A 57,671-nucleotide genomic window follows, 5' to 3' on the forward strand; every position below is an offset into this window, starting at 1 on the left:
CGACCACCGAGATCTACACGTAAGGAGTCGTCGGCAGCGTCAGATGTGTATAAGAGACAGCCGCCACACCCCCCCGTCCCCCGCCCTACCGCGCCCCCGCCCGCGCCGGCCAAGGCCCCGCCGGCCTCCGCCCTGGAGCGCTGGCTGCGGACACCGCGGGTCTCCGACGCGCCCGGGGTGTACGCGTTCGGGCACGTCCCGAGGAAGCCCGACGACCCCGACCGGATCCCTGACCGACGGCTGCTCGGCGGTGCCGTCCTCGCCCTGCTCATGGGCATCGGGCTGTGGTCGCTGCTCAACAACGGCCTGATCCCCTTCTGGCGGCGCCCGCTGACCCTCTTCACCCCGCACGATTGGTGGGGCGACGGCCCGCCGACGCGCCCGGGAACCGTCGCGGACAACTTCTACGACATGCTGTGGATGGGCGGTATCGCTTACTACTTCGGCAAGCTCGGCAACTGGCCCGAGGTCGTGCGGCGCTACCTGACCACCCCGGGACAGCGGGCGCTGGCTTCACTCGCGGCCGGATTCGTGGTGTGGCTGCTCAACTGGACGAAATATGTGCCCATCCAGGACACGCTGCTTCTTTTTCTGCCGCCGTCCTGGGTCGGGTTCGGCGGAGCAGGCACCGCGGAGTCGGCGGCCGCAGTCGTCTACACCCTCGACGCCCTGGTCGCGCTCCTGATTGCCTGGCCGTTCGCCAAGTACGGACGCTGGACGGACTTCCTCCTGGGCCGGTCACGGCCCGGAGTCCGCGTGCCCGGTCCGCAGCAGTCCCACTCCGGTTACGGCGTGGGGGCTCCGCAGGCCCTCGCCACGCCCGCCGACTGGCCCGAACTGCGCGACGCCGGCCGTCACGCGGTGGCCGACCGGTTGGCTCGCGAGGTCGCGGCCGGGAGCATGAACGACGTCGACTGCGTACGGATCAGGCACGCCTGGCAGGTCGTCGGCGGACAGCGCAACGCCGCCGACGAGTTCGCCGACACAGTCCTGCGGGAGGGCGGCGCCGCATGCGTGCATCCGTCGGGTGAACGTGACGTGCCGCAGCGCGTGGCCGCGCACGATCTGCTGGCGCGCCAGGTCAGGATCGGCCGCGGCGTGGATGACCGCCGCAACCCGTATCAGCACCGGGGCTCAGGCATCGCGCTGGAGCCCCCGCTGCTCGCCACCGGTCTGCTGGTCGTCGGCCCGGCCGGGGTGGGGAAGACCCGCAGGGTCATCCGGCCGGTCGCGGAGTCCCTGTGCCTCCAGGCGCTCACGGGACAGTCGGCGGTGGTGGCCGTCTGTGCGGCGGGGACGGATCTGGGGCCGGCGGAGGCCTATGACGTGGTGATCGCGCCCGGAGACCCGACCTCGCGCTACGATCTGGACATCTACGGGGGCACCACCGACCCCGACACCGCTGCCTGGGTACTGGCCGAAGCACTCACCGAGGGATCGGAGACCGAGCAGCGCCGAGCCGTCACCGCGCTGAGTCAGATCCTTGCTCCCTTCGCGGCGGCGTACGGCCGTTTCCCCTCGGTGCCCGAACTGCGTGAGTTGCTGGACGGCGTGGACCACGCCTTCGGCGCGCTGCGCGCCGCGGTCGACGCCGTGGGCGCTCCCGGACTGGTCCGTGAACTCGCAGCGCGCGAGCGCCAGGCGGCCCGGCCCGGCGACATCGGCGGACTGCTCGCCGAGCGGATCGCCGTACTCGACCGGCCTGCCTTCGCCGGCTTCTTCGATGTGACGGGCAGGAACAGGCCCTTCTCCATGGAGGCACTCGCACACCCTCTTCGGGTGCGTATCGACCTGCCGCAGCGCGCCCACGCGGAGGCCTCACGGATACTGACGCGGTTGATCCTCGCGCAGTACATGAACACCGTCACCGGCCACCGGGAGCGCCCGCACTTCGTCTGCCTGATCCTGGACGACGCCGGCCACGCAGTCACCACCAGCGCCGTCCGGGCCCTGCCGCAGCTGAGGTCCGCGAACGCCGGGGTGGTGTTCGGACTGCGCAGCCTGGAGGCGCTGCCCGAGGAGGTGCGCGGGCCTCTGGTCGGCACGAGCGGTTGTCGGATGGTGTTGGGCGGTGTCACCTCGTGGGACGGCCGGTACTTCGCGGAGGCATGGGGCACCGTGCGCACCGAGACACGCGACATCACCCGTACGCCCGACCAGTCCGGCGGCAACCTGCGGCGCCTGAGCCGCGGTGTCCGCAAGGTCTTCACCGGGGAAGCGGTCACGACCGAGTCGGTGACCGTCCGGGAGGTGGAGCGGGAGCGGTGGTCGGCGTCGGATCTGGCGAACAGCGTGCCCGCCGGGCATGCCGTGGTGTCGTTCACCACGACGGCGGGGGAGAGCGCGCCGCCGGTGCTGGTGGATCTTCGGGGGTGACGGGGCGGGGGGCCAGGGCGCTGCCGTGCGGCACAATTGAGGGGGGCGGCCATTCCCGGTCGGCCGAACGTCCAGCGATTGCCGGTATCTGGTCCGTATGCCCCTCACCCTCGCGTCCCTTGCGCAGCACTCGGCGCTGAAACTCACCGTTCTCGCCGGCAGGGACCGGCTCGATTCCGAGGTGCGCTGGGTGCACACCAGCGAGCTGGACGACCCGGGCCCGTATCTGGAGGGCGGCGAGCTGCTGCTCACGACGGGACTCGCGCTCGACATCGGCGATCCGGAGTCGCTGCGCGGCTACGTGCGGCGGCTCACGGGCGCCCGCGTGGTGGGGCTCGGCTTCGGGGTCGGGGTCGGCCACGACGACGTGCCGTCCGCGCTGGTGGAGGCGGCGGAGCAGGTGGGGCTGCCGCTCCTGGAGGTGCCGCGCAGGACGCCCTTCATCGCGATCAGCAAGACCGTCTCGGCCGCCCTGGCCGCCGACCGCTACAAGGCGGTGACCGCCGGCTTCGAGGCCCAGCGGGACCTGACCCGCGCCGCCCTCGCCCCGGACGGCCCCGCCGCGCTGCTCGCCCGGCTCGCCGGCCACCTCGACGGCTGGGCCGCGCTCTACGACGCGCAGGGCGCGGTAATGGCCGCGGCCCCGGAGTGGGCGGGGAAGCGGGCCGCCCGGCTGGGCGCCGAGGTGGAGCGGATGCGGGAGATCCAGGGACCGGCGGGCGCCGCGGTGGCGGGGCCCACGGGGTGCGAGGACCGGGTGGAGATCCAGTCGCTGGGCACCGCGCGCCGCCCGCGCGGCTATCTCGCCGTCGGGACCGAGAGCCGCCTGGACACCTCCGCGCGCTACGTGGTCAACGCCGCTGTCGCGCTGCTGACGCTGTCCCTGGAGCAGTCCCGCACCCTCCAGGAGGCGCACGCCCGGCTGGCGGCGGCGGTGCTGCGGATGCTGGTCGCGGGCGAGGCCGGGCACGCCCGGAGCACCGCGGGCGACCTCTACGGCGCCCTGCTCGACCACCCGGTGCGGGTGCTCGTCGCCGAGTCCGCCGACGACCGGCTCGGGGCCGAGGCGCTGGCCCGGCTCGCCGAGCAGGTCGACGCGGCCGCGGCCCGCTCGGGCGAGCCGCTGCTGACGGTCCACGAGGGCGCCCGGTTGCTGCTGCTCGCCGCCGAGGACGCCACCGTGCTGGCCGCGGCGGCGGACCTCGCGGAGGCGGAGGACGCGCTGTCGGCGGGGCTTTCGGCGGCGGTGCCGCCGGAGGAGGTCCCGGAGGCGCACCGGCAGGCGGAGCGGGCGCTGGCCGTCGCGGTGCGCCGCGGGCGCAACCTGGTCGAGCACGGTGAGGTCGGGGCGGGCTCGGTGGTGCCGCTGCTCGCGGCCGACGCCGTGCGCGCCTTCGCCGAAGGGCTGCTGCGGCCGCTGCGGGAGCACGACGCGACGTCGCGGGGCGACCTGGTGGCCTCGCTGCGCGCGTGGCTGTCGCACCACGGGCAGTGGGACGCGGCGGCGGCCGACCTGGGCGTCCACCGGCACACACTGCGCTACCGGATGCGGCGGGTGGAGGAGATTCTGGGCTGCTCGCTCGACGACCCGGACGTGCGGATGGAGCTGTGGCTCGCCCTCAAGACCGAGGCCGAGGCGGACGGCTGAGGCGGACGGCTGAGGCGGACGGCTGATGTGGACAGCTGATGCGGACGGCTGAGCTGCACAGCCGAGAGGCCGCGGGGTGCCGGGGCGGGGGCTTCCCCCGCCGTTCGACCCCGCGCGGTGCTACGGCGCGGGCGTCGCGCCGGCGGGGCCCGCGCCCGAGGGACCCGTCCCGGTGGAGCCCGCGGCGCCTCCCCCCGCGGAACCGGCCCCGGCCGCCCGCCGCGCCGCCAGGTCCCACGACAGCTTCACCGTCAGCCCCGCCTCCGCGCCGGCCTCCGCGATGACGCCCAGCAGCTGGCCCGACTTCACCGCGAGCTTGAGGCCGAACTCGACCTCGAATGAGTCCGGGGCGCCTGCCGCGCCACCCTCGGTGACGGTCTCCGCGGCCCACCGGCCCACCGCGCGGACGGTGTCGCGCACGCCGTCGAGGGTGAGTGCGACGGCGGAGCCCGCGGCCGCGGCGCGCGACCGGATGCCGACGTCGCCGAAGGCACCGGATTCGTCGGCGTTCTGGAAGGGCACCTCTCCGACGACCTCGGCCCGCACCTCCGTGCCGTCGCCCAGCGCGATCGTGACCGTCTCCGCCATGCACGTGCCCCCTCCGCAGGTCCGGGCGGCCAGGATAGGCGCGGCGGCAGGGCCGCGAGGGCCGCTTCCGCGGGTTCGCAGCCGCATGAGGCCGGCCCGGTCCCCTACCGGGCGCGGAGGCGCTGGCCAGAGCGTCACGTGGCGGCGCGCCGGTACTCCGCCGTGGACAACATGCGCGGCCTGCCGCGGTGTCTACGGTGGGGCCCGGCGAGCGACACCCCCGACAGGAAGGCGGAACCCACCGTGACGAGCGTGGCGACGGCGGAACCGTACGCGTTCTGGCTGGCCGGCACCCGGGCCACCGGCCGGGACGCCTTCGACGTGACGAGCCCGTGGGACGGCTCGGCCGTCGGCCGGGTGGGCGTGCCGGACGAGGCGCAGGTGGAGGAGGCTGTCGCGGCGGCGGCAGCGGCCCACCGCGCATTCGAGGCGACGCCCGCGCATGTGCGGGCCGCGGCGCTGGACCACGTCTCGCGGCGGCTGGCCGAGCGCGCCGAGGAGGCCGCCCGGCTGATCACCGCGGAGAACGGCAAGCCGCTGAAGTGGGCCCGAGGCGAGGTCGGCCGCGCGGTGTCGGTCTTCCGCTGGGCGGCCGAGGAGGCCCGCCGCTTCAACGCGGGCGAGGCGCAGCGGCTGGACACCGACCCGGGCGGCGTGGGGCGGCTCGCGCTGACCCGGCGCTTCGGGCACGGGCCGGTGCTCGGCATCGCGCCGTTCAACTTCCCGCTGAACCTGGTGGCGCACAAGGTCGCCCCGGCCCTCGCGGTGGGCGTTCCGATCATCGTCAAGCCGGCGCCGGCGACTCCGCTGTCGGCGTTGCTGCTCGGCGAGATCCTGGCGGAGACCGAGGGGCTGCCGGCGGGCGCGTGGAGCGTGCTGCCGGTGCCCAACGACCGGATGCCCGCGCTCGTGCAGGACCCGCGGCTGCCGGTGATCTCCTTCACCGGCTCCGACACGGTGGGCCACGCCATCGCCGACTCGGTGCCGCGCAAGCACGTCACGCTGGAGCTGGGCGGCAACGCGGCGGCCGTGGTGCTGGCCGACTGGTCCTCGGACGCCGACCTCGACCTGGCGGCGGCCCGTATCGCGACCTTCGCCAACTACCAGGGCGGGCAGTCCTGCATCTCGGTGCAGCGGGTCATCGCCGACGCGGCCGTCTACGACGCCCTGGCCGAGCGCGTCGTGGCGCAGGTGCGCGCCCAGGCGACCGGCGACCCGTCCGACGCCGCGACCGACGTCGGCCCGCTGGTCAGCGAGGCGGCGGCGGTACGGGTGGCGCAGTGGGTGGACGACGCCGTGGCCAAGGGCGCGACGCTGCTGGCCGGCGGCACCCGGGAGGGCGCGAGCTACGCCCCCACCGTGCTGGCCGACCTGCCGCAGGACGCGGTGCTGGCCACCGAGGAGGTCTTCGGGCCGGTGCTGTCACTGCACCGGGTGAACGGCGCCGACGAGGCCTTCGCGGCGGTCAACGACTCCCGTTTCGGCCTCCAGGCCGGGGTCTTCACGCACGACCTGCGGCTGGCCTTCCGCGCCCACCGCGAGCTGGAGGTCGGCGGCGTGGTGATCGGCGACGCGCCCTCCTACCGCGCCGACCAGATGCCGTACGGCGGGGTGAAGGACTCCGGCAGCGGCCGCGAGGGCGTGCGGTTCGCGATGGAGGACTACACCTACGAGCGGGTCCTGGTGCTCACCGGCCTGGACCTGTGACACGGCCGCGCCCAGGGACCGGGGCGGGGCGGACCGGGCCGCGGCGGACGGGGGCGCTGACGGCTCGTCTGGTGAGGTCGCCGGAATTCGGGTAGTACGGACAAGTAGCACCGGTTGGTAACCGGCTACCCGGAGGTGACGCACCCGTGTCCGCACCCGCCACAGCACCCAAGGTCACCGAGCGCGAGGCCCGCCAGGTCGCGGAGGCCGCACGCGAGCAGGACTGGCACAGGCCCAGCTTCGCCAAGGAGCTCTTCCTCGGCCGCTTCCGTCTCGACCTGATCCACCCGTATCCGCAGCCCGCGCCCGAAGCCGCGGCCAGGGGCGAGGAGTTCCTGGCCCGGCTGCGGGAGTTCTGCGAGACCTCGATCGACGGGGCCCTGATCGACCGCGAGGCGCGCATCCCGGACGACACGATCCGCGGCCTGAAGGAGCTGGGCGCCCTCGGGATGAAGATCGACCCCGCGTACGGCGGCCTCGGTCTCACCCAGGTGTACTACAACAAGGCGCTGGCCCTGGTGGGCTCGGCGAGCCCCGCGGTCGGCGCGCTGCTGTCGGCCCACCAGTCGATCGGCGTACCGCAGCCGGTGAAGATGTTCGGCACCGACGAGCAGAAGCAGGCCTTCCTGCCGCGCTGCGCCCGCAGCGACATCAGCGCCTTCCTGCTCACCGAGCCCGACGTCGGCTCCGACCCGGCGAGGCTCGCCACCGCCGCGGTGCCCGACGGGGACGACTACGTGCTGGACGGCGTGAAGCTGTGGACGACCAACGGCGTCGTCGCCGACCTGCTGGTCGTCATGGCCCGGGTCCCGGCGTCCGAGGGGCACAAGGGCGGTATCTCGGCCTTCGTCGTCGAGGCGGACTCGCCGGGCGTCACCGTCGAGAACCGCAACGCCTTCATGGGGCTGCGCGGTATCGAGAACGGCGTCACGCGCTTCCACCAGGTGCGGGTGCCCGCCGCGAACCGCATCGGGCCCGAGGGCGCCGGGCTGAAGATCGCCCTGACCACCCTCAACACCGGCCGGCTGTCGCTGCCCGCGGGCTGCGTGGGGGCGGCGAAGTGGTGCCTGAAGATCGCCCGGGAGTGGTCCGGCGCCCGCGAGCAGTGGGGGAGGCCGATCGGGCGGCACGAGGCGGTCGGCTCCAAGATCGCGTACATCGCGGCGACCACCTTCGCGCTGGAGGCGGTGCTCGACCTGTCCTCGCAGATGGCCGACGAGGACCGCAACGACATCCGGATCGAGGCCGCCCTCGCCAAGCTCTACGGCTCGGAGGCCGCCTGCCGGATCGCCGACGAGCTGGTGCAGATCCGCGGCGGGCGCGGCTTCGAGACCGCCGATTCGCTCGCGGCGCGCGGCGAGCGCGCGGTGCCCGCCGAGCAGCTGCTGCGCGACCTGCGGATCAACCGGATCTTCGAGGGCTCCACCGAGATCATGCACCTGCTGATCGCCCGGGAGGCCGTCGACGCCCACCTGTCGGTGGCAGGCGACCTCATCGACCCGGACACCTCGCTGGGCGACAAGGCGCGGGCCGGTGCCAAGGCCGGCGGCTTCTACGCGAAGTGGCTGCCCAAGCTCGTGGCCGGGCCCGGGCAGCTGCCGAACTCGTACGCCGAGTTCGACGGCCTGGCCACGCATCTGCGGTACGCCGAGCGCGGCTGCCGCAAGCTGGCCCGCTGCACCTTCTACGCCATGTCGCGATGGCAGGGCCGGATGGAGACCAAGCAGAACTTCCTGGCCCGGATCGTCGACATCGGCGCCGAGCTGTTCGCGATCAGCGCCGCGTGCGTGCGCGCCCAGCACCTGGCGGCGAGCAGCGACCACGGGCCGCAGGCCAGGCTGCTGGCCGACACCTTCTGCCGGCAGGCGCGGATCCGCACCGACGAGCTGTTCGCCCGGCTGTGGACCAACACCGACGGGCCGGACCGCACCCTGACCCGGGCGGTGCTCGACGGCGACGCCACCTGGCTGGAGGCGGGCATCGTCGACCCCAGCAGGGAGGGGCCGTGGATCGCCGACGCGACGCCGGGACCGTCGCAGGCCCCGAACGCACACCGCCCGGTGCGCTGAGCTGCGGGTGCCGCGAGTTGTCCACAGGGAGTACGGGGTGGTGGACGCGGGGTGCTCCGCGCACGACACAATGGCCCCATGACGGACGCTCTCGCAGACCCGCACTACCGCCCGCACGTCACCGGCGACCCGGCGGACGGCCCCCGCGACATCGTGATCCTCGGCTCCACCGGATCCATCGGCACCCAGGCGGTCGACCTGGTGCTGCGCAATCCGGACCGCTTCCGGGTGACGGCGCTCTCCGCCGCGGGAAGCCGGGTCGCGCTGCTCGCCGAGCAGGCGCACCGGCTCGGCGTGCAGACCGTCGCCGTCGCAGACGAGGCCGCCGTCGGCCCGCTGCGCGAGGCGCTGGCCGGGCAGTACGGCGCGGGGGCCGTACTGCCGGAGATCCTCGCCGGGCCGGAGGCCGCCACGCAGGCCGCGGGCCTGGAGTGCCACTCGGTGCTCAACGGCATCACCGGCTCGATCGGCCTGCGCCCGACGCTGGCCGCGCTGGAGGCCGGGCGGGTGCTGGTGCTGGCCAACAAGGAATCGCTGATCGTCGGCGGCCCGCTGGTGAAGGCGCTGGCCAAGCCCGGACAGATCGTGCCGGTCGACTCCGAGCACTCCGCGCTCTTCCAGGCGATGACGGCCGGCCGCCGCGAGGAGGTGCGCAAGCTGTTGGTGACCGCCTCAGGCGGCCCCTTCCGCGGCCGCAGCCGGGCGGAGCTGGCCCACGTCACCCCGGCCGACGCGCTCGCCCACCCCACGTGGGCCATGGGCCCGGTCATCACCGTCAACTCCGCGACGCTCGTCAACAAGGGCCTCGAGGTGATCGAGGCGCACCTGCTGTACGACGTGCCGTTCGACCGCATCGAGGTCGTCGTGCACCCGCAGTCGTACATCCACTCCATGGTCGAGTTCGTCGACGGCTCCACGATCGCCCAGGCCGGGCCGCCGGACATGACGGTGCCGATCTCGCTGGGCCTGGGCTGGCCGGACCGGGTGCCGGACGCCGCCCCGGCCTTCGACTGGTCCCGGGCCATGTCGTGGGAGTTCTTCCCGCTCGACGACGAGGCGTTTCCCTCGGTCGCGCTGGCCCGCCACGTCGGTAGTCTCGGGGGCACCGCGCCCGCGGTGTTCAACGCGGCCAACGAGGAGTGCGTGGACGCCTTCCTCGCGGGCAGACTGCCGTTCACCGGCATCGTCGACACCGTCGCGAAGGTCGTGGAAGAGCACGGCACACCCGGGACGGGAACTTCCCTGACGGTGGAGGACGTCCTCGAAGCGGAGGCCTGGGCACGCGCCCGGGCGGTGGAACTGGCCCAGGCAACGGAGGCAGCACGCGTATGACCGGTCTCATGACGGTCCTCGGCATAGTGGTCTTCGCTGTCGGCCTGATGGTCTCCATCGCCTGGCACGAGTTGGGGCACCTGTCCACGGCCAAGCTCTTCAAGATCCGCGTGACGCAGTACATGGTCGGCTTCGGCCCGACCGTGTGGTCCCGAAAGAAGGGCGAGACGGAGTACGGCTTCAAGGCCGTCCCGCTGGGCGGCTACATCCGCATGATCGGGATGTTCCCGCCCGGCGAGGACGGGCGGATCACCGCCCGTTCCACCTCGCCGTGGCGCAGCATGATCGAGGACGCCCGCTCGGCCGCCTTCGAGGAGCTGCAGCCGGGCGACGAGACGCGGCTGTTCTACACGCGCAAGCCGTGGAAGCGCGTCATCGTGATGTTCGCCGGGCCGTTCATGAACCTGATCCTGGCCTTCGGTCTCGCGCTGGCGGTCTTCATGGGCATCGGCGTGGCCAAGGACACCACGGTCGTCTCCTCCGTCAGCGACTGCGTGGTCGCGCAGACCGACGCGGCCAAGCGCGACCCGGACAACCCCTGCAGGTCCACCGACCCGACGGCCCCCGCCAAGCTCGCCGGGCTCAAGCCGGGAGACCGCTTCCTGGAGTTCAACGGGCGGCCGGTCAAGAACTGGGCGCAGCTCTCCCAGGACATCCGCACCGGCGTCGGCAAGGCCACCGTCGTGGTCGAGCGCGACGGCAAGCGCGTCACGCTGCACCCGGTGATCACCACCAACGTGGTCGCCAAGACCGACAGCGACGGCCAGCCGGTGGACGGCACCGTCACCGCGGGTTTCCTCGGCTTCAGCCCCGCCAGCAAGATCACGCCGCTGAGCTTCACCGGCTCGGTGAGCTACATGGGCGACATGGCCCACCAAGGCGTCGACTCGCTGCTGCGGCTGCCGCAGCGCATCCCGGACCTGTGGCGGGCCACCTTCGAGGGCGCGCCGCGCAAGGCCGACTCGCCGATGGGCGTGGTGGGCGCGGCCCGCGTCGGCGGTGAGGTCTTCTCGCTGCACGAACCGGCCATCGACCGCATCGCCACCATGGTGATCCTCGTCGCCGGCTTCAACCTCTCGTTGTTCCTGTTCAACATGCTTCCGCTGCTGCCGCTGGACGGCGGTCACGTGGCGGGGGCGCTGTGGGAGTCGCTGCGGCGGCACACCGCCCGGGTCTTCCGCAGACCCGACCCGGGGCCGTTCGATGTGGCGAAGCTCATGCCGGTCGCCTACGTCGTCGCCGGCATCTTCGTGTGCTTCACGCTGCTGGTTCTCATCGCCGACGTCGTGAACCCCGTCAAACTCAGCTCCTGATGTCCCGAGCCGGGTGAGCCCCGAGGACCGGGTGACGTAATCTCGACCCCGGAGCCCGCCCACGCCGGGACTTGTGCCACACCATGGGGATGCCACGCAGATGACAGCGATTTCGCTCGGTATGCCGGATGTTCCGATCAAGCTCGCCGACCGCCGCAAGAGCCGTCAGATCCAGGTCGGCAGCGTCGCCGTGGGCGGTGACGCTCCGGTTTCCGTGCAGTCCATGACCACCACCCGGACCTCCGACATCGGCGCCACGCTGCAGCAGATCGCCGAGCTGACCGCCTCCGGCTGCCAGATCGTCCGGGTGGCCTGCCCGACCCAGGACGACGCGGACGCCCTGTCCACGATCGCCCGGAAGTCGCAGATCCCGGTGATCGCCGACATCCACTTCCAGCCGAAGTACGTCTTCGCCGCGATCGACGCCGGCTGCGCCGCCGTCCGCGTCAACCCCGGCAACATCAAGCAGTTCGACGACAAGGTGCGGGAGATCGCCAAGGCCGCCGCCGGCGCCGGCGTACCCATCCGCATCGGCGTCAACGCCGGCTCCCTCGACAAGCGCCTGCTGGAGAAGTACGGCAAGGCCACCCCTGAGGCGCTGTGCGAGTCCGCGCTGTGGGAGGCGTCGCTCTTCGAGGAGCACGACTTCCACGACATCAAGATCTCCGTCAAGCACAACGACCCGGTCGTCATGGTCAACGCCTACCGGCTGCTGGCCGAGAAGTGCGACTACCCGCTGCACCTCGGTGTGACCGAGGCGGGCCCGGCCTTCCAGGGCACCATCAAGTCGGCGGTCGCCTTCGGCGCGCTGCTGTCGGAGGGGATCGGCGACACCATCCGCGTCTCGCTGTCCGCGCCGCCCGCCGAGGAGGTCAAGGTCGGCATCCAGATCCTGGAGTCGCTCGGCCTGCGCCAGCGCCGGTTGGAGATCGTCTCCTGCCCGTCCTGCGGCCGCGCCCAGGTCGACGTCTACAAGCTCGCCGAGGAGGTCACCGCCGGCCTGGAGGGCATGGAGGTGCCGCTGCGCGTCGCCGTCATGGGCTGCGTCGTCAACGGCCCCGGCGAGGCCCGCGAGGCCGACCTCGGCGTCGCCTCCGGCAACGGCAAGGGCCAGATCTTCGTCAAGGGCGAGGTCATCAAGACCGTGCCGGAGTCGAAGATCGTGGAGACGCTGATCGACGAGGCCATGAAGCTCGCCGACCAGATGAAGGACGCCGGTGTGACCTCCGGTGAGCCCCAGGTGAGCGTGTCCTGACCGGCTCCCTCCCGCACCGGGCCGCACGGCCCGCCCGCAGCCTGGCCCCCGCCCCGCGCCCGCTTCCGGCCCGCGCGGGGCGGGGTACGACCGGGCCCGGTAAAGTGCGCACTCCACCCCACGCCTGCGGCAACGGCCCACGGGCCGAAGACGGTGAGGCCCCCCCGTGCTGACCCACTCGACAGCCCGCGTCCTGGAACCGGGTGATCTCGACGCCGCCCTCGAGGTGCTGCACCGCGACCCGGTCGCCAACGCGTTCGTCACCTCCCGGGTCAACATCGCCGGGCTCGACCCGTGGCGGCTCGGCGGCGAGATGTGGGGCTGGTACGAGGCCGGGCGGCTCGTCTCGCTGTGCTACGCGGGCGCCAACCTCGTCCCGATCTGCGCCACCCCCGAGGCGGTCGCCGCCTTCGCCGAACGCGCCCGCAGGTCCGGCCGCCGCTGCTCGTCCGTCGTCGGCCCGGCCGGTCCCACCGCCGACCTGTGGGCCCGGCTGGAGCCGCACTGGGGCCCGGCCCGCGAGGTGCGCCGCCACCAGCCGCTCATGACGACCCGCTCGCTGCCCGCGGGCATCGCGCCGGACCCGCTGGTGCGCCGGGTGCGCAAGGACGAGATGGACGTGATCATGCCCGCCTGCGTGGCGATGTTCACCGAGGAGGTCGGCGTCTCCCCGCTGGCCGGCGACGGAGGGCTGCTCTACCAGGCGAGGGTCGCCGAACTGGTCTCCAACGGGCGGGCGTTCGCACGCATCGAGGACGGCCAGGTGGTCTTCAAGGCGGAGGTCGGTGCCGTCACCCGGCAGACCTGCCAGATCCAGGGTGTCTGGGTGGCCCCGGCGTACCGCGGCCGTCGGCTGTCCGAGACGGGCATGGCCGCCGTCCTGAGCTACGCGCTGCGCGACGTGGCACCGGTCGTCAGCCTCTACGTCAACGACTTCAACACCCCGGCCCGCGCCGCCTACGAGCGCGTGGGCTTCACCGAGGTCGGCTCCTTCATGTCGGTGCTCTTCTAGGAGCCGGGCGTGCTCCCGGCAGGGCGCGCTAGGCCGTGTCCGGCAAATCCCGTCTGCCTGGCGGCGTCCGGCACGCACGCTTTCCCCCTGCCTTCGGCGGGAGGTACCCCCTGCGCTCTCTCCCCCTGGGCCTGGCGGTCCGGGAGGTGCCTCCACCCTCCGCCTTGCAATCCGGGGGTACCTCCCAGGCGAAGCTCTGGGGGAGCACCGGACACCGCCGGCCCCGCCCTGCGGGCGGACGACGCCATTCGTCAGACACGACCTGGCCTGCGCGATCATGAGCCGGGGGAGGCGGCGGGGTAGTCTCCGGGCCCATGGAGAACGTGGTGGTCGAGCCCGCCGATCTTGCCGCGCATGTCGACGAGGCCCTCGCCGTCCAGGCCGTCGCCTTCGGGCTCGGGCCCGAAGAGGTGGCCATCCGGCGGCAGATCGTCCTGCGGCACCTGGCCGACCCGGGCGCGCGGGCCCTCACCGCGCACACCCCCGGCGGGCGCATCGTCGGTTTCGTGTACGGGCTGCCCAACGACCGCGGCCACTGGTGGTCCAGCGTCGTGCAGCCGTACCTGCGTCGCGAGGGCAACGACGGCTGGCTGGACGACTCCTTCGTGATCACCGAGCTGCACGTGCTGCCCGACTTCCAGGGCCGTGGTCTGGGCCGTGCCCTGATCACCGCGCTCACCGACGCTGCGAGCGAGCCGCGCAGCATCCTGTCCGCCATCGACGCCGACACCCCCGCCCGGCACCTCTACCACGCGCTCGGTTACCGCGACCTGGCCCGCCCGGTGCACTTCCCCAGTGCCGCCCGCCCGTACGCCGTGATGGGCGCCCCGCTGCCGCTGCTGCGCTGAGCCGTACGCGGCCTCGCCTCCGGACGTGCGCCCGTACCGCGGCCCGTACCGGGGCACCCGCTACAGCCAGCTCGCGAACTCCAGCAGCAGCTCACCGTCCTCCCGCCCGCCGACGGACAGATACCACACGCCCGCCTCGACGGCGCGGAAGACGGACCAGCCGCGCAGCCGCTCCGCGTCCACCTCCAGGGCGTCCGCCAGCTTCGCGATCCGGCGCCGAGCGGTGCTCCGCGAGCCCGGCTGCGCGGCGAGCGTCGGCAGCCGGTCCCTGGCCAGCCACGCCAGGTCGAACGCCCGCTCACCGACCAGCGGCTTGGGGTCGATCGCCAGCCACGGCACCCGCTCGCCGGCCAGTACGTTGCCCTGGTGGTAGTCGCCGTGCAGCAGCACCGCCTCCACCTCGGCCGCGGAGACCGCGAGTTCGGCCTGCGCCGCCAGCGCCTCGTCGATCAGCGGCACCGCGTCGGCCGCGTAGGGCTCGTCGCGGCGCGTCCGCAGCAACTCGGCCAGCTCGCCGGTCATCCCGGCCACGGCACGGAACGGATGGTCCGCGGCGGGCGGCACCCACAGCCGCTGGAGCACCGCCTCGGCCTCCAGCAGCGCCTTCGCCTCGGCCAGCGAGCGCAGCGACACGTCGGCCTGCAGCCGTTCCAACAGCATCGCGCCCTCGTCCGGGTCGGCCCGCAGCAGCCGTACGGCGCCGCGCCCGTCCCAGTGCGCGAGCGCGGCGTGCTCGTGCTCGGTCTCCCGGTTGACCATGCCGACCTTGAGCACCGCCGGGTCGCCCTCCGCGGTGCGCACCAGCACGACCATGCTGATCTGGCCGCCGGCCGCGACGACCCGCTCCACGGTCAGCTCCCAGCGGTCCAGCAGCCGGGCCACCCGGCCGGGCAGTTGCCCGAGCCACGTACGGCCCGCCTCGCCCTCCCAGGCGGTGACCGTACGCACCAGCCGCTCCGGCGGCTGCGGGCCGTCCGCGGGCGGCTGCCCATGGTGCGCTGCTGAACCCATTCGCTGTGCCCTGCCCTCCGTGCGGCCTGTCGCTCGCCCGGCGGGCGCGTTCAGCCGCGTTCCGCCAGACCCGGGAAGGCTACGCTGCCGCCGCGCCACCGTACGGCACGCACCGCCGCGTCACGCATCGCCGAGGCCGCGTCCTGCCGCAGGCCCCCCAGCGCTGTGCGCACCACGTCGCCGTACGCGCCCGCCACGTGCTCCTCGACGTAGGCCGCGAGCCTGGCCGCGGACTCCGGGCCGGTCACCGTGAAGGGCAGCGTGTAGCCGGCCGGCTCGGCGGCGGGGGAGACGCCGAGGTCGGCGACCGTGCGGACCAGGGCGTCGCGGCGGGCGCGGTGGGCGTCGTAGCCCTGCCGCGCGTCGGCCTGCCGGGAGCCGGTCAGATGGCCGCCGACTACGCCGTAGCCGTACACCGCGGCGTATTCGGCGGCCAGCGCCGCCTGCACCGCGTCGATGACCGCGTTCACCGATCCACCGCCTCAGCCCTCGTGCCCGTCGTCACTCGTGGTTCCGTCCCCGCCCTTTTCGGCCTCGCCGCTCTTGTCCGGCTTGCCCGTCCTGCCCGGCTTGCCGCTCAGCAGCGCCGCGTGACCCGCGCCGCAGGCGGCGACGGACGCGAGCAGCCGGGCCAGCCCGCCCGGCACGGTCAGCAGCGTGGCCGCCCTGGCGTCGGCCAGCGTGCGCTCGGCGGCGGCCAGCGCGGCGAGCGCCTCCTTGGTCGAGGTCGCCGTGCCGGCGGCGGACGGCTTCGCCCCGGCGGCGGGCGGGGTGCCGCCGAAGGCCTCGACGTGCCGGGCGACCTCGGCCCGCAGTGGGGCCAGGCGGGCGGCGAGCGAGGGGTGCGCCGCGGCGGCGGCGTCGTACCGCCCGAGCAGGTCCGTGCTGTCGCGCACCGCCCGGGCCTGCTCCGCGGTGCCGGGCGGCACTGCCGCCTGCTGCCGCGGGCCCGCGCCGCCCTTGCCGTCGGTGCCGGTCGTGTCCGTCGAGCACCCGGTGCCGACTGCCGCGACCGCCGCCGCCATCACGCTCCGCCTGCTCAGCCGAGCCGCCGCCTCCGGGATCATGGGGGGAGTGTACGGGTGCCGGAGTGGCGCGGTGCGCCGCCCCGGCTCGGGTAGCCTTGCCTTTACACGCGACCTTCCACCACAACAGCACACGCGGCCGAGGAGTCACCCGGATGAGCACCACCCAGAGCGAGAGGCTGCGCGCGCTGTTCGAGCCCCTTGTCGACAAAGCGGGTCTCGAACTGGAAGAGGTCACGCTGAGTGCCTCCGGCCGCCGCCGCCAGCTGCTGGTCGTGGTGGATTCCGAGGAAGGCGTCCAGCTCGACGCAGTGGCCGAGATCAGCCGCTCGCTGTCGCAGGCGCTGGACGCCTCGGACGTGATGGGCGAGGCGGAGTACGTCCTGGAGGTCACCTCGCCGGGCACCGACCGGCCGCTGACCGAGCCCCGGCACTTCCGCCGCAACACCGGACGGCTGGTGAAGCTGGCGCTCAAGGAGCGCGGCGAGCTGATCGCACGGATCATGGCGGTGGACGAGGCGGGCCTCGACCTGGAGGTGCCGGGCGTGAAGGGCCGCAAGCCCAAGCCCGCCCGGGCGGACTTCGCGGAGATCGCGAAGGCCCGGGTCGAGGTCGAGTTCACCCGCCGCGACGGCGCCCCCGGTGACGCGGTCGGCGACGGCGACACGGATTTCGACACCGAACCTGACGACAGCGACAGCGACATCGACGAGACGACCGAGGAGGCGTAGCCGTGGACATCGACATGAAGGCCCTGCGGGGTCTGGTGCAGGAGCGGCAGATCTCTTTCGACCTGCTGGTCGAGGCCATCGAGTCGGCGCTGCTGATCGCCTACCACCGCGAGCCCGGCAGCCACCGGCGCGCCCGGGTGGAGTTGGACCGCACCAGCGGGCACGTGACGGTGTGGGCCACCGAGGAGCCGGACGAGGTCGCCGAGGGCGCCGAGCCCCGTGAATTCGACGACACGCCCTCGGGCTTCGGCCGGATCGCCGCGTCGACCGCCAAGCAGGTGATCCTGCAGCGGCTGCGCGACGCCGAGGACGACGTGACCTTCGGCGAGTACGCCGGCCGCGAGGGCGACATCGTCACCGGTGTCGTCCAGCAGGGCAAGGACCCCAAGAACGTGCTGGTCGACATCGGCAAGCTGGAGGCCCTGCTGCCGGTGCAGGAACAGGTACCCGGCGAGGAGTACAAGCACGGCACCCGGCTGCGGACGTACGTCGTGCGGGTGGCCAAGGGCGTCCGCGGCCCGCAGGTCACGCTGTCGCGCACGCACCCCAACCTGGTGAAGAAGCTCTTCGCGCTGGAGGTGCCGGAGATCGCCGACGGCTCGGTGACCATCGAGGCCATCGCGCGAGAGGCCGGCCACCGCACCAAGATCGCGGTCCGCTCCGGGCGCTCAGGGCTCAACGCCAAGGGCGCGTGCATCGGCCCGATGGGCGCCCGGGTGCGCGCGGTGATGGCCGAGCTGAACGGCGAGAAGATCGACATCGTCGACTGGTCGGACGACCCGGCCGAGATGGTGGCGAACGCGCTGTCGCCCGCCCGGGTGTCCCGGGTCGAGGTGGTGGACGCGGGTGCCCGCTCCGCGCGGGTGACGGTGCCCGACTACCAGCTGTCACTGGCCATCGGCAAGGAGGGCCAGAACGCCCGGCTCGCCGCGCGGCTCACCGGATGGCGGATCGACATCCGCCCCGACACCGAGGGCGCCGAGCAGCCCCCGTCCGGCGGCCAGTCACCGGTGCAGGCGCGTCCGGAAGGCTGAAACCCCACCCCTGCGCGGCCGGATCGCGTGCCCCGCGGGACGAACCAGAAACGAACAGCCGTACGTGGGCACACTCGAAGGAGTGACGTCCGTGCGGGGAGGTAGACTAAAGAGTGTCTGGTCGGACGCTGTCGTCAGCATGCCCGGAGCGTACGTGCGTCGGGTGCCGTCAGCGAGCGGCCAAGAGCGAACTGCTGCGTGTGGTGATGAGCGGGGACGCCTGCGTTCCCGATCGTCGCGGTACGCTGCCCGGTCGGGGTGCTTATGTGCATCCCGCCCTTGCCTGCCTTGACCTGGCGGTACGCCGCCGGGCGTTCAACCGGGCCTTCAAAAGCCCGGTCGCGCCCGACACCGCGGAAGTGCGCCGGTTTGTCGAGCAGCAGGCAGCCCCGTAAGAAGGCAGTGAAGAAGTACGGCACGGGTCCTCCCGTGCGATCAGGTACCTCGCGAGATGGAAGTAGGTCGAGATTGCGATGAGCACTCGATGAGTACGCGATGAGTACGCCCATGAAGTAGCGACGGTCCGGTGGACACCCCGGACCTAAAAGGAGCGATGTGGCTAAGGTCCGGGTCTACGAACTCGCCAAGGAGATGGGAGTTGAGAGCAAGGTCGTCATGGCCAAGCTCCAAGAACTCGGCGAGTTCGTCCGTTCGGCGTCCTCGACCATCGAGGCACCGGTCGTCCGTAAACTGACCGACGCTTTCCAGGGACCGGGCGGCGGCAACGCCGGCAAGTCCGCTGCGAAGCCCTCGGCGCCGCGCAAGAGCGCGCCCGCCAAGCCGGCTGCCCCCACCCCGGGTGCGCCGGCCCGTCCTGCTGCCCCGGCGCCCAAGCCGGCCGGCGGCTCCACCCCCGCGGCCCCCGCCGCGCCGGGAAGCGGCTCCGCGCCGTCCTCCGGCCCGCGGCCCGGCCCCGGTGCGCCCAAGCCCGGTCCTGCCGCGCCGAAGCCCAGCCCCGCCGCCCCTGTGCCGGCCGCTGAGTTCCAGGCGCCGCCCGCCGCGCCCCCGGCGAACCAGAACCAGGGCCAGAACCAGCAGAGCCGTTCCGGCCCCACCCCCGGTCCGCGCCCGGCGCGTCCCGCGCAGGGCGGCGGCCAGCGTGACGGCGGCCAGCGTGACGGTCGTGACGGCCGTGACTCCGGCACCCGTCCCGGCGGGCGCCCCGCGCCCGGCCAGGGCGGTGCCCCGCGTCCCGGCGCGCCGCGTCCCGCGGGTCCGCGTCCGGGCAACAACCCCTTCACGTCCGGCTCCACCGGTATGCCGCGCCCCGGTGGCGCGCCGCGTCCCGGTGGCGGCCAGGGCGGCGCTCCGCGCCCGGCAGGGCCCGGCGGCGGCGCCCCGCGTCCCGGCGGCGCTCCGCGTCCGGCTCCGGGCCAGGGAGCTCCGGGCGCCGGCGGTGCCCGCCCGAGCCCGGGCGGCATGCCCCGTCCGCAGGGCTCCGGCCCGCGCCCGAACCCGGGCATGATGCCGCAGCGTCCCGCTCCGTCCCCCGGTGGCCGTCCCGGCGGTCCCGGTGGCCGTCCCGGCGGTCCGGGCGGTCGTCCCGGCGGTCCGGGCGGTCGTCCCGGCGGTGGCGGTGGCGGCGGCTTCGCCGGTCGTCCGGCCGGTCCCGGCAGCCGTCCCGGCGGTGGCGGTGGCGGCTTCGGCGGCCCGCGTCCCGGCGGCGGTGCCGGCGGTGGCGGCGGCGGCTTCGGTCCCCGTCCCGGCGGTTTCGGCGGTCGCCCCGGCGGCCCCGGCGGCCGAGGCGGCACACAGGGTGCGTTCGGGCGCGGCCCGGGCGGACGCCCGGCGCGCGGCCGTAAGAGCAAGCGCCAGCGGCGCCAGGAGTACGAGGCCATGCAGGCCCCGTCCGTGGGCGGCGTGCTGCTGCCCCGCGGCAACGGCCAGACCGTGCGCCTGTCGCGCGGTGCCTCGCTCACCGACTTCGCCGAGAAGATCAACGCCAACCCGGCGTCGCTCGTCCAGGTGATGCTCAACCTCGGTGAGATGGTCACGGCCACCCAGTCGGTCTCGGACTCCACCCTGGAGCTGCTGGCCGGCGAGATGAACTACGTGCTGGAGATCGTCAGCCCGGAGGAGGAGGACCGCGAGCTGCTCGAGTCCTTCGACATCGAGTTCGGCGAGGACGAGGGCGGCGAGGAAGCGCTCCAGCCGCGTCCGCCGGTCGTCACCGTCATGGGTCACGTCGACCACGGCAAGACCCGCCTGCTCGACGCGATCCGCAAGACCAACGTGGTCGCGGGCGAGGCCGGCGGCATCACCCAGCACATCGGCGCCTACCAGGTCGCCACGGACGTCAACGGTGAAGAGCGCAGGATCACCTTCATCGACACCCCGGGTCACGAGGCGTTCACCGCCATGCGTGCCCGCGGTGCGAAGTCCACCGACATCGCGATCCTGGTGGTCGCGGCCAACGACGGCGTCATGCCGCAGACGATCGAGGCGCTGAACCACGCCAAGGCGGCCGACGTGCCGATCGTGGTCGCGGTCAACAAGATCGACGTCGAGGGCGCGGACCCGACGAAGGTGCGCGGCCAGCTGACCGAGTTCGGCCTGGTGGCGGAGGAGTACGGCGGCGACACGATGTTCGTCGACATCTCCGCCAAGCAGGGCCTGAACATCGACGCGCTGCTCGAAGCGGTGATCCTCACCGCGGACGCCTCGCTCGACCTGCGGGCCAACCCGGAGCAGGACGCGCAGGGCATCGCGATCGAGGCCCACCTGGACAAGGGCCGCGGCGCTGTCGCGACCGTCCTCGTCCAGCGCGGCACGCTGCGGGTCGGCGACACGATGGTCGTCGGCGACGCCTACGGCCGCGTGCGCGCCATGCTCGACGACAAGGGCGAGAACGTGGACGAGGCGACTCCGTCGACCCCGGTCCTCGTCCTCGGTCTGACCAACGTGCCCGGCGCCGGCGACAACTTCCTGGTCGTCGACGAGGACCGCACCGCCCGGCAGATCGCCGAGAAGCGCGCGGCCCGCGAGCGCAACGTCCGCTTCGCCCGCAAGGGCGTGCGGTTCTCCCTGGAGAACCTGGACGAGGCCCTCAAGGCCGGTCTGGTGCAGGAACTCAACCTCATCATCAAGGGCGACGCGTCCGGTTCGGTCGAGGCCCTCGAGTCCTCGCTGCTCCAGCTCGACGTCGGTGAGGAGGTCGACATCCGGGTGCTGCACCGCGGTGTGGGTGCGGTCACCGAGTCGGACATCGACCTGGCGACCGGCTCCGACGCCATCGTCATCGGCTTCAACGTCCGCGCGGCCGGCCGTGCCGCGCAGATGGCCGAGCGCGAGGGCGTGGACGTCCGCTACTACTCGGTGATCTACCAGGCCATCGAGGAGATCGAAGCGGCGCTCAAGGGCATGCTCAAGCCGGAGTACGAGGAGGTCGAGCTCGGCACCGCGGAGATCCGCGAGGTCTTCCGCTCCTCCAAGCTCGGCAACATCGCCGGTGTGCTGGTCCGCTCCGGCGAGGTCCGGCGCAACACCAAGGCCCGCCTGCTCCGCGACGGCAAGGTCATCGCGGAGAACCTCAACATCGAGGGCCTGCGCCGCTTCAAGGACGACGTCACCGAGATTCGTGAGGGTTACGAGGGCGGTATCAACCTCGGCAACTACAACGACATCAAGATCGACGACGTCATCGCGACGTACGAGATGCGCGAGAAGCCGCGCGGCTGACACGCGTCAAGGGGCCGGGGCCGGTCGGCGGGAGAAATCCCGTCGATGGGCCCCGGCCGTCGCCTGTACCGTCGTATCCATGTATGCAGGCACATTGCGTTTCGACCTGCTCCTGGGTGACGTACGGTCCCTGAAGGAGAAGCGGTCGGTGGTCCGTCCGATCGTCGCCGAGCTGCACCGGAGGTTCGGTGTGAGCGTGGCCGAGACCGGGGAGCAGGACCTCTACCGCAGGGCAGAGATAGGACTCGCGGTGGTGTCCGGCGACCTCGGGCACGTCAAGGACGTACTCGACCGGTGCGAGCGCTGGATGTTCGACCGTCCCGAGGTGGACCTGCTGTCGGCACGGCAGCGGATCCACGGCGACGACGACTGAGCGGCCGGGAGCACGCCGGCCGGCCGGGTGACCGCCGGGCGGCGGCTCCCCGCCGCCGAGCACGACGAACCAGGACAGAGAGAGAAGAAGACGATGACCGACACCGCGCGGGCGCGCAAGCTGGCCGACCGCATCCGGGTCGTGGTCGCCGAGACCCTGCAGCGGCGGATCAAGGACCCGCGGCTGGGCTACGTGACGATCACCGACACCCGGGTCACCGGCGACCTGCGGGAGGCGACGGTCTTCTACACGGTCTACGGCGACGACGAGGAGCGGGCCGCCTCCGCCGCGGCCCTGGAGAGCGCCAAGGGCGTGCTGCGGTCCGAGGTCGGGCGGCAGACCGGGGTGCGCTTCACGCCCACCCTCGCCTTCGTGGCCGACGCCCTGCCGGACAACGCGCGCACCATCGACGACCTGCTCGCGAAGGCGCGGGCGGCCGACGCGGAGGTCCGCAAGACCGCCACGGACGCGCAGTACGCCGGAGACGCGGACCCGTACCGCAAACCCGCGGACGCGGATCTCGACGACGACGAGCCGGAGGAGTCGGACGGCGCCGAGGGTTCTGCGGGTGCCGAGGGTGCCGAGGGTGCCCAGGGTGCTGAGGACGCTGAGGGCTCCGCCGGTTCCGAGGGCGGTACGTCGCAGGCATGACGCGTCCCCCCGCCCCGTCCGGGCTCGTCGTCGTCGACAAGCCGGGCGGGCTCACCTCGCACGGCGTGGTCTCCCGGCTGCGCCGCTTCGCAGGCACCCGCCGGGTCGGCCACGCCGGCACACTCGACCCCATGGCCACTGGCGTGCTCGTCGTCGGCGTGGAGAAGGCCACCCGGCTGCTCGGCCACCTCGCGCTGACCGAGAAGGAGTACGCCGCCACCATCCGGCTCGGCCAGGCCACCGTCACCGACGACGCGGAGGGCGAGGTCACCGCATCCGCGCCGCCCGCAGCCGTCGCGGCGGTCACCCGTGAAGCCGTCGACGCGGGAATCGCCGCGCTCACCGGGCCGATCCAGCAGGTCCCGTCGAAGGTCAGCGCGATCAAGGTCAACGGCGTGCGGTCCTACACCCGGGTGCGGGAGGGCGAGGAGTTCGAGCTCGCGGCGCGGCCGGTGACCGTGCACTCCTTCACCGTCCAGGACGTGCGGCCCGGCGCGCCGGACGAGGGTGTCCTCGACCTGGACGTCACGGTCGTCTGCTCGTCGGGTACGTACATCCGCGCGCTGGCCCGTGACCTGGGAGCGGGCCTCGGCGTCGGCGGCCACCTCACGGCACTGCGCCGCACGCGGGTCGGCCCCTACGACCTGAGCGGTGCGCGCACCCTCGACGAGCTGGCCGACTCCTTCGCCGTCCTCCCCCTGGAGGACGCCGCGGCCGCCGCCTTCCCCCGTTGGGACGTCGATCCCGCACAGGCGCAGCTCCTCTCCCACGGGGTCCGCATCGCCGTCCCCGAGCTCCCCCCCGGCCCGACCGCCGCGTTCGCCCCCGACGGCCGCCTGCTGGCCCTCGTCGAACCTCACGACGGCCAGGCCCGCATCCTCGCGGGCTTCCCCTCCTGACGGCGGGGGCTCGCCCCGGGGCGCCACTTGCGGATGTTGCCGCGCCCTTGCGCCGGTGGGGTTGCGCGCGCCGTTCCCCGCGTCCCTGACGGATCACGCCCTCCGCCGGGGGCAGCGCCCGGCAAGGGCGCGGGGAACCGTGAGACAAGCCCCCGCCCGCGGAAAGGCGCGACACCGCTGCAAGCGGCACCCCGACGCGAAAGGGCGCGGGGGAACTACGCGCGCAACCATCCTCGTGGCGAAGGTTCCGCGACGGCGAGTCGTGGCAGCCCGCGGCTCCGGGGCCGGCTCCGGCAGGGGCAGCGCTCATCGGCGCGGGCCGAGCGTTTTGCAGGGGCGCGGGGAATTCCGCGCGCGCAACCCCCACCGGCAGACGGCCGCGGTAAGGCCGCGCCAGGCACTCCGGGGCCCCAGCGGCGGAGCGGGAAGGCGGCAGCCCCCCGAATGGCGGAGCGCGCGGTGCGAAACCGCGGCGCACAGGTGGCGTTACCCCCTGCGACCGTCGCCCTGCGACACCGCGCCCCGTACCGTCGAAGCGGGACGAACTGGGCACGGCGGTACGGGGGAGGCGACGCCCGAATGACGGCGGCAGCAGCGGCAGCTGCGAAAGGCGGCGGACCGGACGCCGCGCTGATCCGGGTGTGCGACCTCGCGGGCCGCCCCCGCGGCACCGGCTTCCTCGCCGACGGCGTCGGCACGATGGTGACCAGCCACGAGGCCGTCGACGGCCTCGCCCGCCTCGTCCTGCACGCTCCGGGCGGCCGGCTCTGCCTGGCGGAGTCCGCCGCGATCACCCCGCTGCCCGAGCAGGGCCTCGCACTGGTGGCCACCGAGGGCCTGGGTGTGCCGCCGCTCCCGATCGCGACGGGCGGCCCGGCCCACCCCGATGGGCGGATACGGGTACGGCTGCCGCACCGCACGGACGGCGCGGTCATCGGCACGGCCGCGGTGACCTATACCGCGACCGACCGCTTCCACCTGATCGAGGACGTCTACGAACTCGCCCTGAACGGCGCCGACATGAGCCGGGTCGCACCGCAGGCCTCGGGCGCGCCGGTGATCGACGCGGCGACCGGCGCGGTGCTCGGCGTCGTCGCGACGGCGCTGCACACCGGTCACCGGGCCGCGGGTTTCGCGCTGCGGCTGCGCCCCGCGTGCGCCCCGCCCGCCCTCGCCGGTCTGCTGGACCGCAACGCCGTGACCGTGCCCGGCTACGGACCGCACCTCAATCTCGCGGGCGCCCTGCAGCTCACCGCGACCTCGGTCGGCACGGCAACCGGCCCGGGGGAGTGGCGCGAGCCCGTCGCGCGGCCCGACGTGGCCGGAGCGCTCCAGGATTTCCTCGCACCGGGCGACGACGCCCCGCTGGTGCTGGGACTGGTCGGCGAGCCGGGCAGCGGCCGCAGCACCGAGCTGGCCCGGCTCGCCGCCCGGCGGGCCCGCGGCCCGCTGCCCGCGCCGACCGTGTGGCTGCGCGGCGCCGAACTGCGGCCCGCGGACGGCGGGGTGCGGGACGCGGTCGAGCGCTCGCTGCGCACCGCCGCCCGTATCGTCGGCGCCGCGGCGTCCGGCGAGCCGGCGTACGCGTCGCCCGACGCCGTCGCCGGACTGGCCCGGGCCGCGGGCCGCCCGCTGCTGATCCTGCTGGACGCGCCGGAGGAGATGCCGCCGGTGCTGGCGCACGCGCTGGCCGACTGGGCGGCGGGCACCGCGGGCTGGCTGCGCGCGGGGAACGCCCGGCTGGTCGTCGCCTGCCGCCCGGAGTTCTGGGACAGTGCCGGCCGGCTGCTCCCGCCCGCGCTGCTGTACCGGCCGGCGGGCGTGCCGAACGAGCCGGGCGCCCCCGTGCTGCCCCCCTGCCTGCGGCTCGGCGACCTGGACGGCGCGCAGGCCGCGGCCGCCCGCGTGCGCTACGGCGTCCCCGAGGGCGCCCTGGACGAGGCGGACGCCGTGCACCCGCTGACGCTGCGCCTGCTGTCCGAGGTGCGGGCGGCCCTGCCGGAGGACGCGGGCGGCAGCCCCTCCCGGGCGGAGGTCTTCGCCGCGCACCTCGACCTGGTGTGCCTGCGCATCGCGGTACGGCTCGCGGCCGCCGCCGAGCCACCGGTACGGGGCGGCGGGGTGCGGCGGCTGGCCGCGCGGGTCGCCGGACAGGTCCACGAGGCGGCCAGGCGCTGCCTCGGCCCCGGGCAGGGCGAGCTGGACCGGGAGGCCTTCGAGGAGCTCTTCCCGTGGCGTACGGGCTGGGCCTCGGCCGTACTGACCGAGGGCCTGCTCGTGCCCGCGGGCGCGGGCTACCGCTTCGCCCACGAGGAGGCCGCCGACTGGCTGCAGGCCCTGCACCTGGACCTCGACGCGGCCTTGCACGCCCTGGTGCACCGCTGGTTCGCGCTGCCGGCCGCGGCCCCTGCCGAGGCGCCCGTCCGGCTGCCGTCCCGCCCCGCGGCCCGTGCCGGGCAACCGCCGCCGGTGCCGCCCGCCCCGCCCGTCGCGCCGCCGTCGGCGCCCCGCTCCCTGCCGGTGCCGCGGCACCGTGCGGGCCCGGTGGTGCAGGCGCTGCTCGCGGCGCCGCCGGACGCGCTGGGCCGGCATCTGGCGGGCCTGCTCCAGGCACTGGACCGGCGAACCCCGCCACCCACCCGCTGCACGCCGCGCAAGCCCGCGATGCCGGCTGCGCCCGTCCCCGGACTCGACCTCGACGCGGACACCGTCCCCCACCCCCGCGCGCCCCGCCCCGTGCGCCCCGAGGCTCCCGCCGCCCCGCACGGCGTGCCCGCATGGCTGGCCCGGGGCATCGAGGGCGGCCCGCCGGCCCGCCCCGCACGGCGTGCACACCGTGGCGGCCGGACGCAGGAGCCACCGCCCTGGCCCGGCTGGGGCTCGCCGGGGCCGGGAGGCCGCCCGGCAGGACGGGCGTGGGGGCTGCCGCACGGCGACCCTGCCGTGTCCGCGCCGGGCGGCACGGACGACCCGAGCGGCGAGGGCGTGACCCTCGCCGGGCCCGGTACGGCGGCATGGCGGCCCGCGGGCCGGGGACATCCCGGCGCCGATCCGCACGCCGCGCCGCCCGCAGCGTGGCGGCAGGGCGGCGAGCCCGGCGGGTGGCCGGAGGAGGTGGTACCCGCGGGACGGGTCGCCGTGCCGGGACCGGCCGAGCGGCAGGGCGACGCCCTGTGGTGGGCGGCGCATCTGCTGCGCGAGGTGCTGCTGCGGCTGCCCGACGCCGAGGTCTGCCTCGACGTGCTGCGCGACCTGGCCGCGCGCGTCGCGGTGCGGGCGGTCGAGCGCGGCGGCTTCACCCCGGAAGGCATGGGCGGCCTCGGCGACTTCGGGCCGTGGTTCTGGCGCCGGGTCCGGCTGCCGCTCGCCGAGCGCCTCGACCTGCTGCGTCTGCTGCTCCCCGCCGACGGGCCGCCGGGCAGCCCGTCCGGCGGCCGGACCGGAAGTGCCGCCGGCGGCACGGACCGTACCGACCGCTTCCTGACCGCCGTCGCCGACCTGCTGTGCGCGACGCCCGCCGCGGTACTGCCCGTCGTGTGCGGCTGGTTCGACGACGACCGCCCGCTCCAGGCGCCGCCGGGCATGCCGGGGCCCCGGCTGACCGTGGCCTCCGCGGCGCAGGCCCTGCTGCACACCCACCGCGGGCTCGCCGTGGACGACCTGACCGAGGCCCTTGTCGCCGCCGCTCACCCCTGCGCCGACGAACTGCTCGCCGCCCTCGCCGAGGACGAGCCGTCGGCGGTGTGCAGGGCCGTGGACCGCTGGGCGCACGACCCGCGCCCCGTGCGCCACGCCGCGGCCGCCGCGTACGGGCCGCGTACGGCGCTCGCCGTCCGCTCCGGCGCCGACCAGGAGCTGCTCCGCTACGCCGCCCTCGCCATCCTGTCCCGCCCCGGCGACGCCTCGCTGCACGGCGCGGCACTCGGCATGCTCGTCCGGGACCCGGCCACCCGCGGCCGCCACCTGCCCGCCGCGCTCGACCGCTTCGCTGCCGCCGACCCCCGGCTGCCAGCCGCTGCCCTCGCCGCGGCCCTGCCAACCCACCCCGAGCCGGTGCTCGCCGCCTTCCGGACCCGGTTGCGGTCCGCGCTGCCCGACCGCGACGAGGCGGACCTCCTGGCGGAGCTGGCCGCCGTGACCGAGCCGGCGCTCGCGCGCCGGACGGCCGCGATGGTCCAGGACCACCTGCGCTACCGCCCGGCCGGCGCGGCGGGGGCCGCCCGCTTCCTGGACGTGCGGCTCGAACAGGGCCCCGGCGTCCGATCCGTCGTTCTGCCACTCACCACAGCGCTGCTGCGCGAGCACTCCGCCCCCGTACGCGGCGCCCTCGTCGCTGTCCTGGCCGCACCGGGAAGCCATCTGTCCCGCCCGCTGCGGCAGGAGCTGCTGGACGTCGCGCTGGAGACCGAGCGCGACCCCGACGTGCTCGACGCGCTCCTGACCGCGGCGGTCGGCGGTGCGGGCCGCCGGCCCCCGCCCCTCACCCACGATCTGGTCCGCCGGGTCGCCCTGCTGCTCGGCCGCACTCCGGAAGGGGCCGCGCGCTTTGACCGCCGCGTCGTCGAACTGGCCCTCACCACCCCCGATTTCGCGCGGCTCCTGCTGACCTGGCTCACCGACACGGCCATCTGGGACCCGCTCCTCGGCCCCAGCGCCCGCCGCCGCCTCGCCCGCACCCCGTGACCCGCCGGGCAGCACGCGCCGCGTAGGGCCGCCCCGCGCGGCGGATGTGTGCGGAATCGCGAGCCCCCGCCCAGGGGGGACGCGCGCCTGCGGCCACCGGCATGGCAGTCTTGGCCTTGCAGAAAAATGAGACTCAGTGATTCAGCGAGGAAGCGGAGCGTCAAGGTGCAGCGCTGGCGGGGATTGGATGACGTTCCCGGTGACTGGGGGCGCTGCGTCGTCACCATCGGTTCCTACGACGGAGTCCACCGCGGCCATCAGCTGATCATGGGCCGCGCGGTGCAGCGGGCGCACGAGCTGGGGATTCCGTCGGTGGTCGTGACCTTCGACCCGCACCCGAGCGAGGTCGTCCGGCCGGGCAGCCACCCGCCGCTGCTCTCCGCCCACCACCACCGCGCCGAGCTGGTCGCCGCCCTCGGTGTGGACGCCCTGCTGATCCTCCCCTTCACCAGCGAGTTCTCCCAGCTGTCGCCGAGCGACTTCATCCGCACCGTCCTGGTGGACGGCCTGCACGCCCGCCATGTCGTGGAGGGCCCCAACTTCCGCTTCGGCCACAAGGCGGCCGGCGACGTGGAGTTCCTCTCCGCGCTCGGCCTGAAGTACGACTACGAGCTGGAGGTCGTCGACCTGTACGTGCGCGGCGAGGCGGGCGGCGGCGAACCCTTCTCCTCCTCCCTGACCCGGCGGCTGATCGGCGCAGGCGACGTCGAGGGCGCCGCCGAGGTGCTGGGTCGCCCGCACCGCGTCGAGGGCGTCGTCGTCCGGGGCGCGCAGCGCGGCCGCGACCTCGGCTACCCGACGGCCAACGTCGAGACGCTGCCGCACACCGCCATCCCCGCCGACGGCGTCTACGCGGGCTGGCTGCGGGTCGGCGACGAAGCCATGCCCGCCGCGATCTCGGTCGGCACCAACCCCACCTTCGACGGCACCGCCCGGACCGTCGAGGCCTACGCCATCGACCGCGTGGACCTGGACCTCTACGGCCTGCACGTCGCCGTCGACTTCCTCACCTACCTGCGAGGCATGGAGAAGTTCGACACGATCGAGGCGCTGCTGGAGCGGATGGCCGACGACGTGAAGCGGGCCCGCGACCTCGTCACCGCCGCCGAACAGGCCAAGGACCCCGCCGCGGAGGGCCCGCTCCCCGCCTGACCGCATCCGGCGGCCGGCTCAGGCCGGGTGGACCAGCCGTGACTCGTAGGCGAAGACCACCGCCTGCACCCGGTCCCGCAGCTCCAACTTGACCAGGATCCGGCTGAAGTGCGTCTTCACCGTAGCCTCCGCCAGATGCAGCGAGGCCGCGATCTCGGTGTTGGACAGGCCCCGGCCGACCTCTACCAGCACCTCGCGCTCCCGGGCGGTGAGCCGCGCCAACCGCTCGGCACTCTCCTGTCCCTCCGCCCCGCCCGGCGCGGGCAGCTGGTGGGCGAAGTGCTCCAGCAGCCGCCGGGTGATGCGCGGCGCCACCACTGCGTCACCCGCGGCCACCGAGCGGATCGCAGTCAGCAGCTCCTCGGGCAGCGCGTTCTTCAGCAGGAACCCGGACGCCCCGGCGCGCAGCCCCGCGAACGCGTACTCGTCCAGGTCGAAGGTCGTCAGGATCAGCACCCTCGACTCCGGGCAGCTCTCGACGATCCGCGCCGTCGCCTCGATACCGTCGGTACCGGGCATCCGGACGTCCATCAGCACCACGTCCGGACGCAGCTGCTGCGCCATTCGCACCGCCTGCGCCCCGTCGCCGGCCTCGCCTACCGCCGCCATGTCGTCCTGCGCGTCGAGTACCATCGTGAAGGCCATCCGCAGCAATGGCTCGTCGTCGACCAGCAGTACCCGGATCGCCGGGTCCGCCCTCCGGATCGTGTTGGAAACGCCCGCGTGCCCCACGGCCGGCGGCGCTGATTCTGCGGTCACAACTCCTCCGGAGTCGTCAGAGTGAGAACGGCCGCCACCTGCCAGCCACCGCCGGGCAGCGGCCCGGCCGTCAGACGCCCGCCGTACACCGCGGCGCGTTCCCGCATCCCGTGCAGCCCATGTCCCGCGGGCCGCCCCGGGTCGGGCACAGGTCCGGCACCGGCGCCGTCATCGGTCACCGTCACCGTCACCTCCTCCGGCGCACAGCCGATCCGTACATCGGCCCGGGCCTTCGCCGGCGCGTGCTTGAGCGTATTGGTCAGGGCCTCCTGCACCAGCCGGTAGACCGTCAGTTGCGCCGCCGCCGGAACCGGCGCCGGATCACCCGTCACGCTCAACCGGGTGGGCAGCCCCGCCGCCCGCACCTGCTCGACCAGCGCCGGGAGCCGGCCGATGCCCGGCATCGGGTGCCGCAGCGCGTCCGGCTCGTCAGCCCGCAGCACCCCGAGAAAGCGCCGCATGTCCGTGATGGCCTGCCGTCCGGTTGCCGACACCTGCCGCATCGCGCCCGCCGCCCGCTCCGGCGACTGCCGCTGCGCGAAGGCCGCACCGTCCGCGAGCGCCACCATGACCGACAGGTTGTGCGTCACGATGTCGTGCATCTCCCGAGCGATCCTGGCCCGCTCCCCGGCCACCGCCAGCTGAGCCTGCTGGTCCCGCTCCCGCTCCAACCGCACCGCCCGGTCCTCCAGCGCCGCCAGCCTGTCCCGCCGGCTGCGCATGTTCAGCCCGAGCACCATCGCCGCGGTCGCCATCGCCGACAGCGACACGAACGTCCCTGCGCCCCGGTCGTGCACCGACCACCGCAGCGTGGCCAGCAGGACGCCGAACTCCAGCATGCCGAAGGCCAGCAGCGTACGGCGCCGAGTGCTGTAGGCGGCCACCGCGTAAAGCGCCAGCAGCAGCGTGACGTCGGTCGGGATCCGCACATCGCACGCCCACTGGGCGAAGGCTGCCCCCGCGATGCAGCAGAACACCGTCATCGGCGCCCGTCGTCGCCACACCAGCGGCAGCACCAGCGCAGCGTGCAACGGCACGAGCAGCGCCGGCTCGTGGCCGATGGGCCCGCGCAGTGCCGCCACCGTGGCCATGAACAGCCCCGTCGCCAGCACCGCGTCCACCGCCGCGGGCGACAACCGCAGCCACGACCCGACCCACGCGTAGCCCTCCCGGGCCACCCGCTCCGCCCACGACATCGCCTGCCCCACGGCGCCCTCGCGCTGCCACCGCTGCCGGCCCACGGCCCGGAAAGACCCGCCGCCCGGCTCCTCCGCCTTCCATGGGGCGGTACCGCTGGAGGCGGGCGGTGCGACTGTCATGGCGCCGCCCTCATACGTCGCGCTGTCGGAGCAGCACCGCGGCAGCTGCGAGCGCCGCCACCGCATACAGGCAGAACACCGCGAATCCCGTCCACGGCGCCAGCGTATGCGCCTCCTGGTGCAGGGTGAGGACGGACTGGCCCGCGTTGCTCGGCAACCACTGGTTGATGTGGTTTCCCCACGACGTGGGTAGCGCCTCCGCGAGAACCGGCACCACCAGTAGCAGCCCGAACACGGTGGCTATCCCTCCCGCCGTGTTCCTGATGAGCGCACCTATCGCCACGCCGAGCAGTCCCACGACCGTCAGATACGAGCCGACGCCCATCACCTGGCGCAGCTCGCCGGGGGCGCCCAGGGACGTTTCCACGTGCTGGGAGGACAGCAGGGCCTGGCCGACCAGGAAGGCGGCGAACGCGCCCGCCGTCATCAGCGCCCAGACGATCGTCACGTAGAGCGCGGCTTTCGCCCACAGGACGGGCAGCCGGCGGGGCACTGCTGTGAGCGACGCCCGGATCATCCCCGTCGCGTATTCGCCGCTGATCACCAGGACACCCAGCACACCCACCGCGAGCTGCGCCAGGAAATACCCGCGCAGGCTGGTGAGGCCGGGCTCGAAGCTCGCCCGCTCCCGTGCGCTCATGTGATCCCAGTGGGCCGCGGTGAACGCCGCGAACAACGCTCCCAGGCCGACGAGCGCCACCACGGCGGCTATCAGCGTGAAGAACGTGGACCGAAGACTGCGCATCTTGATCCACTCCGAGTGCAGCACCCGAAGCTGGGTCACCTCGCCACGTCCGCCGGCCGTCGAGGCAGGGGGCGGGAAGCCGCCCGCCACGGCCGTGCCCGTTGTCACAGTCATGCTGGCTGTCCTTCCCGCTCGCGTGCGGGGACGGCCTGGTATTCGACCGCTTCCCGTGTCATCTCCATGAACGCGTCCTCCAACGACGCCTGCCGAGGTGTCAGTTCGGCCAGAGCGATCCCGGCATCCGCCGCTATGCGGCCGATCCGGTCGCTGCTCAGACCGGTGACGTCCAGGACGTCGCCCTCGGTGGAACTCACCGACACGTCCGGCCCCGCGAGCAGGGTCCGCAACCGCGCCGCCTCGTCAGTCCGCACCCGCACCGTGCCGCCCGCTGCCGTGACGAACTCCGCCACCGACATGTCGGCCATCAGCCGGCCTCGGCCGATGACGATCAGATGCTCCGCCGTCAGCGCCATCTCCGACATCAGATGCGATGACAGCAGGACCGTCCGGCCCTCCGCGGCCAGGCCCTTGAGCAGGTTGCGGATCCACAGGATTCCCTCGGGATCCAGGCCGTTCACCGGCTCGTCCAGCACCAGCGTCGCCGGATCGCCCAGCAGGGCGCTCGCGATGCCGAGCCGCTGGCCCATGCCCAGGGAGAATCCGCCCGCCCGCTTGCGCGCGACCTCACGTAGACCGACGGTGTCGACCACTTCGTCCACCCTGCGGCGGGGGATCCCGGTGGTCGCCGCCAGCGCCAGCAGATGGTTGTACGCGCTGCGGCCGGTGTGGATCGCGCGCGCCTCCAGCATCGCCCCGACCTCGTGCAGCGGTGCGCGGTGCTCGCCGTACCGCTTGCCGTTGACCGTCGCCCACCCCGAACTCGGGGCGTCAAGCCCGAGGATCATGCGCATCGTGGTCGATTTGCCCGCTCCGTTCGGCCCGAGGAAGCCGGTCACGGCGCCCGGGCGGACGGTGAAACTGAGGTCGGACACGGCGGTGCGCTCACCGTAGCGTTTGGTCAGTGCGTGGGCCTCGATCATGGCTGGTCCTCGTGAGGTGCGCGGTGTGGGCGATCAGGATGTCCCTATCGTCCTTTCTCGCCGACCCTGTCCGCGACGGACCACGGGCGGATTCTTCCCGTCTGCCACTGCATCCCCGGGGGGACCCCGTGTACGACCGCTGAGGTATCCGGACCCCGGCCACCCGTACACGCCAAGGGCCGCCGCCGTGGAGACCCACGACGGCGGCCCGATGACCGTGTGACCCCGGCGCGGAGCCGCCCGGCCCGATCGGGTGGGGCGGCCCGCGGCCGCTACTGCTGCGGCGGAGGCGGTGGGTAGCCGTACCCCTGCTCGGCTCCGGGCTGCGGCGGAGGCCAGCCCTGCTGCGGTTGGGGCGCCTGCGGCTGCGGCGCCTGCGGCTGGAACGGCGCAGCGGGTGGCTGGCCTGCCGGGCCGGCCGGCGGGTACGCCTGCGGAGCCTGCGGCGGAGCCCCGTACTGCGCCGGCGGGAACTGGCCGGGCGGCATCGGGGGCTGGCCGTACGGCTGCTGCGTCTGCGCGGGCGGGACGGGCTGCCCCGGGTGTGCGGGCTGGCCCGCTTGTCCCGGCTGGCCCGGCACCGGGTAACCGGCGGGCGCTCCGGCGTAGGGCGCCGCCCCGTACTGCCCGGGCATCGGTGGCGCCAGCTGCGGTGGCTGGCTCTGGCCGTGACCCGTCCACAGCCCCTGCGCCTGCTGAGCCCGCGAGAAGTCCTCGGCGACCATCGCCGAGAGCTGGAAGTAGGCCTCCCGCGTCTTGGGGCGCATCATGTCCAGGTCCACCTCGGCGCCGGCCGCCAGGTGCTCGTCGAACGGCACCACCTGCACACCGCGGCAGCGGGTCCGGAAATGCGCGACGATATCCTCGACCTTGATCATCTTTCCGGTCTCGCGCACTCCGGAGATCACCGTGATGCTGCGCGCCACCAGGTCCGCGTAGCCGTGCGCCGACAGCCAGTCCAGCGTCGTGCTGGCGCTGGACGCACCGTCGACGGACGGCGTCGACACGATGATCAGCTGGTCGGCCAGATCGAGCACCCCGCGCATCGCGCTGTAGAGCAGACCGGTGCCCGAGTCGGTGAGGATCACCGGATACTGCCGGCCCAGCACGTCGATCGCCCGCCGGTAGTCCTCGTCGCTGAAGGCCGTCGACACGGCCGGGTCCACGTCGTTGGCGATGATCTCCAGACCGGACGGCGCCTGCGAGGTGAACCGTCGGATGTCCATGTAGCTGTTGAGGTACGGGATCGCCTGCACCAGGTCGCGGATCGTCGCTCCGGTCTCCCGGCGCACGCGGCGGCCGAGCGTGCCGGCGTCCGGGTTCGCGTCGATCGCGAGGATCTTGTCCTGCCGCTCGCTGGCGAGCGTCGCCCCGAGCGCGGTCGTGGTCGTCGTCTTCCCGACGCCGCCCTTGAGACTGATCACCGCGATCCGGTAGCACGACAGCACCGGGGTGCGGATCAGCTCCAGCTTGCGCTGCCGTTCCGCTTCCTCCTTCTTGCCGCCGATCTTGAAACGGCTCGGCTGCGCGTTGGCTCCGGGCTTCCGCGGCTTGGGCTGGTTGCGCAACAGGCGGTCCGAGGAAAGCTCGACGGCCGCGGTGTAGCCCAGCGGAGCACCACCCTGCGCGGTGCGCTGCCGCTGATCCGGCGTCACAGTCGGCCAGCCGCCGGACCGCGGGTCGACGGGACCGGCGGGAGCGGGAGCCGGTGGCTGCGCCTGGGACTGCGCGAGTGCGTGAGCCTGCGCCGCCGGGTCGTCCTGCAGCCTCGGATCCGGCCCAGGAGCGGGTACGGGACCCGGCGGCGGAACCTGACCGGGCATCTGGCCCTGTGGCGGCACCGGTCCTTGCGCCGGGATCTGCCCGGGCATCTGCCCCGGAACCGCCGCGGGACCCTGCGGCGCGGCGTACGGAGCCGGCAGGTGCTGGGCAGGAGGCTGCTGCGGGAATCCGTAGCCCCCCTGGGCCGGCAGCGGAGGTAGCGGCCCCGCTGCCTCCGGCTCCGCCGCCATGCCCTGCGGCTGGCCCGGGTGCTGGGCCGGAGGGAAGCCGTAACCGCCCTGCGGCGGTACGGTTCCCCGACCGTCCACGGGTGCGGGCTGCTGCGGAAGCCCGGTCGGCACCACGCCCTGGACCTGTGGGGCGGGCGGGAATCCGTAGCCGCCCTGGGGGTTGGGCTGAGCAGGAGAGGGCAGTTGTGCGGCCTGCTGCGGGAAGCCGTAGCCACTCTGCGGAGCCGGCTCGGCCGGGGCAGGCGCGGGGGCCGGGGCGGGCTCGGGCTGGGGAACGGGTGCAGCGGGAGGCGCGGGCAGGTTCTGCGCGGGCTGCGGGAAGCCGTATCCGCTCTGCGGCTCGGGCTGTGCCGGGGCCTGCTGCACGGGCGCGGGGTAGGCCGGACCCGGGTACGGGACGGGAGCCGCGGGTCCCGGTGCGGGATGGACGGCCGGCCCCTGCGGCGGCGGGGAGCCGGCGGCGGGTCCCTGCGGCGGGGGATATGCGGCTGCCGGCCCCTGCGGCGGGGGGTATGCGGCGGCGGGCCCTTGCGGCGGAGCGCTCTGCGCCACCGGCGGAGCGGCGGGCTCCGGGAAGGCCTGCGAGGACTCCGGCGTCGGCTGCTGCGGCTCCGCCCGCTCGAAGTGCGGCGGCAGCGGCGGCATCGCGCTCTGCGGACCGGGCGGGGCCCAGGGCGCGGGATCCGTCACGGGAGGCTGGGGCAGCGGAGTCCAGACGGGCACGTGCTCGGCCGGCCGAGCGTCCTCCGGCTCGGCTGCGGCGGGGGGCGGCGCGGGCGCCTCCACCCGTGCGTCCTCGGGCTCAGGGGCGGGGGCGGGTACGAGTGGTTCGGGCATCGCGTCCTCCGGCTCTGCCATCGGAGGCGGCGGTCCGAGAGGACCTGCCTGCCCCACGTCCTCGATCCGCACTCCGGCACGCTCCTCGATCTCCTGCCGCAGGGCCGCGGCGGAGAACCGCACGGTCGCGCGGCCTTCCGGCTCCTGCGGCTCTGCCTCCTCCTGCGGTGCGAGCGGCTCGGGCACTGCCTCTGCTTCCGTTTCGGTCTCCGGCTCCGTCTCGGATTCCGCTTCTGCCGGAACGGGTGCGGTCGCGGGGGCAGAAGCGGCCGACGTGACCGCGATGCCGGACCAGACCGGCCGCTCGGCGGCGGGGTCGGTGACCATGGGAGGCAGCGGCACGGCGGTGGCCGACCAGGAGCCTGCGCCCGCCAACGGGGTGGAGCCTGAGGCGGGTTCCTGGGGACCGCGCGGCGGCAGCGGCTCCCACACCGGTGCTCGCGGGGCCTCTTGCCCCGCGGACGTGCCGGACTCCGGGGTCGCGGCGTGCGGTTCGGGCGCCGCCGGGGCAGCGGGCGCCACCGGCTCGGCCTCTTCGGGCTCTTCCTCCTCCGTGCCGGCGCTCCCGCTGCCGTTCTGCATGTACCAGGCCGGCGGGGTGAAATCGAAGCGGTATTCGCCCGTCACGTCGCCTTCGGCCGGTGCGTCGACAGGGGCGGCCCCGCCCGCGCGGTCCCGATCGCTGTTCACTGTGCCTCCCGGTCTGCGTCGGGGAGTTGCCCCTGGCGTCTCCCCGCCCCGTACGCCGCAGGGCGAGGCCCTCCGCCGCTTCCTGCTGCTCTCGACGGACAGCCTAATCGCCGGGGTACGTCCGTTGTCAGGCCGTCTTGTTCCGGCTTCGCTCATTCCGGCAGGCGAGCCCCGCGGCCGGCGGTGGACGCTGCGGGGATTCGCCGGCGCCCTGTGCCGGGCTGTTCCCTTCGCTCGGTATATACCCACACCGCGGTACATTGCCGTGCCCCTGGACGACCGGTTCGCCGTCACCGTAGGAGACCGTTCCGCAAGGGGCGCGGTTCCGCGCTCCGGCCTGTTCCGGCCGGCAGGGAGTGATCGCTCAGTCGATACGCCGGGCCTCGCCCAGCATTCCCGCCTCGGCGGCGGTCGGCTCCACCCGCACGAAACGCCGGTGCCGTGCGGTGCACCACAGCATCGCGCCGTCGTCGAGCGCGGGCAGCGCCGCCGCCTGCTCGGGAGGCAACCGCAGCGTACGGGCCAGCACTTCCGCTTCCTGTGGCGAGACCCGCTGGACGCCGACGAGATCCGCCTCCGCCAGCAGCCTCGCCGCGTGCGGTCCGAGGAACGGCAGCAGGGTCAGCACCGCCTGCCACGGCGTCCGCGCGGGCCCATTGCTCGGCGGCTGCGCCCCGCAGTCCCGGACGACAAGGACAGGGCCCGACAACCCCGGCTCCCGTTGCGGGACTTCTCCCGCGCCGTGGACCGCCGCGCATCGCCCTCCGGCTGCGGTGTCCGCCGTAAGGGGCGCCCACACCCGCGGGCGCGCCGACTCGACGGACACCTCCGCCCCTGTGCCGATCGCACGCAGAGCCAGCACCTGCGCCGTCCACGCGCTGCCGATCACCACGGCGTCCAGTTGCGCGGGCCGGAACAGGCTGAGCAACACGGGATCGCCCGCCTCGTCCCTCCCCGCCACCACGCCGTCGTCACCGAGCGGCAGTGACAGCGTCCCCAGCCGGGATCGGGACGAGACGACGGCCGTGCGCCGTGGACCGCGCAGGCCGAAGCCCGGCCGTGCCTCAGGGGGTGCCACCGCCCCTGCCCCGCCGGCTGCCTGCCCCCTCCACGCCGCCCGAACCACCCGCCGTAGGTCCGTCAACAGGTGCCTCCCAGGGGCAGGGTGGCCAGCAGGCCCGGCAACTGCTCGTGGTCCAGCCGCGCGAGCTCCACCTCGTCCCGGTGTGCCGCTGCCTCAAACTCGCCGCACGCCGTCGCCAGCGCGCGGTCGCCGTCCGCTGTGATCCGCAGATATCCCCCGACCACCGGCGCACCTCCCGGCCCGCGGGCCAGCGTCAGCGCGAAGCTGCACACCGTCGCCGGCGCCGATGTGAGAGCGGCGACCGCCCGCGTGGCCGCGGGCGCGTTGCCCAGCCCGTACGTGGCGTGCCGGAGGCCGTCGCAATGCCACGCACGACTGTGCTCCACGGTCCGGCGCCGCCCCGAGCCCGCGGGGGCGGCGTCCGCCGCTCCGAGACACGCCGAAGCCGCGAGCGCCGCGATCAGCTCTTCCCGGTCCAGCACCGCGGCGTCGAAGCCCGCACCCACAAGGCGGCTCGCCAGATGGTCCGCCGCCCGCAGCACCGCCCGCTGGGCGCCTCTCACCCCGCCGCCACGGGCCAGAACCGCCGCTGGGCACAACTCCGGGTCCAGTCTCAGCGCCACCCACGTGATGCGTGACGAGGGCATCGGGGAGCGAGGCCGGAGGATGTCCGACGACGTCGGCCGAGGGGGCACGCGCGGCGCGGGCGCCGGGCGGACGTGCTGGACGACCTGCACCGACGCCAGCCGGACGTCCTCCACCACCAGCGCGTCGAAGAGCGGGCCCAGCGGCAACGACCGGGCGGAGCGCAGGGTTTCATCCTCCGCCCGCACCACCAGCACCGTCGTCAGGAATGTGCCGTCGCCCACCATCCCGACGCTTCGCCCGCCCCGGCCGGTTAAGTCGTACGTACGCAGCGCCGGATCACACTCGGCGAGCGGCGCCAGCAACGGGCCGAGCAAACCCGCCGGGGCACTGGCCGCCCGCCGCTGCCTGCGCCGCATCGCCAGCACGGCGGCCGAGTGCTCCGGCAGCGGCAGGCCCTGTCGCCGCACGGTCGCGGCGGCAACCAGGATCGCCGCCGCCAGACCGAGGGGGGCCAGCGCGACCTGTCCGGCGACCGCACCGAACAGCACCAGGGCCGCCGCGACCTCCAGCAGCACGAGACGCCCCAGCCCCGGCAATCCGACCCGCCCGGCGCGCGGTTCCGGACACGCGGGAGGCGCGGTGGGCGCCTCGCCGCCCCAACCTGATGTCGTGCTCGCTCGCATTCCTCAACGCCCCCTCTCCGGCCGGTTCATGACTTTCCCTCACGGTAGCGGCAACCTCGGACATTCGGCACATCCGGCATAGTGGGGTGGATCCCGACCGCAGGGCGGCCCGCGCGCGACAGCTCCGGTCACAGCGGACACCACCCCCGGGGGGAAGCGCCGAACCATGGCCTCACGCAAGGAACAGCTCAACGCCTACTCGTTCGCCCGCAGGCGCGTGGTGGCGGCCTTCCTCCAACCCGGCGCCACGGGGACGGACGAAGGCGCCCCGCGGCCGCTCCACGCCCTCCTGCCGGGCCTGGTCCTCGGGGGCGTACTGCTCGCGGGATTCGGCGCCTGGGGCCTCCTGAGACCCTCGGCGCCGACCGGTTGGGACGCACCGGGCAAGCACGTCATCGTCGCCGACGAGTCCACCACGCGCTACGTCGTGCTGAACGAGGCCGGAACCCGTAGGCCCGTCCTGCACCCGGTGCTCAACATGGCCTCGGCGCGGCTGCTCCTCGACCCCGGCGGCTACGACGTCATCAAGGTCAGGGAATCGGTGCTCGACCACAGCGGGATCGAGCGCGGCGCCGCGCTGGGCATCCCCTACGCGCCGGACCGTCTGCCCGCCCCTGCCGACGCCGCCGAGGCGAAGGTTTGGGCAGTCTGCGACCGCCCGGACGGCGGCACCGGACGGGCACGGCAGGCCGCCTTCGTCCTCGGGCGCGACGAGGCGGCAGCCGTGAGCGGCCCGTCCGCGCTGACCGGTGACCAGGTGCTCTACGTCCGGGACGAGCAGACGAGGCCGTACCTCGTCGATTCCGGCGGCACCAAATTCCCGCTCGGGAAGGTGGGCAAGGCCACGCGGGCCGCAGGCCGGGGTGACGCGAGCCTGCTCGTGCGTACCCTCTTCGGCGAGAATCGGCAGCCGCAAAGCGTGACGGACGCCTGGCTCGCCACGCTGCCCTCCGGAACGCCGATCGATTTTCCGGTCGTCGAGGGCCACGGAACCCCCGTGCGGACCGGGGGAGTGCCCACCGGCCACGCCGCCGTCGGCACCGTCCTGCGGGCCACCTCGGCAGCCGGCGACGAGTACTACGTCGTCACGCGGCACGGCGCCGCCCCGGTCACGCGCTTCGCGGCGCTCCTGCTCCTCCAGGCCAACTCCCAGACCGACCCGGTCAGGACCAGCCTGCCGGTCGGCCCGCAGCCCGCCTTTCTGCCTGCCGACTGGCCCCGGGGCGACCCGCACCAGGTCAACACCGTGGCGGGAGATTCACCCCGCGAGGTGGTGTGTGTCGTCCTTCGTGGCGGACATGCCGCGCCGTCCGCGCCGCGTCTGGCTATGTGGGCCGGCCGGGAATATCCCGAGCCGATCCTCGAAGGCACCGCCTCCGCCTACGTCACGCCCGGAAGCGGCATGCTCTACCGGGAAGTCAGTGGCGGCGACGTCAGCGGCGGCACGTGCTACCTGGTCACCGATACGGGCCTGCGCTACGCCGTTCCCCGAACCGACGACAGCGCCGCGGCAGGCAGGGCCGCCGACGCGCGGCAGCCGACCGGCCAGGCCGCGGCCCGGCTGGGTTACGCGGACGTCAATCCGCTGCCGATCCCGATCGAGTGGTCCGAACTCCTCCCGTCAGGCCCGGTATTGGACACCGCGAGCGCCGCGCGGCCCCAAGGAGCGTGACCTGGTCGCAGGTGAACCTGCCTAAGGTGCCTCTGTTGATCAAGCGGCCTGTCAGCGCCGAAGGGGAGGAACGACCATCCGATGAGCGCATCGCGCGACAGCGGCGGCCTGCACGTCGCGCTGGAGGACCTGCGCGGATTCAGGATCCGCGTGGACGGCCTGCTCGCCGAACTGGACGCCTCCGAAGCCGCCCCGCAACGCATCGGCGAGCAGCGCATCACTCCCGCCCGGTTCGGTACCGGGTTCGGCGATGCGTACGCCCTGGCGACGGCGTACGCATACGTCCACGACCGGCTGGAAGCGCTCTCGCAGACCCTGGCCGACCAGATCGAGGCCATGAGCCTGGTGCTGCGGATCGGGCACGCGACGTTCACGGACGTCGACCTCGGGACGCAGCACAGGCTCCTGGACCTGAACGACCGGATCCTCCGGACCCACGGCCCGGTGTCGGCCCGCTCCGCCCGCCGCGCCGGGGTCGAACCGGGCGAGGGGAGCCCGGGGTGACCGGAAGCGGGGGCTACTCCACGGACGTCCGCGCTGCGGACCCCGGACAGACGGACTTCGAGACCTTCACCCACGAGCAACTGCTGGCCATGATCCGACACGCCGACCCAGAGACGATCGCGCCCGTCGGTGATCACCTCGGCCTGGCCGTCGAGCGGATCGCCCGGATCGGTGCGGACCTCGACCGGCACATTGCCTGCGTCGACTGGGAGGGCGCCTCCGGCGCCGCCTTCCGGGAATGGGGCAGGCACGTCGCCAGAGCCACGCTGGGGCTGAGCGACTACGCCCACTCCACCGCCAAGGCCCTCACGCATGCGGCGGACACGCTGCGTACGGTCAAACGCGACATGCCACCCGTCCCGGCTGCCGCCCAGAAGGCCTACGCCACCCTCCAGGCCGACCCCACCGTCCGCCACGACCCGGACGCCCACGCACGGATGGCCCGCGCCCACACCGAGGTGGAGGCCGCCCGCATCGAGGCCGCGGACCAGATGCGCAAGCTGGCGCAGTCCTACTCCCTGTCGGCGACGGTCATCGAGACGGCCGAGTCGCCGGAGTACCCGCCGGTGCCGTCGCCGTTCGTGCCCCCGTCGCAGACGCTCCGGACCGGTGCCGGCCACTACAGCGCTGCCACGGGCTCCGGTGCGACCCCGCCCGTGCGCAATTCGCCGGGGACGGCGACCGGCGGAGAGGCCGAGCGGAACATTGCGGCGGCGCCCGGCATCGCGGCGTCACCTCTCACCCGTACGCAGTCGACGGGCGCGCAGGCGCCCGCGGTGCCGACCCAGCCCGGCCCGCAGCCAAATGGCAACAACGGCAACGGCGGCGGGGCATTCGTCGGTGTTTCCCACGCCGGGAACGCCCCTCAACCGTTCACGAGCGGCGCTCTCCTGCACGACCATTCCCGCGATGCGGGGGAGTCCGCAACGACGGGGCAACTGCCGAGGAATTTCCCCCGGCAGGAGCTACCGAAGGCCCCGTACGAGCCGGGTTCGGGGCTGTTTCCGGCCCGTGGAGGGCGGAGCCACGGCATTGTCGGAGGCAGCCCCGCCGTTGAACCGGTGGCGTCCGGCGGCCCGGGACAGGGTCCGGCTGCGTACAGCGTCGTCGGCGAGTACGGGCCGGCCACCCGGCCGCCCGTCGGCGGCATGATGGGCAGCCGTACGGCAGGGAGCGGGCGAGCCGCCTCCGAGGGGAGCGGCGTACGCCGTCTCGCCGGTGAGCCCGGGGGAGTTGCGGGCCGCGTTCCCTCTGCCGAGTTCGCACCACGGGCCCTGGGTTCCGCGGGTGCCGCGCGCGAGGAGTCCGACGGTCCGAGGCATCGGGCCGAACTCGCCGGAGAGGGGGACTGGGGCCCTCGCCGGGACGACGTCGTGCCGCCGGTCATCCGCTGACGCGTCCAAGTCCCCGCCCCGGCCCCGACCACAACCCGGTCCGCAGAGTGTCGTGTTGGGAGCCGTCGGCGAAGCAGCAGTAGAGTGAGTTCGCAAGGTAACTGTTCGTGCTTGCGGCAACACGTTCTGCGTGTGGGGGAGACTGCGTCATGACGGCCGGTATGAAAGTCACCAGCGCCTCGCTGGACAGGCTGGAGAGCGACCTCGACGTCATGGTGGGTTCGATGGACCGCCAGGTCCGGGCGCTCCAGGCGGTGATCGACAACCTCGAAGGCCACTGGCGCGGTATCGGCGCCAACGCCTTCAACGCCCAGCAGGCCCTCATCAACGAGGACCACCGGGTGCTCGCGACCCTGCTCGGCAGGATCAGGCAGGCGGTGCACGACACGAACCTCACGGCCGGTACGACCGACGAGGGTGTCTTCCAGGACATGAAGAGCATCGATATCAACGGCGGCGCCCCGGGCAGCGGCATCGCGGGTCTCTGACACCAGCACCGCACCGCCGCCGGCCCGCCGCGTCACCACACCACCTCCCTGGGGTATTCATGTTCGATCCCGGCCAGCTCAAGGTCACGTACGCCTCCCTCGACGAGGCGGCGAGCGCGATCAGGCAACAGGCCACGCAACTGCAGAGCGACCTGGACAACCTGCTGACACGCGTGCGTGCGGTCGCCGGGTACTGGGAGGGCGACGCGCAGCACGCTTTCCACGCCGTCGCGCACGAATGGGCGCACCGTACGCAGCACATGCACGGTGTGTTGGAATCGATCGCGAGCAAGGTGCAGATTGCCAGCGGGCATTACAACACCGCGGACAGGAAGGCCGCGTCCTACTTCGGCTGACGGCCATGCCTCGACGGGGAGTGGAGGGGCATCGCCAGGTGCGGCAGGCTGCCGCGCCGACGGTGTGGGCGGCGGTGTTGGCGGTGGCGGCCATTGTGCCGGTCTGTCTCGGCGCGGCCGCGCAGAGCGGCGCACTTGCGGCGCACAGCGTGCCGACCCTCGACGGCGACGGAGCATGCACCTTCCCGGCACCCGACGTCGCGCAGACGCCGTGGTCCCTGCAACGACTGCTGCTCAACCGACTCTGGCAGAACACGCAGGGCAAGGGGGTCACCGTTGCGGTGATCGACTCCGGGATCGACCCCCGGAACCCGCAGTTGGCGGCCGCCGTCGATGCCTCGCGGAGTGTGGATCTGACGGACCCGAGGGGCCGTGGCACCACCGACCCGGTCGGGCACGGCACGGAAGTGGCAGGCATCATCGCGGCCCGGCCTTCCCCGGCGACCGGCTTCGTCGGACTCGCACCGCAGGCGACCCTGATCTCGGTCCGGCAAGCGGGCCAGGACGGCACGGGGACCGTGAACGGCCTGGCCCGCGCGCTGCGAAAGGCCGTTGACGCCGGTGCCCGCGTCATCAACGTCTCGCAGGACACCCCGCGCAGCACCCCCGATCTGGAGGCCGCCGTCGCGACTGCCGTACGCGCGGACGCCGTGATCGTTGCCTCCGCGGGCAACAGCGGCTCCGACGGAGCCTTCCGCACCACCTACCCCGGTGGTTATCCCGGTGTGCTGGCGGTCGGGGCCTCGGACCGCAACAACGAGCGTGCTCCGTTCTCCCAGGCAGGGGAGTTCATCGGAGTCGCGGCTCCGGGCGTGGACATGCTTTCCACGGTGCCAGGCGGTGGCCAGTGCATCGACAACGGAACCAGTTTCGCCGCCCCTTACGTGGCCGGGGTCGCCGCACTGATCCGGGCGAAGCACCCCACCTGGACCGCGACGGAAGTGGTCGCCCAGATCGAGCAGACGGCGCAGCGCACCTCCCCAGGCCACAACGCGCTCGTCGGCTGGGGCGTGGTGGACCCCGTCCGCGCGCTGACCGACGACGCCAGGCCGATCGAGGCGCCGGCCCCGACCCGACGCGAACACCAGAGCGGCGCCTCCGCGATCCCGGCTGCCCTCACGTCGACAGACCCCGCGCGGCAGCGGGAGATGCGCACGGCTGCGTATTTGATGGCCGGGTCGGCCTCCGGCCTGTTGCTGATTGCCGGGACGACGATCACCCTCCGCGACCGCAGACGCCGCCCTGACGGAGCAGCCGCGGCCTATTGCCCCGCCGCGCCGGACGTGCCGGGGCCTCCCGGCTTACGGAAGCTCCAACGGCGGCGCACACGACTGCGCGGGAGTGGGGCGGGAGGAGGCGGCTGAGCGCGGAGGCGTCGGTAGGTCTGGGCCGTTCCTTCTTCGCCGTGGTAGGGCAGTACCGTCACGTCGCCCGTTCGTTTGTCCACGATGATGGCTGAAATGCCAGGCGAGATCGCCCGTGGTGGGTCGCCCAGCCGAGGCGGTGGTAGCGCGGTTGTTGGTGGAGACCACGGCATCACGATGAATCCCTCGTCGAATTCTGTGGCGTACATTGGCGCGAGGCTGCCGTCTGGCAGCTGGCAGACGTAATGGTTCGCAGCGATACGCTGCGCCTCCTCGGCATCCACTCTGACCACGTTCCCTTCCGGTGCTATGTCCTGTTGTTCATGGGCCCGCCGCGATGGCTGTAGCGGCGTCCTGCCTGATCGGGTGCCGCCGGGCGTCCAGGGCGTAGTGGTACACGTGTGCTGCACTCAGGTGGATTTGCTCGGTACTTACCTCGCCCGACTGGGGGTCCAACCAATAGACCTGTCCCTTGTGATTTAGCGCGGTGAAAACGTGAGAGGAGAGCGCCCCATCTGCGGGCAACTGCCATTCGATGTGGACGAGGGCACTCGACCCATGTCCTGACGCGTGCAATTCATCTGCCACTGCCCTGTACGACTCGGGCCCTGGTCCCGTGTACCGCATGCTTGTACCGCCCCAAGCATTGCCGTGTTCAACGCCGTGCCGTTCAGCGGTCCGTAGCACGAGCTTCTCGTCGCCCATATGGGGCAACGTCCTGGCCGCAGCCACCTGCGGGTTGCCGTACCAGGTCTCCAGCGCGGAGCGAACCGCGTCCGCGCAGTTGTTGGAGCGTCCCGGTACCTCCATTCCGCCGGCGTTGACCCGCGCCGTCCAAGGGCCGCGCGGGTCGGGGAAGCGCTGGAAGCTGCCGTTGCGGTTGCGCGGCACCGCCGCCTCCAGGGCGCGCTGGTCGGCGGGGTCGACGGGTTGGAGCCCGTCAGGGCCGCCGCGCAGCGTCGCGCGGATGTCCTTCAGCGTGGTGCCGTGCGTCGGCACCGCCCTGCGCCAGCCCGGGGCTCGTGCGCGAGCGGCCGCGGCCCCGTCCGTGCCGACTGCGTAGAGCAGGTTGGCGAGTAGTCGGCCCGCCGCCTCGTCGCCGTCGCGGCCCCAGCCGGTGCCGAGTACGGCGGGTGGTAGGCGCTCGGGGTGTACCGCGAGGTCCAGCAGCCCGGCCGCGGTGGCGTTCAGGTGTGTCAGGTACTGCGCCGGGTGGGCCAGGTTGTACGGGTCGTAGGGGTCGAGGCTGCGGGTGAAGCGGACGGCGTCGCTCGCGGCGCGGACCATGCCGCCGGCGACGTGCTCCAGCCGGATCGGCACGGTGCTCAGCAGGTCCTCGGTGCGGGCCGCCAGCCGCTCCGTGAAGCTCGGCATTTTCGGCGCGAGGTCGGCCGCAGAGTGCAGTGCCGCCGCGGTGGACCGGGCCATGGCGTCGCGCTGCTCGCGGGCGGCGACCAGCATGTCGCGCGCGGCCTCCCGGGCGTCGGCCCCGGGGTCGGTGAAGGGGGCGGGCGCGGCCACCGTGCCGCCCGCCGCGCGGGCCGCCTCGTACCGCGCCACTTGCTCGTCGTAGGCGGCAGCGGCCTTCTTGCTGGCCCGGACGCCGCCCTCCCACAGCCGTACCGCTTCTGCGGCTCGCCCCTTTGCCCAGTCCACCGTGCACGCGTAGCGCTCCACGGCGTCGGCGGCGTCCTGACAGGCGCTCGCGGCACGGCCCCATGCGGTGGGCTGGGGTGTGAATGCCGTGCGGAAGGCGACCCCGCCTTGGCCACGCCAGTCGTCGGCGCCGAGTCGCGAGATGCCGCGGTGGCCGGTGTCGAGGGCGGTGTGCAGTCGTCGCAGGTGCGCGGCAGTGGCACGGATGCGTGCGGGGTCGCCGTGCAGCAGCTCACCGGGGTCGTCACTGCCGCCGAGGTCCAGCTCCGGTACGTGCGCGCCGAGTTCGTCGGCGACGTGGTCGCCGGTCTTCCCGGCCCAGTCCGCGGCGCGGTGCAGACCGAGCGCGTCGAGTCCGCCGGCCACCAGGCGGGCGTCGTCGTCGATGAGGGCGCCGGTCTTGCGCTCGGCGGAGTCCAACAGGCGCCCGCCGACGTTGCCGGCCTCGTCTACGAGTGATCCGATACCCATCAGCCGCCACCCTGCGGCCGGGCGCTCCCGCCGTCGGCGCCCGCCGGGGCCCCGCCAAGCCAACGGTTGTACTGCTCGTCCGTCCCCGACAGCGTGGCCGCGGCCTCAGAGACGAGATTCCGGCCCATGTCGTGGGCGGTGTCCTGCCAGGTCTGCCCCATGTCGGACAGGCTCTGCCGGGCGGATGCGGTGCTGAAGTCGGGGTGAAGGAAGTCCTCGACGGGGTTGTCCGGCCCGATCCGGCTCCACGACAGGACTTCCTCCTGCTCCTCCGGCAGGGCGGGATTGCCGATGGCGGAGGCCACGACCACCTTCAGGGTCCTCTCCGCGTAGCGGTCCATCTCGTAGTACGTGCCGGCCGCCAGGCCCAGCCGCTCCGCGATCTGGTCGGCGTCCTGGACGAGGGCGCGCACTCCCCATTCCCAGCGGTTGCAGAATCCGTCGAGGGCGGACGTGAGCCCGTCGTGTCCGACCTGCATGCCGGTCAGCTTCAGGTGTGTGAAGCCGCGGCCGACGTCGGCGGCGGCCTCCTGGCCCATCGACTGGAGTTCGTGGATCACGCCGCCGAGCCCGGCGGCCGTCTGCGTCAGTGCCGTCTCCCCGACCTCGTAGCCGCCGCTCCCGGTCACCGCACCTCCCCGTCGAGGGCCGCGGCGTCCACCGCCACCTGGTCGGGAACCACGTCTGTGACGGGCGGGAAGAGCATCGGCAGCCGTCCCGCCACGTCGAGCGCCACACCGGCCGGCGCGCCGACCGCGGGCACGACCTCGTCGAGCAGCCGCCACCCGTGCACGGTCACGTAGTCCGTGTCCCCGTCCTCACCTGGTCCCCCGCCCGCGATCGTCGCCGTGGCACCGCCCGCCGAACCGCTCGGACCCCCGGCGGCGGCGAACCGCGCCAGCTCCGCTCCGTCGGAGAACGCGAACACCCAGCGCACACCGCCCGAGGTCGCCGCACGCAACCCGCCCTCGACGGTTGGGACCAGCACCACGCTCTCCCGGAAGGCATCGACGAGCGCGTCCGGATTGCCGTGTCCCCCGTGCAGCGCGGCCAGTTCAGCGGCCAATGCGCCCTTCGAGCCCTTCCTCTCGGCGGCCGGCGGCGTCCCGCGGGGCGGCGCGGCCGGCGCATTCCCCGCGGCGGCCACCAGATCCGCCAGCCGCGGCCCCGGTACGGCCGGGCAGGCCCGCCCCGCCACCCCCGCCGAATCATCGCGCGCATCGGACCGCGACTCGGCGTCCTCGCGTGGTCCGAACGCCCACTCCCATTCCGACTCCATGACCGTCCCCCGTCGACACCGCGGTTCAAGGCAGGAAACCCCGACCCCGAACCGTCTCACCACTCTAAGTGATCAAACGGTAGCAGTAAGTCGTCATCCGTCGAATCCGGTTGTCCACAGGCCGGCTGCTCACTGCGGATCCCACGCCAGCTGGACCAGCCGTGTCCCGCCCCGGCGCGCGGCGAAGACCGCCCGCCCAGGGGGCATCCGGCGTGGTCGGACGCCGCCCAGCAGTTCACCCTCGTCGGGGTCGCCGGACAGGACGAGCGCCTGTGCTCCCAGCTCCCTGGCCCGCTGGACGAACGGCTCGTACATAGCGCGTCCGGCCCCGCCAGCGGCGCGGGCCAGGACAAAGCGCAGGCCCACGTCCCGCGCGAAGGGCAGCGCGTTCACGAGTCCTGCCAGCGGGTTCCCGTCCGAGGCGACCAGCTCGTAGTCGTCGATCAGCACGAAGAGCTGCGGGCCGGTCCACCAGCTGCGGTCGTGCAGTTGCCGCGACGTCACATCGGGGCCCGGCATGCGCCGCTGGACGAGCGTGGCGACCGCGGCCATGTGTGTCTCCAGGGCGGCGCGCCCAGTGATGTACTCCACGAGGTGGCCTTCGGGCAGCGCGCCGAGCAGGGTGCGCCGGTAGTCGGTGACGACCAGCCTGGCCTCCTGGGGCGTGTAGCGGCGGCTCAACTGCCGGGCGATGTGCCGCAGCGCGGCCGTCTTGCCGGACTCGCCGTCGCCGATCACGATCAGGAGCGGGTCGGTCTCGAAGTCGACGAGGACCGGTGCCAGCGCCGTCTCGTCCACGCCGATCGCCACAGCATGTCCGGGGAGAGCGGCACCGCCCGGCAATTGCGCGGCGGGCAGCAGGCGCGGCAGCATCCGGACGGCCGGGGCGGGCTCACCGTTCCACGCGTCGTTCACCGTCGTGACGAGGGCTGCTGTGCCTTCGGCGAGGTCCGACGTGTCCTGGCTGCCGTCAATGCGGGGCAGGCCTGCCAGGAAGTGCAGCCCACCAGGGGTGATGCCGCGGCCGGGCGCGCCGGGCGGCACATTCGCCGCAGCCCTGCGGTCCAGCTCGGAGTCCATGGCGTCGCCGAGCCGGAGTTCCAGGCGGTTGAGCAGCTGGTCCTTCAGCGCGGCGCGGACCTCCATGTGGCGTGACGCGGTGAGCACGAGGTGCACGCCGAAGCCGAGGCCGCGGGCGGCGATGTCGGTGACGGCCGACTCCAGTTGCTCGTATTCCTGCCGGAAGGCGCCCCAGCCGTCGACCAGCAGGAAGACGTCGCCCCAGCGCTCGCCGGGCAGCTCACCGGCAGCCCGCAGCGCGCGGTACGACGCCATGGTGTCGATGCCGCGGCTGCGGAAGAGCTCTTCGCGGCGGGCCAGCACACCGGCGACCTCGGCGACCGTGCGCCGCACCCGATCCGCCTCCAGCCGTCCCGCGACGCCGCCCATATGGGGGAGTCCGGACATGGCGCGCAGCGTGCCGCCGCCGAAGTCCAGACAGTAGAACTGCACTTCCTGCGGGGTGTGTGCCAGAGCGAAGGACGCCACCAGGGTCCGCAGCAGCGTCGATTTGCCGCTGCGCGGGCCGCCGACGACCAGGCCGTGGCCCGCCGCGCCGGCGAAGTCCAGCACCAGCGGGTCCCGCCGCTGCTCGAACGGCTTGTCCACGAGGCCTACCGGCACCTGCAGCGCCCTGCCGGCCGCCGGCAGCCCGCGCCCGGACACGCCGAGTGGCATCAGCCCGTCCAGTCCTGGCGCCGCACCCAGCGGCGGCAGCCACACCCGGTGCGCCTCGGGTCCGCGTCCGGCGAGGCGGCGGACGAGGACGTCCAGCACGGTGTCCGCCGCGGTCCCGGCAGGCCTTCGTTCCGTCCGCGCCACCGGGCGGCCCACGGGCACCTGCGCGGCGGTGAACAGCACGGCCCGGCGCTCCCCTGCCACGCCGGCGTCCGGCTGAGCACCGCGGTACGGGCCCGACACGTACGCGGCCTTGAAACGGACGATGTCCCCAGTGCCGGTCTTTAGGCAGGCCGACCCCGGCACCGGCGGCAGGTGGTACGCGTCCGGCACACCGAGCGCCGCGCGCGATTCGGACGCGGAGAAGGTCCGCAGCCCGATCCGGTAGGACAGGTACGTGTCCAGGCCGCGCAGCCTGCCCTCCTCCAGCCGTTGCGAGGCCAGCAGCAGGTGCACCCCCAGCGACCGGCCGATGCGGCCGATCTGGAGGAACATGTCGATGAATTCCGGTCTGGCCGCCAGCAGCTCGCTGAATTCGTCGATGACCAGAACCAGGGTCGCCAGCGGCCGCAGGGAGGCGCCCGCGGCCCGAGCACGCTCGTAGTCGTGGACGGCCGGGTAATTGCCGGCGGATTTCAGCAGCTCCTGCCGACGCTGCAATTCCCCGGTGATCGCGTCCCGCATGCGGTCGACCATGGCCAGGTCGTCCGACAGGTTGGTGATGACGGCCGACACGTGCGGCAGCCCGCTCATACCCGCGAACGTCGCGCCGCCCTTGAAGTCGGCGAGGACGAAATTCAGCGACTCGGGGGAGTGCCTGACGGCCAGCCCCAGCACCAGGGTCCGCAGCAGCTCCGACTTGCCGGAGCCGGTGGCCCCCACGCACAGCCCATGCGGTCCCATGCCCTCGTGCGCGGCCTCCTTCAGGTCCAGGTGCACGGGCTCGCCGTCCTCACCCACGCCGAGCGGCACCCGCAGCCGCTCGTGTCGGCCGCGCGGCGCCCACCCGCGGGCTGCGTCGAAGGAGTTCGCGTCGCCGATGCCCGTCAGGTCGGTGAAGTCCAGGTCGGACAGCAGCGGTTCGCCGTCACCCCCGTCGGCGGGCCGCAGCGGGGCAAGCCGGCGGGCCAGCGCCTCGGCCTCCGCCTCGCTCAGCGCGTCCGGTGCGCCCCCGTACGTGTGGCCCGCGGAGGAGCGCAGCAGCATCTCCCCGGCTGCACAGCGCACCCACAGATCACCACGTGGCTCGGCGCTCTCGCCCGGCGCCAGCTCCATGAGCGTCACGCCCAGCAGTCCCTCGGCGACCGCCGGGGGGACCGCACCGCCGTCGAGGAGGAGAACCACGTGCGGCCGGTCGAGCAGCGGCGCCGCGTCCCGCTGGAAGCGCGGGCGGCCTTCCAGCGCGGAGTGCAGCAGCTCCGCCAGCTCCTCGGGCCCGCCCGCCACCAGGCGCCGGGTCCCGGCGCCGTCCGCCCCGGCCTGCGACTGGGCGTGCGGCAGCCACTTGACCCACTCCCACGCCGGCAGCGCCGCAGCGGACACGACGACACCCAGCACCATGTCGGCGGGCGAGTGCAGCGCGGCCAGTTGCGCCAGCACCGCCCGGGCCTGCCCGCGGACGGCGCCCGCCTCGCCGGTCAGCACCACGTGCGAGAAGGCCCGCAGCGACACCGCGAGCGGCAGGTCCTCGACCGTCCCGTGCGCGGCGACGAAACGCCGCAGGGCGTACGCGGTCAGCGGCTCCAGCCGGTCAACCGGCGCGGTGTCCGGCGCGACCAGCGGGGTCGCCAGCTGCTGCGGTGCGAGCCCGATCCGCACCTGCCCGAAGTCGTCGTCGCCGGGGCGGCGCTCCCACACCCGCCGGCGCTCGGCCACCAGTGCCCACAGCTGGTCCGGCGCGGGATGCGTGTGGAGCCTGCTGCAGCGCTGCCGGTCGGCGGTGCGGCGGACCGTGCTGCGCTGCCGCGCCAGGTATGCGAGGTAATCGCGGCGGCTGTCGGCCATGTGCCCGCTCGCGCCCTGCCGCGCCCGCACGAACTGGGCGGCACCCAGTGCGACCGCCGACGCGAGCATCAGACCGCCCATCACCTTCATGACCGGCTGCGAACCCGGCATGAAGAAGTACGCCGCCGAGCCGCCCATCGCCAGCAACGGCAGCAGCAGGGTCACCAGGCCCTGCTCCTGGCCGCGCCGGAGTTCCGGCGGCGGCGCGAGGCGGACCTCCCCGGAGGGCACGTCGGGCGGACGGACGCGAACCGGGCGTTTGACGATGACCGAACTCACGGATGTGCCCGCCCCCAGGGAATCGTCGTCGCGGCTGGTACATTGCCGCGCTGATGCTACGGAGGGCAATCATATGGACACTCTTCGTCACTCGACTGCGGCGTGGCAGGCGCCGGACGTTCCCGCTCGGAGGCGCGCGCACGAAGACGCCACGCAGATCGCAGCCTCAGAGCCGGGATCCCGGGGATTCTGCCGCGTCACGATCGTGGCGCCGGACGGCAGGACCGACGTGGCCCTTCCCGACGACCTGCCGGTCGCCGACCTTCGCCCCGACATCCTCCAGCTGTCCGGTCTGGCGCAGGGCGCCGCGGAACCGCCCGGCTACCACCTCGTCCGCCGCGACGGCGCGCCGCTCGACCCCGCCCTGTCGCTGTCCGCCCAGCACGTCCTTGACGGTGAGTTCATCCTGCTGCGCGCCATTGCCACGTCGTTGCCGCCCGCCGTCCACGACGACGTGGCCGACGCGCTCGCCACCGCCGTGGCGCCCGACCGCCGCCACTGGACCGGCGACCTGATGCGCCCCGCCGGGCTGACCGGCGGAGCCGTGCTCATGGCGGCGGTCTGCTGGGTGCTGTGGCAGGCCGACCCGGTGCGGCACGACATGCACGGCCTTCCAGCCGTCGTGGCCGCGGTGACGGGTTCCGCGCTTGCCGCCTTCGCCGCCGTACGGGCCCGCGTCTACGGCGACCGCACCGCCGCCGTCGCGCTCGGCCTGGCCGCGCTGCCGCATCTGCTGGTCGCCGGGTCCGGCCTCGTCGCGCCGCCCACCGGGCACGGAGCGGGGCGGCTGCAGCTCCTGGCCGGCTGCGCGACCGTGCTGCCGGCCTCGGCGGTCCTGGTCGCGGTGCTGCCGGCCGGGGACGCGCCTTTCGTCGCGTCCGCCGTCCTGGCCGCCGCCGGAACCCTGGCCGCGTACGCAGCCGTCGCCGCCGACGTGGGGCCTGGGCAGGTTGCTTCGGTCGTGGCCGTCGCGGCGGTCGGGCTGATCGGCTTCCTGCCCGGCTGGTCCGCGCGCCTGGCCCGGCTGCCGATCGGCTTCGACGACCCGGCACCCTCCGCCGGCACCGCCGCGGAGGACCGCGACCCCGGGCCGGCCCTCGACTACGAGGCGGTCGCCGCCCGGGCCCGCCGCGGCCACGAACTCCTCCTCGGCCTGACCGGCGGCTGCGCGGCCACCCTGGTGGTCGCAGCCGCCGTCCTCGGCAGCTCCCGGGCCGTTCCCGCCCAGGCGCTCGCCCTGGCCGCCGGGATCGCCGCCCTGCTGCGCGCCCGGCTCTTCCGCCGCACCGCCCAGGTCGGGGCCCTGCTCGCGGCCGGCGTCGTGGCGTCGGCGCTGTCCGTCGTAGGGTTCGCACCATCCGGAGGTGCATCCGGCCTGCGCCTCCTGTGGCTGCCCGGCGCCGTTGCCGTCGGCGCCGGAACGCTGCTCGCGGTCGGCCTGACGGTGCCGGGCCGGAGGGTGTCCCCGTTCTGGGGCCGCTGCCTGGAGGTCGCCGAGGGCGCCGTGCTGCTGACGCTGGTCCCGCTGTGCCTGGCGGTACTCGGGACGTACGGCGCGGTGCGCGGGCTGGGCGGCGGCTGAGCCGGGAAGCCCCGATTACGGTGCGCGCTCAGCCCGGTCGTACCGTCGTATGGACCGCAGTACGACCGGGCACCCTGTGCCACCGTTCGACCGGGTGACCCGCGGTAAAACGCCCGGCAACCGGCTGGTACCCTGGGTGACGGTCACCTGTGTGCTCACGCCGGGTGACCGAGAGCCGTGCGAGTCACGTGAGAATTCCCCGCGAAGAAGACCGGGGGCGCTCGCCGGCAGACGATCCCTGGAGGAGTCCGTATGGCGCTCGACGTCGAAACGAAGAAGCAGATCATCGCCGAGTTCGGCACCAAGGAAGGCGACACCGGCTCCCCCGAGGTCCAGGTCGCGCTGCTCTCGCGGCGCATCTCGGACCTGACCGAGCACCTCAAGACCCACAAGCACGACCACCACTCGCGCCGCGGTCTGCTCATCCTGGTCGGCCAGCGCCGCCGCCTGCTGCAGTACCTGGCCAAGAAGGACATCACGCGCTTCCGTGAGCTCCGCGAGCGCCTCGGCATCCGTGCCGGTGCGGCGGGCGTTCGCTAGGACGCGTGCAGGGGAGCGGTTCCCGTCCGACGGGACCGCTCCCTTTGCCATATGCACCGGCACGGTGCGCCGGTCACGCAACCGTCTTGTACGAGGTCGGCCACGTATCGCCCACAGGACGTGCGCGATACGTGCGTCGTCTGATGCAATGGTGCTGTTGACTGCTGTTGACAACGTATGAGGAGGAGCGTCCTCCTATCCGCCGCAGCTGCCGGTCCTCGGTAGTGGCCTCCGGGTGGTTGCACCCCCGGTGGCTTCGATCGAAGACCGGCCCCGGCAGGACGCCCCTCCACCGATGGCCCGCCGGGAGACGCCCTGCGGGCGAGGACGAGGAGAAACCCCATAGTGGAGAACGAGACCCACTACGCCGAAGCCGTTATCGACAACGGATCCTTCGGCACCCGCACCATCCGCTTCGAGACGGGCCGGCTGGCCCGTCAGGCCGCCGGCTCCGCCGTGGCCTACCTGGACGACGACACCATGGTGCTGTCGGCCACCAGCGCCTCCAAGCAGCCCAAGGAACACTTCGACTTCTTCCCTCTCACGGTGGACGTCGAGGAGCGCATGTATGCGGCCGGCCGCATCCCCGGCTCGTTCTTCCGCCGTGAGGGCCGCCCCTCCGAGGACGCCATCCTGACCTGCCGGCTGATCGACCGCCCGCTGCGTCCGTCCTTCGTCAAGGGCCTGCGCAACGAGATCCAGATCGTCGCCACCGTCATGGCCCTCAACCCCGACCACCTCTACGACGTGGTCGCGATCAACGCCGCCTCCTGCTCCACGCAGCTGGCCGGCCTGCCCTTCTCCGGCCCGATCGGCGGCGTCCGCGTCGCGCTGATCCGCGGCCAGTGGGTGGCCTTCCCGACGCACAGCGAGCTGGAGGAGGCCGTCTTCGACATGGTCGTCGCCGGCCGGGTGCTCGACGACGGCGACGTCGCGATCATGATGGTCGAGGCCGAGGCCACCGAGCGCACCGTCAAGCTCGTCGAGGGCGGCGCCGAGGCGCCGACCGAGGAGGTCGTCGCCGCCGGCCTGGAGGCCGCCAAGCCGTTCATCAAGGTGCTGTGCAAGGCGCAGTCCGAGCTGGCCGCCAAGGCTGCCAAGCCGACCGGTGAATTCCCGGTCTTCCTCGACTACGAGGAGGACGTCTTCAGCGCCCTCGAGGCCGCCGTCACCGACGAGCTGGCGCAGGCGCTGACCATCGCCGGCAAGCAGGCCCGCGAGGCCGAGCTGGACCGCGTGAAGGGCCTGGCCGCCGAGAAGCTGCTGCCGCAGTTCGAGGGCCGCGAGAAGGAGATCTCCGCGGCCTACCGCTCGCTGACCAAGAAGCTGGTCCGCCAGCGCGTCATCCGCGACAAGGTCCGCATCGACGGCCGCGGTGTCACCGACATCCGCACCCTGGCCGCCGAGGTCGAGGCGATCCCGCGGGTGCACGGCTCGGCCCTGTTCGAGCGCGGCGAGACCCAGATCCTGGGCGTCACCACGCTGAACATGCTGCGCATGGAGCAGCAGCTGGACACGCTCGCGCCCGAGACGCGCAAGCGGTACATGCACAACTACAACTTCCCGCCGTACTCCGTCGGCGAGACCGGCCGCGTCGGCTCCCCGAAGCGCCGCGAGATCGGCCACGGCGCCCTCGCCGAGCGCGCCCTGCTGCCGGTGCTGCCGACCCGCGAGGAGTTCCCCTACGCGATCCGGCAGGTCTCCGAGGCGCTGGGCTCCAACGGCTCGACGTCGATGGGCTCGGTCTGCGCCTCCACCATGTCGCTGCTGAACGCCGGTGTGCCGCTCAAGGCCCCGGTCGCCGGTATCGCCATGGGCCTGATCTCGCAGGAGATCGAGGGCAAGACGCACTACGTGGCGCTGACCGACATCCTCGGTGCCGAGGACGCCTTCGGCGACATGGACTTCAAGGTCGCCGGCACCAAGGACTTCGTGACCGCCCTCCAGCTGGACACCAAGCTCGACGGCATCCCGGCGTCCGTCCTGGCCGCGGCCCTCAAGCAGGCCCGCGACGCCCGGCTGCACATCCTCGACGTGATGATGGAGGCCATCGACTCCCCGGACGAGATGTCGCCGAACGCGCCGCGGATCATCAGCATCAAGATCCCGGTGGACAAGATCGGCGAGGTCATCGGCCCCAAGGGCAAGATGATCAACCAGATCCAGGAGGACACCGGCGCCGACATCTCCATCGAGGACGACGGCACGGTCCTGATCGGTGCCACGGAGGGCTCGCAGGCCGAGGCCGCCCGCACGATGATCAACCAGATCGCCAACCCGACCATGCCCGAGGTCGGCGAGCGTTACCTGGGCACCGTCGTGAAGACCACGACCTTCGGCGCCTTCGTGTCGCTCATGCCCGGCAAGGACGGTCTGCTGCACATCTCGCAGATCCGCAAGCTGGCCGGCGGCAAGCGCGTGGAGAACGTCGAGGACGTCCTCGGCGTCGGCACCAAGGTGCAGGTCGAGATCGCCGAGATCGACCAGCGCGGCAAGCTCTCGCTCGTCCCCGTGATCGAGGGCGAGGACGGCGACAGCCAGGACGCGAAGGACGAGTCGGCCCAGTGACGACCCGCTCCACCGCCGTGACGGCCCGCCCCTCCACCAAGGGGCGGGCCGTCCGCACGCGGACCCTGCTGCCCGGCACCGACGGGGTCGGCACCGTCCGCCGCAGCGTGCTGCCCGGGGGCCTCCGGGTCGTCACCGAGACGCTGCCGACCGTCCGCTCCGCCACCTTCGGCATCTGGGCGGCCGTCGGCTCCCGCGACGAGACCCCGTCGCTGAGCGGTGCCACGCACTATCTGGAGCACCTGCTCTTCAAGGGCACCGAACGGCGCAGCGCGCTGGAGATCTCCGCCGCCGTCGACGCGGTCGGCGGTGAGATGAACGCGTTCACCGCCAAGGAGTACACCTGCTACTACGCCAGGGTGCTCGACACCGACCTGCCTCTGGCCGTCGACGTGGTGTGCGACATGCTCACCGGCTCGCTGATCCGCCAGGAGGACATCGACGCCGAGCGCGGTGTCGTCCTGGAAGAGATCGCGATGACCGAGGACGACCCCGGCGACCAGGTGCACGACCTGTTCTGCGGTGCGATGCTCGGCGACACCCCGCTAGGCCGCCCCGTGCTGGGCACCGTCGAGACGATCAATGCCCTCACCCGCGACCAGGTCGCCCGTTTCTACCGCCGGCACTACGACCCC

The 57,671-nt window shown here is 73.5% G+C and carries 43 protein-coding genes (1 of these 43 running past the window's edge); 28 read left to right on the top strand and 15 right to left on the bottom strand.

Going from position 1 to position 57,671, the window contains the following annotated elements:
- Positions 1-177 precede the first annotated feature (177 nt).
- Together IH54_RS0126975 and IH54_RS0126980 are read left to right on the top strand one after the other, a co-directional pair.
- The gene (locus IH54_RS0126975) at positions 178-2,376 is read left to right on the top strand and encodes a hypothetical protein (protein WP_052397917.1); all 2,199 of its coding nucleotides are present in this window, start codon (positions 178-180) and stop codon (positions 2,374-2,376) included.
- A 97-nt stretch (positions 2,377-2,473) separates the two neighbouring features.
- Positions 2,474-4,024: a PucR family transcriptional regulator gene (locus IH54_RS0126980; RefSeq protein ID WP_031521607.1), complete on the top strand. Its 1,551-nt coding sequence runs from the start codon at positions 2,474-2,476 to the stop codon at positions 4,022-4,024.
- A gap of 120 nt (positions 4,025-4,144) precedes the next feature.
- Here IH54_RS0126980 and IH54_RS45705 read toward each other — a convergent pair whose 3' ends face one another.
- Positions 4,145-4,612, bottom strand: coding sequence for a CU044_2847 family protein (locus tag IH54_RS45705; protein WP_031521609.1), 468 nt, complete (start codon positions 4,610-4,612; stop codon positions 4,145-4,147).
- Between the two features lie 252 nt (positions 4,613-4,864).
- Between IH54_RS45705 and IH54_RS0126990 the strand changes: the two genes are divergently transcribed.
- From IH54_RS0126990 to IH54_RS0127020, 7 genes are all read left to right on the top strand, one after another.
- Positions 4,865-6,319 (top strand): aldehyde dehydrogenase family protein, encoded by a 1,455-nt coding sequence (locus IH54_RS0126990; RefSeq protein ID WP_031521611.1) that lies wholly within the window; start codon positions 4,865-4,867, stop codon positions 6,317-6,319.
- 146 nt (positions 6,320-6,465) lie between these two features.
- A complete protein-coding gene (locus tag IH54_RS0126995) occupies positions 6,466-8,388 on the top strand; it encodes an acyl-CoA dehydrogenase family protein (RefSeq protein ID WP_031521613.1) in 1,923 nt (640 codons plus the stop codon).
- A gap of 78 nt (positions 8,389-8,466) precedes the next feature.
- Positions 8,467-9,720, top strand: coding sequence for a 1-deoxy-D-xylulose-5-phosphate reductoisomerase (gene dxr / locus IH54_RS0127000; RefSeq protein WP_031521615.1), 1,254 nt, complete (start codon positions 8,467-8,469; stop codon positions 9,718-9,720).
- Positions 9,717-11,033 (top strand): M50 family metallopeptidase, encoded by a 1,317-nt coding sequence (locus IH54_RS0127005; RefSeq protein ID WP_031521617.1) that lies wholly within the window; start codon positions 9,717-9,719, stop codon positions 11,031-11,033. The genes dxr and IH54_RS0127005 overlap by 4 nt, the downstream gene beginning before the upstream one ends.
- 100 nt (positions 11,034-11,133) lie before the next feature.
- Positions 11,134-12,288 carry a flavodoxin-dependent (E)-4-hydroxy-3-methylbut-2-enyl-diphosphate synthase gene (gene ispG, locus IH54_RS0127010; RefSeq protein ID WP_031521619.1) on the top strand — a complete coding sequence of 385 codons (1,155 nt, stop codon included), beginning with the start codon at positions 11,134-11,136 and terminating at the stop codon, positions 12,286-12,288.
- A gap of 166 nt (positions 12,289-12,454) precedes the next feature.
- Positions 12,455-13,300 (top strand): GNAT family N-acetyltransferase, encoded by an 846-nt coding sequence (locus tag IH54_RS0127015; protein ID WP_031521621.1) that lies wholly within the window; start codon positions 12,455-12,457, stop codon positions 13,298-13,300.
- Positions 13,301-13,614: 314 nt separating this feature from the next.
- Positions 13,615-14,148, top strand: coding sequence for a GNAT family N-acetyltransferase (locus IH54_RS0127020; protein ID WP_031521623.1), 534 nt, complete (start codon positions 13,615-13,617; stop codon positions 14,146-14,148).
- 60 nt (positions 14,149-14,208) lie between these two features.
- On the opposite strand, the gene IH54_RS0127025 is transcribed toward IH54_RS0127020, so the two are convergent.
- The 3 genes from IH54_RS0127025 to IH54_RS0127035 are packed head-to-tail and all read right to left on the bottom strand — an operon-like array spanning position 14,209 to position 16,226.
- On the bottom strand, positions 14,209-15,159 hold the full coding sequence (locus tag IH54_RS0127025) for an aminoglycoside phosphotransferase family protein (RefSeq protein WP_043182385.1): 951 nt from the start codon (positions 15,157-15,159) through the stop codon (positions 14,209-14,211).
- Positions 15,160-15,209: 50 nt separating this feature from the next.
- Positions 15,210-15,629, bottom strand: a complete 420-nt coding sequence (locus IH54_RS0127030; protein WP_031521627.1) for a ferritin-like domain-containing protein — start codon at positions 15,627-15,629, stop codon at positions 15,210-15,212.
- A gap of 12 nt (positions 15,630-15,641) precedes the next feature.
- A complete protein-coding gene (locus IH54_RS0127035; RefSeq protein WP_234343904.1) occupies positions 15,642-16,226 on the bottom strand; it encodes a hypothetical protein in 585 nt (194 codons plus the stop codon).
- Positions 16,227-16,339: 113 nt separating this feature from the next.
- Here IH54_RS0127035 and rimP point away from each other — a divergent pair, with 113 nt between their 5' ends.
- The 9 genes from rimP to IH54_RS0127080 all read left to right on the top strand — a co-directional run bounded on the left by rimP (position 16,340) and on the right by IH54_RS0127080 (position 29,385).
- Entirely contained in the window at positions 16,340-16,915 is a 576-nt protein-coding gene (rimP, locus tag IH54_RS0127040; RefSeq protein ID WP_031521632.1) for a ribosome maturation factor RimP, read from the top strand.
- Between the two features lie 2 nt (positions 16,916-16,917).
- Positions 16,918-17,949: a transcription termination factor NusA gene (nusA, locus tag IH54_RS0127045; protein WP_031521633.1), complete on the top strand. Its 1,032-nt coding sequence runs from the start codon at positions 16,918-16,920 to the stop codon at positions 17,947-17,949.
- Positions 17,950-18,062: 113 nt separating this feature from the next.
- The gene (locus IH54_RS43645; RefSeq protein WP_078862551.1) at positions 18,063-18,344 is read left to right on the top strand and encodes a YlxR family protein; all 282 of its coding nucleotides are present in this window, start codon (positions 18,063-18,065) and stop codon (positions 18,342-18,344) included.
- A gap of 160 nt (positions 18,345-18,504) precedes the next feature.
- Positions 18,505-21,627 carry a translation initiation factor IF-2 gene (gene infB, locus IH54_RS43650; RefSeq protein ID WP_078862552.1) on the top strand — a complete coding sequence of 1,041 codons (3,123 nt, stop codon included), beginning with the start codon at positions 18,505-18,507 and terminating at the stop codon, positions 21,625-21,627.
- Positions 21,628-21,706: 79 nt separating this feature from the next.
- Positions 21,707-22,000 (top strand): DUF503 domain-containing protein, encoded by a 294-nt coding sequence (locus IH54_RS0127055; RefSeq protein WP_031521638.1) that lies wholly within the window; start codon positions 21,707-21,709, stop codon positions 21,998-22,000.
- 93 nt (positions 22,001-22,093) lie between these two features.
- Positions 22,094-22,651, top strand: coding sequence for a 30S ribosome-binding factor RbfA (gene rbfA / locus IH54_RS0127060; protein WP_031521640.1), 558 nt, complete (start codon positions 22,094-22,096; stop codon positions 22,649-22,651).
- Positions 22,648-23,550 carry a tRNA pseudouridine(55) synthase TruB gene (gene truB, locus IH54_RS0127065; protein ID WP_031521643.1) on the top strand — a complete coding sequence of 301 codons (903 nt, stop codon included), beginning with the start codon at positions 22,648-22,650 and terminating at the stop codon, positions 23,548-23,550. The genes rbfA and truB overlap by 4 nt, the downstream gene beginning before the upstream one ends.
- 579 nt (positions 23,551-24,129) lie before the next feature.
- Positions 24,130-28,233 (top strand): trypsin-like peptidase domain-containing protein, encoded by a 4,104-nt coding sequence (locus IH54_RS40255; protein ID WP_052397918.1) that lies wholly within the window; start codon positions 24,130-24,132, stop codon positions 28,231-28,233.
- Positions 28,234-28,398: 165 nt separating this feature from the next.
- Positions 28,399-29,385 (top strand): bifunctional riboflavin kinase/FAD synthetase, encoded by a 987-nt coding sequence (locus tag IH54_RS0127080; RefSeq protein ID WP_052397919.1) that lies wholly within the window; start codon positions 28,399-28,401, stop codon positions 29,383-29,385.
- A gap of 18 nt (positions 29,386-29,403) precedes the next feature.
- Here IH54_RS0127080 and IH54_RS0127085 read toward each other — a convergent pair whose 3' ends face one another.
- The 7 genes from IH54_RS0127085 to eccE form a co-directional block, all read right to left on the bottom strand.
- Positions 29,404-30,069, bottom strand: a complete 666-nt coding sequence (locus IH54_RS0127085; RefSeq protein ID WP_031521649.1) for a response regulator — start codon at positions 30,067-30,069, stop codon at positions 29,404-29,406.
- A 71-nt stretch (positions 30,070-30,140) separates the two neighbouring features.
- Entirely contained in the window at positions 30,141-31,463 is a 1,323-nt protein-coding gene (locus tag IH54_RS0127090; protein ID WP_324607822.1) for a sensor histidine kinase, read from the bottom strand.
- A 10-nt stretch (positions 31,464-31,473) separates the two neighbouring features.
- The gene (locus IH54_RS0127095) at positions 31,474-32,322 is read right to left on the bottom strand and encodes an ABC transporter permease (RefSeq protein WP_199923471.1); all 849 of its coding nucleotides are present in this window, start codon (positions 32,320-32,322) and stop codon (positions 31,474-31,476) included.
- Positions 32,319-33,248: an ATP-binding cassette domain-containing protein gene (locus tag IH54_RS0127100; RefSeq protein ID WP_031521653.1), complete on the bottom strand. Its 930-nt coding sequence runs from the start codon at positions 33,246-33,248 to the stop codon at positions 32,319-32,321. The genes IH54_RS0127095 and IH54_RS0127100 overlap by 4 nt, the downstream gene beginning before the upstream one ends.
- A gap of 272 nt (positions 33,249-33,520) precedes the next feature.
- Complete coding sequence (locus IH54_RS0127105) at positions 33,521-36,787, bottom strand: SCO5717 family growth-regulating ATPase (protein ID WP_031521655.1); 3,267 nt, start codon at positions 36,785-36,787, stop codon at positions 33,521-33,523.
- Between the two features lie 364 nt (positions 36,788-37,151).
- Complete coding sequence (locus IH54_RS0127110; protein ID WP_159012083.1) at positions 37,152-37,718, bottom strand: hypothetical protein; 567 nt, start codon at positions 37,716-37,718, stop codon at positions 37,152-37,154.
- A gap of 209 nt (positions 37,719-37,927) precedes the next feature.
- Positions 37,928-39,034, bottom strand: a complete 1,107-nt coding sequence (gene eccE, locus IH54_RS0127115; RefSeq protein WP_031521659.1) for a type VII secretion protein EccE — start codon at positions 39,032-39,034, stop codon at positions 37,928-37,930.
- 274 nt (positions 39,035-39,308) lie between these two features.
- On the opposite strand from eccE, the gene eccB reads away from it, so the two are divergent.
- The 6 genes from eccB (at position 39,309) to mycP (ending at position 44,920) form a co-directional block, all read left to right on the top strand.
- Complete coding sequence (gene eccB / locus IH54_RS0127120) at positions 39,309-40,814, top strand: type VII secretion protein EccB (RefSeq protein WP_031521661.1); 1,506 nt, start codon at positions 39,309-39,311, stop codon at positions 40,812-40,814.
- 81 nt (positions 40,815-40,895) lie between these two features.
- Positions 40,896-41,318, top strand: coding sequence for a hypothetical protein (locus IH54_RS41945; RefSeq protein ID WP_052397920.1), 423 nt, complete (start codon positions 40,896-40,898; stop codon positions 41,316-41,318).
- The gene (locus IH54_RS0127130; RefSeq protein ID WP_031521665.1) at positions 41,315-42,712 is read left to right on the top strand and encodes a WXG100 family type VII secretion target; all 1,398 of its coding nucleotides are present in this window, start codon (positions 41,315-41,317) and stop codon (positions 42,710-42,712) included. Before IH54_RS41945 ends, IH54_RS0127130 begins: the two co-directional genes overlap by 4 nt.
- Before the next feature lie 149 nt (positions 42,713-42,861).
- On the top strand, positions 42,862-43,200 hold the full coding sequence (locus tag IH54_RS0127135) for a WXG100 family type VII secretion target (RefSeq protein ID WP_052397921.1): 339 nt from the start codon (positions 42,862-42,864) through the stop codon (positions 43,198-43,200).
- A 59-nt stretch (positions 43,201-43,259) separates the two neighbouring features.
- Positions 43,260-43,556: a WXG100 family type VII secretion target gene (locus IH54_RS0127140; RefSeq protein WP_031521670.1), complete on the top strand. Its 297-nt coding sequence runs from the start codon at positions 43,260-43,262 to the stop codon at positions 43,554-43,556.
- A gap of 5 nt (positions 43,557-43,561) precedes the next feature.
- The gene (gene mycP / locus IH54_RS0127145) at positions 43,562-44,920 is read left to right on the top strand and encodes a type VII secretion-associated serine protease mycosin (RefSeq protein WP_078862555.1); all 1,359 of its coding nucleotides are present in this window, start codon (positions 43,562-43,564) and stop codon (positions 44,918-44,920) included.
- A gap of 321 nt (positions 44,921-45,241) precedes the next feature.
- Here mycP and IH54_RS0127150 read toward each other — a convergent pair whose 3' ends face one another.
- From IH54_RS0127150 to IH54_RS0127165, 4 genes are all read right to left on the bottom strand, one after another.
- Positions 45,242-47,047: a putative T7SS-secreted protein gene (locus IH54_RS0127150; protein WP_031521672.1), complete on the bottom strand. Its 1,806-nt coding sequence runs from the start codon at positions 47,045-47,047 to the stop codon at positions 45,242-45,244.
- Positions 47,047-47,676 carry a hypothetical protein gene (locus tag IH54_RS0127155; RefSeq protein WP_052397922.1) on the bottom strand — a complete coding sequence of 210 codons (630 nt, stop codon included), beginning with the start codon at positions 47,674-47,676 and terminating at the stop codon, positions 47,047-47,049. The genes IH54_RS0127150 and IH54_RS0127155 overlap by 1 nt, the downstream gene beginning before the upstream one ends.
- Positions 47,673-48,113, bottom strand: coding sequence for a hypothetical protein (locus tag IH54_RS0127160; protein ID WP_031521674.1), 441 nt, complete (start codon positions 48,111-48,113; stop codon positions 47,673-47,675). The genes IH54_RS0127155 and IH54_RS0127160 overlap by 4 nt, the downstream gene beginning before the upstream one ends.
- 342 nt (positions 48,114-48,455) lie before the next feature.
- On the bottom strand, positions 48,456-52,346 hold the full coding sequence (locus IH54_RS0127165) for a type VII secretion protein EccC (protein WP_031521675.1): 3,891 nt from the start codon (positions 52,344-52,346) through the stop codon (positions 48,456-48,458).
- A gap of 73 nt (positions 52,347-52,419) precedes the next feature.
- On the opposite strand from IH54_RS0127165, the gene eccD reads away from it, so the two are divergent.
- The 4 genes from eccD to IH54_RS0127185 form a co-directional block, all read left to right on the top strand.
- Positions 52,420-53,928, top strand: a complete 1,509-nt coding sequence (gene eccD / locus IH54_RS0127170) for a type VII secretion integral membrane protein EccD (protein ID WP_078862556.1) — start codon at positions 52,420-52,422, stop codon at positions 53,926-53,928.
- 252 nt (positions 53,929-54,180) lie between these two features.
- Positions 54,181-54,468, top strand: a complete 288-nt coding sequence (gene rpsO / locus IH54_RS0127175; protein ID WP_031521677.1) for a 30S ribosomal protein S15 — start codon at positions 54,181-54,183, stop codon at positions 54,466-54,468.
- A gap of 345 nt (positions 54,469-54,813) precedes the next feature.
- Positions 54,814-57,036: a polyribonucleotide nucleotidyltransferase gene (locus tag IH54_RS0127180; RefSeq protein ID WP_031521678.1), complete on the top strand. Its 2,223-nt coding sequence runs from the start codon at positions 54,814-54,816 to the stop codon at positions 57,034-57,036.
- Positions 57,033-57,671: the 5' portion of a M16 family metallopeptidase gene (locus tag IH54_RS0127185; RefSeq protein ID WP_031521680.1), read on the top strand. The gene runs 738 nt beyond the window's last position; 639 of the gene's 1,377 nt are visible here — the first part of the coding sequence; the start codon lies at positions 57,033-57,035; its stop codon lies beyond the right edge, outside the window. Before IH54_RS0127180 ends, IH54_RS0127185 begins: the two co-directional genes overlap by 4 nt.

Origin of the sequence: Streptomyces sp. NRRL F-5123 (assembly GCF_000721495.1) — a bacterium.
Classification (GTDB): domain Bacteria; phylum Actinomycetota; class Actinomycetes; order Streptomycetales; family Streptomycetaceae; genus Actinacidiphila.

Coding starts and splice junctions, on each gene's coding strand:
- IH54_RS0127150 (WP_031521672.1), bottom strand. CDS start 47,047: ATGGGTATCGGATCACTCGTAGACGAGGCCGGCAACGTCGGCGGGCGC.
- IH54_RS41945 (WP_052397920.1), top strand. CDS start 40,896: ATGAGCGCATCGCGCGACAGCGGCGGCCTGCACGTCGCGCTGGAGGAC.
- IH54_RS45705 (WP_031521609.1), bottom strand. CDS start 4,612: ATGGCGGAGACGGTCACGATCGCGCTGGGCGACGGCACGGAGGTGCGG.
- rimP (WP_031521632.1), top strand. CDS start 16,340: ATGAGCACCACCCAGAGCGAGAGGCTGCGCGCGCTGTTCGAGCCCCTT.
- mycP (WP_078862555.1), top strand. CDS start 43,562: ATGCCTCGACGGGGAGTGGAGGGGCATCGCCAGGTGCGGCAGGCTGCC.
- eccD (WP_078862556.1), top strand. CDS start 52,420: ATGGACACTCTTCGTCACTCGACTGCGGCGTGGCAGGCGCCGGACGTT.
- IH54_RS0127035 (WP_234343904.1), bottom strand. CDS start 16,226: ATGATCCCGGAGGCGGCGGCTCGGCTGAGCAGGCGGAGCGTGATGGCG.
- IH54_RS40255 (WP_052397918.1), top strand. CDS start 24,130: ATGACGGCGGCAGCAGCGGCAGCTGCGAAAGGCGGCGGACCGGACGCC.
- IH54_RS0127090 (WP_324607822.1), bottom strand. CDS start 31,463: ATGACAGTCGCACCGCCCGCCTCCAGCGGTACCGCCCCATGGAAGGCG.
- IH54_RS0127095 (WP_199923471.1), bottom strand. CDS start 32,322: ATGACTGTGACAACGGGCACGGCCGTGGCGGGCGGCTTCCCGCCCCCT.
- IH54_RS0127025 (WP_043182385.1), bottom strand. CDS start 15,159: ATGGGTTCAGCAGCGCACCATGGGCAGCCGCCCGCGGACGGCCCGCAG.
- truB (WP_031521643.1), top strand. CDS start 22,648: ATGACGCGTCCCCCCGCCCCGTCCGGGCTCGTCGTCGTCGACAAGCCG.
- dxr (WP_031521615.1), top strand. CDS start 8,467: ATGACGGACGCTCTCGCAGACCCGCACTACCGCCCGCACGTCACCGGC.
- rpsO (WP_031521677.1), top strand. CDS start 54,181: ATGGCGCTCGACGTCGAAACGAAGAAGCAGATCATCGCCGAGTTCGGC.
- IH54_RS0126980 (WP_031521607.1), top strand. CDS start 2,474: ATGCCCCTCACCCTCGCGTCCCTTGCGCAGCACTCGGCGCTGAAACTC.
- rbfA (WP_031521640.1), top strand. CDS start 22,094: ATGACCGACACCGCGCGGGCGCGCAAGCTGGCCGACCGCATCCGGGTC.
- eccB (WP_031521661.1), top strand. CDS start 39,309: ATGGCCTCACGCAAGGAACAGCTCAACGCCTACTCGTTCGCCCGCAGG.
- IH54_RS0127100 (WP_031521653.1), bottom strand. CDS start 33,248: ATGATCGAGGCCCACGCACTGACCAAACGCTACGGTGAGCGCACCGCC.
- ispG (WP_031521619.1), top strand. CDS start 11,134: ATGACAGCGATTTCGCTCGGTATGCCGGATGTTCCGATCAAGCTCGCC.
- IH54_RS0127135 (WP_052397921.1), top strand. CDS start 42,862: ATGACGGCCGGTATGAAAGTCACCAGCGCCTCGCTGGACAGGCTGGAG.
- IH54_RS0127055 (WP_031521638.1), top strand. CDS start 21,707: ATGTATGCAGGCACATTGCGTTTCGACCTGCTCCTGGGTGACGTACGG.
- IH54_RS0127005 (WP_031521617.1), top strand. CDS start 9,717: ATGACCGGTCTCATGACGGTCCTCGGCATAGTGGTCTTCGCTGTCGGC.
- IH54_RS0127140 (WP_031521670.1), top strand. CDS start 43,260: ATGTTCGATCCCGGCCAGCTCAAGGTCACGTACGCCTCCCTCGACGAG.
- IH54_RS0127020 (WP_031521623.1), top strand. CDS start 13,615: ATGGAGAACGTGGTGGTCGAGCCCGCCGATCTTGCCGCGCATGTCGAC.